The following is a 57,671-nucleotide window of genomic DNA, read 5'->3' on the forward strand; positions in this document are numbered from 1 at the left end:
AAAATGTATATCGTTGGCAGAAGAAATTATTTAGACCAGTTATCAAAAACTTCATTGATGACTTTATTCTCGATAAAAATCATCTGCTACCACAGAGAATCTATAAATAATAGTGCGTAAGTCCTATTTCTCATATTCTTTATCCATTTCATTCTTCAAACTTTTAAAGCCCCCTCAACATTTATCAATTATCAAGCATTACAAGATTTCTTCGTACCAATTATTTTGACAATACTCTATCTACCATTTCTATGGTTTTTTCTGCTATATATAAAATATGAAGAAATTTTTGTACGACTTCAATTTCATATCAAAGATAAAAAACTTATCACCCTTACAAAATTTTTAGTCATTATTAACTTTCGAACTCAAAAAGATTTGATTGATGAGTGGTTTCATCATATTAAGATTCATAAGATAGAAAACTATCAACAACTAATCGATTCTTTTTCGCTCGTAAAGCATAGGAAATCTAAAAGAAGTAAACTATCTAATACACCTTTAGATCTGGGCTGGAGTGTATATCAAGCAGAAAGGTTCCTAAGTGGCTACGAACTCCAAGTTAAATATTCTGATATTGGCGATGAAATTTGGTTTGGATCTAAACTAATTGAATTAGATGATGATTTTAATCCTTCTACATTAATCTACTATATTCAAGGCAATGAAGATGCTGTGAAGCAATTAAAAATTAAACTATTTCTCTATGACATTAATCTTACTCCAAATTACTTAAATACCTTCATCGAAGCTATAAATTGCTTACTCAGAAACTCACTGCAAGCTAGTTTAGATCACGGTCATATAGATAATATTTATAACTTGGAGAATTTTTCAAATACGTTACACAATAAGTTACTTGAATTTCAATATGAAAAATTCACTCATTCAGTTAAACCCACTTGTGAACTATCATTCTGCATAAAGCCCCCCTCCTAGCTTCCCATTTAAAAAGGGAGGAACTAGCCAAATCCACAACCGCAATCAAATTCGCGCGAAGTCCCTCTTTTCCAAAGAGGGATCTAGGGAGATTTTTATGAAAGCTCTTTCAGACAACACTGATAAATCGTTTCCACCACATCATCAATCCGCCCCATCACCTGCCCATTATCAAATCTCAACACTTTCAATCCAAGTTGAGCCAGAGCTTCATCTCGAATGCGATCTGTTTCTAACCCATCTTCCGTAAAGTGTTGACTACCATCACATTCAATGACCAAATTGGCAGCAGGACAATAAAAGTCCACGATGTAATTCATAATTGGTTTTTGCCGATAAAACTGCAAACCTAAAATTTGTTTGCCACGGAGTTTTGACCAGAGCAGCTTTTCAGCCTCAGTCATGTTATTACGTAAATCACGAGAGACTTGTTTTAAGTTTTTATTATAGGGTTTCATTTTTATTCTCTTTTTTTGAATCTCCCCAACCCCCTCTTTTCCAAAGAGGGGGACTTCACGTAAACAAATAAATTACGTGACAGCTCCTTCCTTTTTTAAAGGGAGGTTGGGAGGAATTTAATTTATCAAATATGTGCCCCTTTTCTAACCTCTCAACCCAAAACCACCTGCTTTTACATTTTTAACTCTGCAAAAATCATTACTTTCTATAATAATAGAGCAATAAATTTATCTCCCAAATCAATCACTCTTGGTGTTCCAATGAAAAAACTCATCAACAACCCTGAAAACCTGGTTGTCGAAATGTGCAAAGGCTTTGTCCTCGCTCATCCAGAACTCGCATTTACCGAGTCACACAAAATCATTTCAAGAAAAGCAAAACATAATAATGTCGCACTGATCAGTGGTGGCGGCAGCGGTCACGAGCCGGCACATGCAGGCTTTGTCGGCGCAGGTATGTTAGACGCAGCCGTTTGTGGTGACGTATTTGCATCACCTTCACAAATTCAGGTCTACAAAGCATTGCAGCATGTTGCAACAGACAAAGGCGTGCTGATGATCATTAAAAACTATTCTGGCGATATGATGAATTTCCAGAATGGTGCAGCGCTTGCAACAGATGACGGCATTAACGTGGATTACGTCAAAGTAGCAGATGACATTGCAGTCAAAGACAGCTTATATACTGTCGGTCGTCGTGGTGTTGCCGGTACAGTATTGGTACATAAAATTGCCGGTGCTGCAGCATCAAAAGGCTTAGAACTTCCTGAAGTCAAAGCCATTGCACAAAAAGCTGCAGACAATGTCATTAGCTTGGGTTTCGCTTATAGCTCATGTACCGTTCCTGCCAAAGGCACACCAACCTTTACTCTTGCCGATGATGAAATGGAATACGGCGTGGGCATCCACGGTGAACCGGGGATTCGTCGTGAAAAAATATTGCCATCAAAAGAACTGGCACAACGTATTGTTGATGACCTGTTTCTTGACCGTCCTGACCTGACTGAAGTAGCGGTATTGGTCAATGGTTTTGGTTCAACGCCAATGCAGGAGCTGTATGTCTTTAACAACGATGTTTGCGAACATTTGGCACGTAAAGGCATCAAAATTTATCGTACTTTTGTCGGTAACTACATGACCAGTATCGACATGAACGGTGCATCAGTATCTTTACTTGCGCTGGATGCTGAACTGAAAACCTATTTAGATGCAGAAGCCACTACCCCTGCATTTAAAATGGATGGTTCACCTGCACTACCTTTTGAATTTGCAGCAAAAGATGCATCAGCTGAACGCAGCGCCAATACCGAAGTTGAAACCCAACCTGAACATGCAATAATCAGCAATGAGCAATTCACGATTGAGAATATGCGTTATGTCGTCGATGTCATGGCGGCTTGCATTATTAAAAATGAAGTGCCTTTCTGCGAGCTAGATGCCCATGCCGGCGATGGTGACTTTGGCATGAGCGTGGCCAAAGGCTTTAAACAGCTGAAACGTGAATGGCAAAGTCTGATTCAAGCGCAGCATATGGATGAATTCATGCTGAACTGCTCAATGATCATTATGGAACACTGTGGCGGTGCATCAGGTCCAATCTGGGGTTCAGCCTTCCGTGCCGCGAGTAAGGCCATTCAAGATAAAACCAGTTTAACTGTCGCTGACTTTGCTGAAATGTTGCAGGCGGCAGTCAAAGGCATTCAAGTGATCGGTGAGCGTTCATTTGGTCGTGGTGCCGTGGTGGGGGATAAAACCCTGATTGATGCCCTAGTACCATGTGCAGATTCATGGTCTGCCAATACCGGCAAGACTTTTAAAGAAAACTTTGTCTTGGGTGCAGCGGCTGCGGTAAAAGGTGCAGAATCGACTCAAGAGATTGTGGCACGTATGGGCCGTGCCGGTACGGTCGGTGACCGTAGCTTAGGCTATCCGGATGCCGGTGCACATGGTTTAGGTGTGATCTTTAGCGACATTGCAGCACATATTAAATAAATCATTTATTAAAAAAGCCTCGAATCATCGGGGCTTTTTTTATTTCCGGGATACAGCCGGTGCTCAAGCAAGACAGCAGAAAGAACGTCTATTGAAATTTTTCTAGATACTTGTTCAGGTTTTCTTTGACCACGACCCTTTTATTACCCTTCATCTGTGCTTCACTCAAAATTCCTTCCGAGTCAACCACCACAACAGGATGACCATCCTTTTTCAAACGCGCCACGCCTTCAAATAACATGCGTGCGCCGACATTATGAATTAGGGTCAAATTGGTCAGATCCAGCACAATTCGTTTTTTGCCTTCCGGTTCATCTTCCAAAATACGCAGCAGCATTTCCGATTCAGTAAACTGCAATACGCCACGCAGTTCATACACCACCACATGATCGCGTTTTCCAGTGAGATAACGGTTTTGTAAAATGGTTTGTGCCGACGGCGTCCCTTCCATTAAATGTAGCCCCATTTCCCGGGATATACGTTCAAAGATATCGACCCCACGCGCGCTATGCCCATGTTCATCAATTCGTGGAGAAAATACGGCGATGCCCACCTGTCCAGGCAATACGCCAATAATGCCGCCTGCGACCCCACTTTTTGCCGGAATGCCCACCGTGGTCAGCCAGTCACCGGCAGCATCATACATCCCGCAAGTGAGCATCACGCTCAGGACTTGCCGCACCACAGAGCGATCCAATAATTTTTTACCGGTCTGCGGCTGAATCCCACCGTTGGCGAGTACCCCGGCAATCATCGCCAGGTCTTTGACCGTCACCTTGATTGAACATTGCTTGATATAACCATTGACAATCGCTTCTGGATCTTCTTCCAATACTCCTACTGTACGCAGCATATAACCCAAGGATCTGTTACGAAACGCTGTTTTCAGTTCAGAGGTATATACATCGGTATCAAAACTCAGTTCACGTCCAGCCAAACCGCTTAAAAAACGGCGCAACTGTTCCGCCCGGGATACTGTGCGTTTATAGGGAATCAGGGAATGGGCAGTAATGGCACCTGAATTGATCATCGGATTTTTCGGAATATTGGTGTCTTTCTCCAGTGAAATCTGGTTAAAGGCCTCGCCCGAAGGTTCCACGCCCACTTTTTCCATGACCTTGGTCAGGCCAACTTTCTGCAAGGCCAAGGCATAGGCAAAAGGCTTGGACATGGACTGCATGGTGAACTCAACCTCGTCATCACCGGTGGAATAGATCGTGCCATCTACGGTGGAGAGTGCCAAAGCAAACTTCTCTGGATCGACTGCTGCCAGCTCAGGAATATAGTCGGCCAAGGCCCCTTTATCATTGTCTTGGCAGGAAGTTAAAACATGCTTGAGATAGTCTGGCACTGGTGTTTTCATCGAATGAGCGTCTTCAAATTCACTATTATTTTTAATTAACATAGCGGTTTTTGACTTAAGTACCAGAGTGAAAAGGTAATTTTCTGCATATCTGTGTGATGGGTTGTGCACGCTTTGCGTCAGCTCCTCCAGAAATTAAATTGTAGGTTTGTTCTAATTTTCTTTTTCAGAGCGATCAAAAAAGGGCAATACTGCCCTTTTTATTGAGTCTGGATGATCTATTTCACCTTGGTTTTGCGAATCATTTTGTACAGGACTTTTGGCGAAATACGCGACACCAGTACCCCGAGTTTTTCTTTCTTGCCGCCAATCACGATATATTCTTCGCCGCTCTGCAAAGCTTGTACAGTTTGGCGGGCAAAATCTTCTGCGGACAGACCATTTTCAATCGCTTCATCTGCATGCCCTTGTGGCTTCCCTTGACCATTTAAAGCGTTCAGGGACACATTGGTTTTAACAAAACCGGGGAAAATCACCGATACGCCAATCCCCTGATCTGCCACTTCAGCACGCAGGCTGTTGGCCCACATATGAATTGCTGCTTTGGCTGCGGAATAAGACGCGCGATATTGTGTACCGAGCAAACCTGCAACACTGGAAATAAACACAATACGGCCGGATTTTTGTGCCAGAAAAGTTGGCAGTACGGTTTTGGTCAAAAATACCTGCGAGAAATAATCGACTTCCATAATGGCGCGTTCAGTCTGCATGGTGGTTTCTGCAATCAGGGCACGCTGACTGAGTCCGGCATTATTGATCAGCCAGTCAATCCGGCCTTTTTGTTGCACAACCTGCTCATAGGCATGGCGAACCTGACTTTCATCGGTGATATCAGCCGTGATGGAAATATGTTGATCCGGATTGATCAGGCTTTGGCGCACATTTTCCAGTTCTTCATGACGGCGCGCAGTCAATATCACCTGCGCTCCCTGTGCGGCACATTGCTGTGCAATCGCCTTGCCTATCCCTGAAGATGCGCCAGTAATCCAGACCACTTTTCCATTTAAACTTTCAACTTTCGCCATGAAATCCTGTTTCCTTTGTTTTAATAAATATGGTGCGGCCTTTCATCTTCCAGAAATGCCAGTAAATGCTCGAAATAATAACGTATCGTATCAGCATCATAGATATTACCGAGTTTATCAAAACGTTTATAGCCGAGCTGGGTGGTTAGGTGAATCACCCCATTTAAGGTTTTATCGACCACAACATTAAACTTCAACAGGTTTTTCGGTTCACGGATCAGACAGGTCACGCCCTGATCAACGACCTGGGTAAAGGCTTTGAGTGCCGGCGAGACATACTGATGATTGCCAGTTTTCATCTGATCCACACAACCCAGTAACTCCATCACCAGCATCTTTTCCACCGGATAACGCACAAAAACATCGCCGTCATGCGTATAGGTCATGCGATGCAGATAATTCACCATGGGCATGAGCCGTTCATTGCCAAATAAGGAAACCGACCAAGGCATATATTTACGTGTCGTCTCAATAATGTGCTGAATCACTTTTTCAGATTCACTGTCGGGAGATTTCGCGATCTGCACCATCTGACCAAAAATCTGGTCAATAATTTCACAGGCCATATCGGCCAGATTTTCACCGAGCGGTTTAGCCAGACTGTCTGGATCACCGGCATTTAATCTGGAATGAAGGTCGATAAAGCGCTGATGGGTTTCAGGCTGGATCTTCAGGGAAATGCTATAGCTCATCTTGTTATCCTTTTTAATCTTCTGCGATGAGTCGCGTTTTTTATCTTTGCATCATACGACGAGTTGCTCTGCATGCCAATTGTCTAAAGTTTGCATTTGGTTAAGCTGCCGCATCCACTATTTTTTTTGCTACAATAGATCCAATTTTTCATCTACTTTTGATCTGTTTAGACTATGACTGATTCAGCGCAAAATATCGCGACAACCTACGATCCGACCGAGATCGAGAAAAAATGGTACCAAACTTGGGAAGAGCGCGGCTACTTCAAGCCCTCTGAAAAAGGCGAATCATTCTGTATCATGATTCCGCCGCCAAACGTCACTGGTAACTTGCACATGGGTCATGGTTTTAACAATGCCATCATGGATGCATTGACCCGTTATAACCGTATGTCAGGTAAAAATACGCTTTGGCAACCGGGTACTGACCACGCCGGTATTGCCACCCAAATGGTGGTAGAACGTCAGCTTGGTGCAGAAGGCATTAGCCGTCATGACTTGGGCCGTGAAAAGTTCATCGAAAAAGTCTGGGAATGGAAAGAACAGTCTGGCGGTAATATTACCCGTCAAATCCGTCGTTTGGGTTCTTCTGTAGACTGGTCACGTGAACGCTTCACTATGGATGATGGTCTATCCAATGCGGTCAAAGAGGTATTTGTAAAACTGCATGAACAAGGTTTGATCTACCGTGGTAAACGCCTTGTTAACTGGGATCCAAAATTACAAACGGCGCTTTCTGACTTAGAAGTTGAGTCTGATAAAGAAGAAGCAGGTTCATTGTGGCATCTGAAATATTTCTTTGAAGATAAATCATTGCGCACGCACGATGGCAAAGATTATATCGTGGTCGCAACCACCCGTCCTGAAACCCTGCTCGGTGATACTGCCATTGCAGTTGCCCTGGATGATGAGCGTTATGCGCATCTTGTCGGCAAAAACATCATCCTGCCGATTACCGGTCGTAGCGTGGCAATTGTTAAAGATGAATATGTTGACAAAGAATTTGGTACAGGCTGTGTAAAAATCACCCCTGCGCATGATTTCAATGACTATGAAGTGGGTAAACGCTGCGAATTGCCAATCATCAACATCTTCAACAAAAATGCTGAAGTGTTGGCTGAGTTTGAATACATCGCGAAAGCGGGCGAGCAAATTTCTAAAACCATCCCTGCACCTGCGGAATATGTGGGCTTAGATCGTTTTGAAGCACGTAAAAAATTAGTTGAACAAGCTGAAGCTGAAGGCTGGTTAGAGCAAATCCAACCGTATACGCTTAAACCACCTCGCGGTGACCGTTCAGGGGTCATCGTTGAGCCGTTACTGACGGATCAATGGTATGTGAAAATTGCACCGCTTGCTGAGCCTGCAATTAAAGCGGTGAAAGATGGCGAGATTAAATTTGTACCTGAGCAATACAGCAACATGTACATGGCGTGGATGAACAACATCCAAGACTGGTGTATCTCGCGTCAATTGTGGTGGGGTCACCGCATTCCTGCTTGGTACGATGTAGATGGTAATGTTTATGTAGGTCGTGACGAAGCTGAAGTTCGTGCGAAAAACAATATCCCTGCCGATGTTCAATTAGACCAAGACGAAGACGTACTCGATACATGGTTCTCATCGGGTCTTTGGACGTTCTCAACTTTAGGTTGGACTGGCGATGAAGCCAAAGATAAAGAAAACTATTTCTTAAATACTTTCCACCCGACTGATGTACTTGTGACTGGTTTTGACATCATCTTCTTCTGGGTTGCCCGCATGATCATGATGACCATGCACTTCATGAAGAATGAAGATGGTACGCCACAAGTACCGTTTAAAACTGTGTACGTTCACGGTTTGGTTCGTGATGGCGAAGGTCAGAAGATGTCTAAATCTAAGGGTAACGTACTTGACCCATTAGACTTGATTGACGGCGTGGATCTTGAAACTTTAGTACAAAAACGTACCACAGGTTTGATGAACCCGAAACAGGCAGCGAAGATTGAAAAATCAACCCGTAAAGAATTCCCTGAAGGGATTCAATCTTACGGTACTGACGCAGTTCGTTTCACCTTCTGTGCACTTGCAAACACCGGTCGTGACATTAAATTCGACATGAAACGTGTTGAAGGTTACCGTAACTTTGCCAACAAAATCTGGAACGCAACACGTTTCGTGATGATGAATGTCGAAGGTCAAACTATCGGTTCAGAAGCACGTCAAGACCTTTGGGAATTGCCTGAACAATGGATCGTTAGCCGTCTACAAAAAGCGACTGCTGCGGTACAAACTGCATTTGCGACTTACCGTTTAGACTTAGCTGCACAAGCGATTTACGAATTCATCTGGAATGAATACTGTGACTGGTATGTTGAATTAACCAAACCGGTTCTTAACGATGAAAATGTATCGGAAGAGCGTAAAGCTGAAGTACGTCGTGTATTGCTTGCGGTGATGGAAGCGTCTTTACGTTTGGCTCATCCGTTGATGCCTTATCTGACTGAAGAAATCTGGCAAACGCTTGCGCCTAAACTTGGTATCGCTGGCGAAACCATCATGCTTGCGCAGTACCCAACTGCTGACGAAGCATTGATTAATGACCAGGCTGAAGCAGATATGCAATGGCTGCAAGGTTTGATTGGTGCGGTACGTAACATCCGTGGTGAGATGGGCTTAGGTAATGCACGCTTGTTGCCTGTTCTACTTCAAAACACCACTGATGCTGAAAAAGCGCAGATCACACGTATTGAAGCGTTATTCACTGCGTTGGCTAAAGTTGAGAGCATTACTTTCCTTGCGGACGATGAACAACCGCCATTGTCTTCTTCATCTGTAGTGGGTCATGTGTCTGTGTTCGTTCCAATGAAGGGCTTAATTGACCCTAAAGCGGAATTGGGTCGTCTACAAAAAGACTTAGACAAGGTTCAAAAACAGCATGACCAAATTGCCACTAAACTTGGCAATGAAGGTTTTGTCGCGAAAGCGCCTGCTGCGGTTGTTGAAGGCGAGAAAGTAAAACTTGCTGAGTTTGCTGATCAGTTAGCGAAAATTAAAGCGAATATGGAGCAGATTGCAGCGCTTTAATGTGTTGTTAGTTTGATCTAATTTGTAGTATAAAGGGCTGATTATTTAGCCCTTTATTATTAAATATAAAATTTGACGAAATTATTAGGGTCTGTTGACATTTCAAGTATAGAATTTACCCGATAAAGGTAGCCAAATAAATATACAAGCTAATACAACTGCCCCCTCATAGCTACACTTTAGCTTATCATATCGTGTTGCTATTCCTCTGAACTGCTTTAACCTACAAAATGCATTCTCAACTAAGTGTCTGATTTTATATAAATACCAATCCATATGATCATTATTTGACTGAGTATTTGATTTTCTTGGAATATTCGCTTTAGTTTTTTTCGCAGATATTTGTTCTCTTAATGATTCAGAGTCATATCCTTTGTCTGCACAACATACTTCCGTTTCACTCAAATCAAGTTTTTCAATCATTTTGGGAGCAATCTTGACATCATGTATCGTTCCATCGGAGATAATAATTTCGATTGGATTGCCATCCGCATCAACAGCTAAGTGTATTTTAGAACTATTTCCACCAATGCTTTTAGAAATATCCTGATCTTTTATTCCAGCAGAATGTTGGTGTGCCCGAACATGACTACCATCAATAAAAACCCATTCCATATCAGCATTTGAAGAAATTAATTTAAATATTTTCATTAACTTATCATTTTTACACCAACGATTATATTTTTTAAAGATTGAGTTATATGAACCAAATTCTTTAGGCAAATCACGCCATGGGCAGCCTGTTCTTATTCTATAAAGTATTGCTTCGACAAAATTTCTCAAATTAGATTTGAAATAGATATCAAAATTTCGGAAAATAGAAAGTAACTTAGACCAGTGTTGATCATTCAGTGATCCTAGACAAAATAATGGACAGCACATCCCTCTAAAGATAACGTAACTTTAATCTTTGGAGATTCAAGAAATGGCTAAACGTTTTAGTCCCGAATTTAAACAGCAAGCGATTGATTATGCACTTTCAAACTCACACGAGTCTGTAGCTGCAATCGCCCAGAAATTAGGTGTGGGTTATTCAACATTAGATAAATGGATTCGTGAAACCAATCCGGCAGGTTCAAGCAAACGTCAACTTTCACCAGAACAACAGCGGATCGTGGAATTAGAGAAAGAAGTCAAACAGCTCAAGGAAGCCAATGACATCTTAAAAAAAGCGCATGTGTACTTTCTAACAGATCATGCCAAGAAAAGTACACGGTAATTCAAGATCTAGATATGAATGAAGTCACCGTATCTTCTGCCTGTAAATACCTAGGTGTCAGCACTTCAGGCTATTATGCCTGGCGAAAACATCAAGCCAATACGGCACAGAAATATAATGACTTAAAAGCCGTATATTGGCAGCATCATGCACGATTGGGTGCACCTTCATTAGTACATGACATGCATGATTTAGGTTACAACATGAGCGAACGTACTATTGGAAGGATCCTAAAAAAGCTTGGTTTACGTAGCAGGATTGCACGTAAATACAAGCATACGACTGATTCAACCCATCGTTTGCCTACAGCACCCAACTTGTTGGATCGCCAATTTACAGCTACTCAGCCTAATAAAGTCTGGACAACAGACATTACCTATATCCGCACTAAAGAAGGTTGGTTGTATTTATGTGTGATGCTAGATTTATTTAGCCGTCGTATCGTGGGGTGGCAAACCAGCCATCGAATAGACCGCCAGTTGGTGTGTGATACGTTTAACTATGCAATGGCTCGTCAGGGTTATCCAACTGGTGTTATGGTTCATTCGGACCAAGGCTCACAGTACTGTAGTCGTGATTTTAGAGCGCTGTTACTGAAAAATGATTGTACTCAGAGTATGTCTAGACGTGGAAACTGTTGGGATAATGCAGTGACTGAAAGCTTCTTTCATACATTAAAAGGTCATGTGGTACATGGCAGTGTGTTTTCGACTCGAAAAGAAGCGAATGCTGTCTTGTTTGACTATATTGAAATTTATTACAATCGAGTCAGAAGACATTCTGCAAACGGCTGGTTAAGTCCAGAAGCCTTTGAACAGAAATATATTAAAAGTTTAGAGGGGCTGGTTGTCCACGATACTGTCTAGGATCACAGCATTGTACGAGGCATAGCGAGAAGTAAATTTGGTTTGGCGATTAAATTTTACTTTCTCGCTATTTTTTTGAACAGAAAATGTCAACAGACCCTAATAAAATTTCAGATAACTTTAAAGATAATTATTTCAATTCAGCACTACTTTCGGCTAGATATTTAAAAAAATCATTTACTAAAAATGACGAACCATCTGATAAATTTAAAAATATTATTCATGAAATACTATATAAGACCAATAGAGTTAATCGCGATTCAAAACTTATCGAAGTTATTGGTAGATTATGCATTCCTACTAGACTAAGAGCACATATAGATTCTATTATCACATATAATTTTGATGACTTAATCGAGCAAAAACTAAACTTACATCATCATGTAATTCCAAATGAATTAGAAACTTATAGTATAAAAGAGCTACCCATTTACCATGTACACGGATTTATCCCTGAGAATCCTAATAGCTATGATGATTATGTTGGAAATGAAATAGTATTCTCTGAAGATGGATATCATAAGATGTATTCAGATTCATATCACTGGTCGAACTTAGTTCAATTAACCCATCTTAGAGAAAAAAGTTGCTTAATGATTGGGCTATCAATGGATGATCCTAATTTAAGACGTCTTCTAGACATCGTTTCTAATCCATCTGTAGAAAGTAAACATTACGCTATACTTCAAAGAGTTAAAGAAATTTCTTTAATCAATGATACATCAACTAATGAAGAGATCAATTTAGCTAGAAATTTTTTACTAAGTCATCATCAACTACAAGAGGCAATATTCAAAGATTTAGGTGTAAATATTATTTGGTACGAAGAATACTCAGAAATCCCTGAAATCTTAGAAATGTTATTACATTAAATTTACTACCCTCACCCCAGCCCTCTCCCACAGGGAGAGGGAGCGCCATTTGATTTAGTGTCTGCATGGATTTCACAATGGAATTCCCTCTCCTCTCAGGAGAGGGTTAGGGAGAGGTGCTTTTATCCAATTAAAAAACCCTCTTCCCCCGCCTTCTCCCACAGGGAGAAGGAGCTTTCATCCTTTATTCACTTGCAATTCAATGCACACTTGCCATAAGTGTTCTAAAACCACATCCGTCCGCCCCAACACATCATGATTCCAATACCTTACAACGGTTAAACCCAATGCCTCTAAAAACTTGGTTCGTTCATCATCATATTCCACAGCATCATCCGCTCCATGCTGACTACCATCCAACTCAATCACTAAACCAATTTCATGACAGTAAAAATCTACAATATACGGCACAATCACGTGCTGACGACGGAACTTCAGATTCATAAAACGCTTGGCACGGAGTATTTGCCACATCATATTTTCAGCATCGGTGGCGGTGTGGCGCATGGTTTTGGAGAATTGTAATAGTTGGGGATCGAGCTTTTTATTCATAGGCTTATGTTTTTATTATTTTCTTTAGATTAGCAAATTTTATAACCTCTCCCTAGCCCTCTCCTAAAAGGAGAGGGAACGTTCATTATTAAATTAATTGATGGCATCTAATCAGTTACGACTCCCTCTGGGAGAGGATTAGGGAGAGGTGAATCTTAAAATAGCCCTCACCCTTGCGCACTCAGAATATATTCTGAGGATGCTCATCTCCCAAAGGGAAAAATCTTAAAGTATCCCATGCCTTAAAAACATCTCTAATCCACTCACTTTCTTGATATATTTTAACCGTTCCTTTTCTACTTTAATCTGCTGCTTTATGGCCAAAGTATCTTCATCAATCTGCTTATACAGGTCAGCAATTTGAACTTTCCCTTTCGCCTTTTTTACTGCAATTCTGGTTTTCGATGACCAAACTAACCTATTGATCAATGTATCAATTTGACCTTGTAATGTCTGACTTTGCGCATCTAACGCCAGTTGATAAAGCTTCATTTGCTCTGCAGTTAAACTCTTTTGCGAAGGATCTCGGTCTTGTTCAATCTGAAGCTGCATTTTCAATAAAGCAAATAAATCCTGCTTTTCATAAGCCTGATTGGCATGCTGCAACAACTCTGTCTTTTTTATTTTCTTGACATCATTCGCTTCACGGTCAGGATGAATGGCCGCAGCAATTTTTAAATACACGGTTTTCAATGACTGCTCTGCCAGCATTGCAGCCTGCGCTTGTTTTTCCTGCTGACGTTTTAATCTGGCTTGCTCACGTACGTGTTGAAAATGTTTACTATCCCATTCTTCAAATATATCTGTGTCGGCCTGATCGAAACCATTTTGATCTTCGGAAAACTCTTCTGGTGCATTGGTCTTTTTCTGATTTTTTCTGAGTTGGACATGTTCATTGAGCTGCTGATAGTAACTATCAATTTCATTGACCTTATGCGCTTCCTGCACCGACATTGCCTGTGAATCTTTTAAGTAAGCCGCCAGGGATTGAATTTTTTCATCCAGTACGACGATCTCGGCCTTGGAAAATTCTGCCTCATGCAGATGCTGCCACAATTGTTCAAGCTGCTCGAACAAAACACCATGCAATTCATGATAGACCGGTATGAAATTTTGCTGTGTATATTGTCGAATCTCTTCTTCAGCCTGCTGCCACTGTGCCAGCTCAAGCTTCTGCTGTTCAATTCTATCAATCAGGCGATCCAGCTTTTTCTGCTGTGTCGAAAGCGCTGTGAATGGCTGAATCATGGTTTTTAAATTGAAAGACATGATATTCAAAATAAGCAGGACAGATTATTAAGTTTAACGGTTTTATGAGACAGGTGTATGCCAGTTATCGACACAAATATACACCTTATGCAAATAAATTTTGTTTAATATCAAACAATATAACAATAACTTAATTTGTGACTGTGCTGAAAGGAGATTCAGATGGCAACTCAGGCAGATTTAATCTTTAATCAGGAACTCGCTGCATGGGTACAAGCGCTAGGATCTGTGTTTGCAATTTTTGTCGCCATTAGTGTGCCCTTATATTTAAATCATTTGGCACAAAATCGTGATAATGCCTTACAAGACATGCAAAAACAAAAATTCTTTGTCACGATGCTGCCGACACTTTATCGTATTCGCCGTTATAGTGCTGACTTCATTAAACAAATGCAGTTACATCAGCAAAGTACTCAAAATATCTTACATACGCTAGAAACTGAATATCTGGAATTAATTCCGGTCTTTTCTAAAGAACTGCATATATTTGTACATAGTCAAATTTATGACCCAAACCTGAATCAATTGGCATTTGAACTGTTTCATTCCGAGGAAATTCTGCAACAACATTTATTACAGCCTAAAAACCAGAAACAGCTCAAGCATCAAGCTTTACTGACCCAACATAGCCAGTATATTCATGATGCGAGCCATCAGTTAATTAAACAGATTGAAAAGAGCCATCACCTACAACCTTAAATTGCCTTTTCAGGCCATCAATGTGTAGGCGAATGGCGCAAACAAAATGATTATTCCACAATGACACGACCATTTAATGGCTGTACCGGACGGTTATTCGGATGCCCCATTAATTTGGAAAATTCAGCGATCTGTTTGGCTGAAGCCTGCTGGATCTCTTTTAGAATCAGCCAGCGCACACCTTCTGAGCAAGGTGGCGTGGTCAAAGAACCACTAAAGCGATAATAATCCAGATTTTTAGGCAGCAACTGATTGACAGGCTGTGGTGTTTTTAACACGACTTTTTCCCCCCGCTTTTTCGGCAAACGCTTCCACATCTGTTTTAGCATCTGGCTGTCCTGCCCCTGCTCAAACATCATGCCAACCACTGCCAGCTCACCATCAGCATTGGCATGGACAAAATGAATCTCTAAAGGATAACTTTTACCTTGAATCAGGTTCTCACTCGGACTATGCAAATGGAACTGTTTCAGTTCAAAACGCTCCCCATCCAGCTCCAGCTCACCACCTTCGGCAAAGTCCACCTGAATGGTATGACCTTTATTTTCAATGGCGTGAATCATGGTGTTATAACTAAATTTCAGCGGTTCCAGTTGTGCTTTTACCGTCCGCTCAATATTAATTGGCGACTGATTCGCACCATCACAGGCAGTATATTTCTGGCTTAAATTCGACCATTGTTCAGGCTGCATATAGCCCCAATTGGCATCTGCATAGCCTGCCGTACTCAAACCAAGCACTGTTAAAAATGTGAATATTTTTTTCACAATATTGTCCCTCTTAGAACCGTAATCAATAATTTTTCATTTAGAAAACAAATTTTTAGGCTTATGACTGCCTCATTTTTCAGAGCACAAACTACAGATTTTTACTTAATTTTGGTGAATCAATTACAAATTTCCAAACACTTAAGTCTATGAAAAGATAGAGTATTTATAAATTATTATTTAAATTTCAATAAGATAATCATTTTAGTGTGTTAAATCAACTTAGAATAAAGTGTGAGCTGAATCACAATTAAAGTGGTGAATATTTATGCAATATCTACATGAAACTTCTAGTTAGCTCATAAATAAATCTGATTATAAATTCGCTCTATTTTTCAATAATATATTTTATATTCAAAAGCTTACATAAAAACAGCAGTAAATAAACCTGCCACATTGCTAGACTCAGCTCAACACGTTATATAGGAACAGCTTAATGGATTGGGTCTCGATCTTTATTCATGATACGACTTGGAGCTTTGCATCAGAGATTTTGCTGCGTTGTATAGTCATGTATATCATGATTATCCTGTTTTTACGGCTGACCGGAAAACGTGGTGTACGACAGCTTTCCATCTTTGAAGTCGCGATCATTCTCGCCCTGGGCTCAATTGCCGGTGACCCGATGTTTACCGAAGATGTTCCCCTGATTCAGGCAGTTCTGGTGATGTCGGTGATTATCCTGATGTATCGCCTGACCACTTGGCTGATGATGAAATACCAATGGTTTGAAGACCTACTGGAAGGTAAACCGATTTATATTGTGGAAGATGGCCTGCTGGTCATTGAAGAAATTAAAAAAGGCAAAATGTCACATGATGAATTCTTTGCCGAAATGCGCCAGCAAGGCGTAGAACATCTGGGTCAGGTGCGTACCGGTTTACTGGAAACAGACGGTAAGTTCAGTATCCTGTTTTTCAAATCGGATGAGGTTCAGCCTGGGCTGCCACTATTTCCTAAAACCTGTTCGATCGTGGAGCAGGTGAAAGCAGACCGTTTATATGCCTGTATTTATTGCGGTCAGGTTCAAAACCTCTCCACAGCTGCACAACAATGTCCTCGCTGCAAATCAGCACAGTGGGCTGAAGCGATTAATTGTTTACGCATCACTTGAATTAAAGCTGATTCAGCCGTTGTAAATGCGTGAAAATTTCAGGTAGCTGCTGGATTTTATATTGGATTTCTTCGGCATCAGGATGAAAGCCCTGCATCCACAAGGCATGCATTCCGGCATTTTTTGCCCCTTGTATATCATTGATTGGATGATCGCCAATATATAAACAATGTTCAGGCAAGACGCCTAAACGTTGTGCAGTAATCTGGAAAATTTCTGGCTGTGGTTTGTTAAAACCCACTAAACCCGAACTGATGATTTCCTCGAAATAATCGGCAATGCCTAAACCTCGAATGGTATTTAAACGGGTGTCATGTCCACCATTCGAAACAATTGCCAATTGATAGCCTTGAGATTTTAATTGCTCTAGCACCTGCTTGACATCCGGTATTTCTACAGCGCAGCGACCAAACTGGCTAAACCAGAACTGTGCCAGCTCATCTATGCTGGGTGGATTTAACCAGGATAGCTCTCCTGTAATAATGCATAAGCTGCCGATGCACCAATACTGCCATGCGTTAGCAATTCCTTTTTAGGATAACCGCCATTATCGATGCGTCTTACAATCTCGATAATTTTTTCTGGTTCGACCTGTGCAAATGCAGACGCATAATATTCTGCCAGATAGCAGCTATAAGCTTGGGCCGTTAGATCACGATGGGTCAAGGTGTTGTCGAGGTCAAATAATACAGCTTGAATAGGCATAATTTTCAAAACGAAATGCTGAAACTTTCATTCATGGTAACAGCCCGAAACTTATTAGATCAGACATAAAATTGCTAAGTTTTGTTGTTTTAAGCATAAAAAAAGCGATGCCGAAGCACCGCTTTTAGCTTGTTATAAAATTAGAACTTGTATTCTAGACCTGTGCCAAGTACAGGCTGTTTAGTCTCTAATGAACCTTGTTCAAGCGTTAGATAACCAGCATAACCATATGCTTTGACTTGTTTAGAGAAAGCATAGTCTGCACCAACAAGAATTTGTTGAGCTTCAAAATCTGCTTTAGCAGTAGTGAATTCAGTGGTACTTTGACTATATTGACCTTTTACTGTCCAAGCTTTTGCATTTGGAAGGTTGTATTCCGCACCAATTAACCAAGCGTGTTGATCATCAATCAATGCAGCAGCAGCGTCATTACCTGCAACGGCTTCAACTTCGGAAGTTTGATAAAGTGCTTTAAGTGCTAAACTATTATCGAGGTTGATACGGCCGATTGCACGAATTGTATTTGCTGCTGCAAATGCACTGCCTGCCGCTCCTCCTGTAACTTCTGGAGCAGAAGCATTTACAAAGCCACGACCTGCGAAGTTCGATGGAATTGCTTTATCGTAACCAATACCTAAAACAACAGGTTTACTGTCATACACTACAGATGCTGACCATGCATCACCTAAACCACGACCTGCAACTTTAGCACCACCTTTAGAAGAGCTAATGCCACCAGCTTCACCTGTTGCTAATAGTGCAGTTGCTTTTAGTTTACCTTCACCGACTGCAAAGGCAGGCGCTTCATAGACTACAACATTATCAATACGGTTTTCGCCAGTAAAAATACCTGCAACATCTGCTTTATTGGCTACATAGTTATTGAAAGTATCAACTACTGAAGAAAGCTGTTTTACTGGCGTATCAATTTTACCCAGCTTTACTGTACCTAATTTTTCATCTTTTAGACCAACTAAAAGATTACGCGGTACAAAGGTATCAGTACTACCACCATTATCTACATAGAAGGTAAATTCAGCTTGATACAGTGCACTTAAACGGTCAGTTAGTTTTTCATCGCCTTTAAGACCAATAAATGAGTTGTTGCTGTTCAGTTCGACAACATCCCGATCAGACGCAGGTGACGCATTATCTTCAGGTAAGTAATCTACTGTCGCATCAATCTCACCATAGAAGGTTGGTGCTGCAAAAGTAGTCCCCGCCAAAAGGCTGAATGCGATTGCTGTTGCTAACTTAGTTTTCATCAAAAAGAATCCTTTAATTTATTTTGTAACAAATCATACACACGGTGCTTATATTACAAAATTATTAAAATTATATTTATATATTCCTTTTAGTACTTTAGGCTAATATTTAACCAAACGATTGATTATTTAGAAATTTTACACTTTTTCCTCAGCTTTCATCCATCGGAATATTGGCATCAGGCAGAAAAAGGCAATGATTAGGATACAATTTAAATAGGTTTGATAGCCCAATCTATCTCCTAAAATTCCACTGAGGCTATAAAGTCCACCACTGATCGTCGCCATAATTGAGACTTGAAAAGTAAAATCAGTCCCGGCCAGGTGCTTACGGCTGTATTGCATAATGAGCGTCAGCATCACCACCAACAACATGGCTGAAACCAGATCTTCTGCTGCATTAATAGTATAAATCAGCCAGTTTTCGACTTTAAGCTGGGCTTCATATTGTGCTGCCAGCCAGGCATAGGCCATTAAGCTCAGTATTTTGAGAATCGAAAAAGACATCAAACAAGAGCGACGCGAAAAAAACTTCAGGCAATAACCTGCCAAACCGGCCCCGATCAAGGCGGCACCTGCACCCAGCATGGTCACATATACGCCGATCTGGCTGAAACTCAGACCGAGATCGACCATTAAAGGCTTCAGCAAAGGGCCAGACAGCCCATCTGCAACTTTAAATGTCAGCAAGACCAGCAGCCAGCAACGCAAGCCTGGATGTGTATAAAAATACTGAAAATAGGCTTTGATTTTTATTTTACTGGAAGCGGTAATTTGCTCAGATGCGATCGAGCGATGCTGTGGCTCTTTAAATTTTAAAACAGGCAGTGTGTTTATAAAAACCAGTGCAGCCAAAAGCAAAAAAGTGCTTTGCCACTGCAACAGATCTAAAAACAGTAAAATCGCACCACCACCGACAATGAAACCCAAACGTGATCCAATCACCTGAAAAGTATTGCCCCAGTGCTGCTGTTCATTTTTCAGAATATTGACTGCCAGTGCGTCGGTGGCAATATCCTGTGTCGCCCCCACCCCATTCATAAATAATAACGCAATAAAAAAGGCCAATAGATAAACCGGCTGATCTAAAGCCTGAATGGGCAAAAAGGACAAGGCGATCAGCACTGCCACCGAGAGCAATTGCAGCGGAATAATCCAGCTTCGATAATGCCCTGTAGCTTTAGAGCCATAACGATCGACCAATGGCGCCCAAAACACCTTGATTGACCAAGGCAGCATGAGCAGGCCAAAACTACCGATCTGTGCCAGCGACACTCCTTCTGCCCGTAAGATCACCGGCAAAGCATGGGTCATAAATCCGACTGGCAATCCTTGCGCCCAATACAGGGAAAACAACACAATGTAAGTATTCCGCATATTCGGCATGCTGGGTCCTTAATAGGCAAAAGAAGCAGAAATCATTCAACAAGCTGGACATTTTGCCAATGAAAAAACCAAAGTAAAAGCCTAATATCATTAAAAATAAAGAAAAATATGTGTCAGGAAGAGAATTTAAGCATGACCAAAAAGCACTTTCCAGAATTACCTCCCTTGGTGCCCAGTCGAGGCAATCGACTCAGCCGTTATTTTTTTAAACGGATCTTTTTAGTGCAGGGCTGGCAGCTTGAAGGTGAGTTTCCCAATTTACCAAAAGCCGTTGCGATTATTTCTCCACATACGTCCAATATTGATGCCTGGTATGGTTTTATTGCACTCTTAGCTATCGGGTTAAAGGTCACTATTTTTGGTAAAAACAGCCTGTTCCATACCCCATTAAAGCCCTTACTTGAATGGATTGGGGTGATTCCGGTGGTTCGGGATAGTCCACAAGGTCATACCCAGCAGATCGTGGAAATCATCAAGCGAAAACCCCAGATTTGGGTCGGCATGGCACCCGAAGGTTCACGTAAAGCGCCAGAAAAAATCCGCAGTGGTTTTTATCATATTGCCGATCAAGCCGGCCTGCCTATTGTCATGCTGGCTTTTGATTATGATATTAAAACCATTCATATTCTGGGTGTCTATCAGCCGACGGGCGATTATGAACATGATCTGGTGCAGATTTATGCACATTATCAAGGCAAGATTTCGGCAAAAAATCCAGACTGGATTGCCAGGCCTTTACAAAAGCTGTTGAAAAAAGACTAGGCAAAATCCTGTTTTTTTGCTCTGATAGCCTATATTTTGATGATTTAGTGATCATTTCCTACAATGAAATTAGTGTCTTATGCTCTGATTGGCTGTCTTGGCCTCAGTCTGGCTGCATGTGATAAAGCCAGTAAAACCACACCGACTCCTACACCACTTCAGGCCCGCGAACCCGTGATTGCAATTGCACTTGGCGGCGGCGGTGCGAAAGGCTTCGCCCATATTGGCGTGATTAAGGTACTGGAGTCACACGGCATTAAACCGAAAATTGTCACAGGCACAAGTGCCGGCAGTTTTGTCGGCAGTCTATATGCCAGCGGCAAATCACCGTATCAGTTGCAGCAAATTGCCTTGAATTTTAAGGAATCGGACATCCGTGATTTAACCTTGAATCGGCAAGGGATTATTGCCGGACAAAAGTTACAGGATTTCGTCAACAAAAATGTGGCGAATAAACCGATTGAGCAGTTCCCGATACGGTTTGCTGCGGTGGCGACCCGCCTGGATACGGGACGCAAGGCAGACTTTATTAAAGGCAATGCCGGACAGGCGGTGCGCGCCTCTTGCAGTATTCCCAATGTATTTGTCCCGGCCACCATTGGCGGTCTGAAATATGTCGATGGTGGACTGGTCAGCCCGATTCCAGTCAAAACTGCCAAGGATATGGGTGCCGATCTGGTCATTGCTGTCGATATTTCTGCTCGTCCGGATGCTAGTAAAGCCCTGAATATGTGGGGTGTGCTGGATCAAACCCTGAATATTATGGGACAGCAAAGTATTCATGAAGAACTCAGTCAGGCCAATGTGGTAATCCAGCCTAAAGTTGGCCATATTGGCACCCTGGATTTAAAGGCCAGCAATCAAACCATTCTGGAGGGTGAAAAAGCAGCACAGTTAAAAATCCGGGCCATCCAGAAAATGATTACTGATTTCAAACAGTCCCCTGCTGCATTTAAAGCACCACGTGCTGCGAAATTCTAAGGTACGAATTTTTTATATTCATCTGAACCGGCATCTGTTACATTGGGCTTAATCACATAATGATGATTAATTAAACACTTAGCGATATAGGTCACGATATGGAATTTGTTATTGAACCCTGGCACTGGTTTGTATTAGGCGTTTTGCTGATTCTTTCGGAATTGCTTCTACCCGCTTTTGCTGCCCTGTGGTTTGGTATCGGCGCCATTTTAGTGGGCATTTTATACTGGATGTTCCCGATGATGGGACTGACCACCCAGATCCTGACCTGGATTGCTCTATCCATCCTCTGTACGCTGGCATGGTTTAAATTTATCAAGCCACTTTCGATTGATAAAACCAAAGCTGGTCTGTCTCGTGAAGCGACGATTGGCCAGATTGGTATGGTCATTCAAACCAATCTGGAAAATGAACAAATCAGAGTACGTTTCCCGATGCCGGTTTTAGGCTCAGATGAATGGGAATGTCGTACTCTGGATCAGGTTCAGGTCGGTGACCGTGTTCGCGTCGTGGATATTCTGGGGAATGATCTGGTGGTTCAACCCCACAGCACACATTATCAAAATGAAAAAGGTGAATAAGATATGTCTGGTGGAACTATAATTGTTATCGCATTTTTGGCCTTTGTGGCGATTACGATTTTTAAAGGGGTACGTATTGTCCCGCAAGGTTATAAATGGATCGCACAACGCTTGGGCAAATACCATACGACGCTGAATCCGGGTCTGAATTTTGTCATTCCGTATATTGATGAAGTGGCTTATAAAGTCACCACCAAAGATATTGTGCTGGATATTCCTTCACAGGAAGTGATTACCCGCGATAATGCCGTGTTACTCATGAATGCGGTGGCCTATATCAACCTGACCACACCTGAAAAAGCGGTCTACGGCATTGAAAACTATTCTTGGGCAATTCAAAACCTGGTACAAACCTCATTACGTTCGATTGTCGGTGAAATGGATCTGGATGATGCACTATCATCACGTGATCATATTAAAGCACGTTTAAAATCCAGTATTTCCGATGATATCTCGGACTGGGGTATTACCCTGAAAACAGTTGAAATTCAGGACATTAAACCGTCAGTCACCATGCAAACCGCGATGGAAGAACAGGCCGCTGCTGAACGTCAACGTCGTGCGACCGTGACCAAAGCTGATGGTGAAAAACAGGCTGCCATTCTGGAAGCGGATGGTCGTCTGGAAGCATCGCGCCGTGATGCAGAAGCACAGGTGGTTCTGGCTGAATCTTCACAACGTGCGATTGATATGGTGACTTCGGCAATTGGTAGTAATGAGATTCCGGTTGCCTATTTACTCGGTGAGCAATATATCAAGGCCATGCAAGATATGGCCAAATCACCGAATGCCAAAACGGTGGTCTTGCCTGCAGACGTGCTGAACACGATTCGAGGCGTGATGGGTCGTCCGCCTCAGTAAAAATTTTCATTTTCAAATCCATAGGCAGCGTATTCGCTGCCTATTTTTCGTTTAAACACGAAAATCTCAGCAAAGATTTGGAATTTATGCTTAAATTTCGCGTTATTTTTTGAAATCCTTTGGGCTTTGATGCCAGATCTGTGTTTCGCCACAGCATTTATCATCAACATAAGTCCTTATTCGATTACTGTCCAACTCGAAAATGGATACCGTATGAGCTCCCTAAATCCAACGTTAATTACCTTTCTTTTTTATATTGTCGCCATGGTGGTGATCGGCCTGATGGCTTATCGTGCGACCACAAACTTTTCCGATTACATTTTAGGGGGCCGTCGTTTAGGTAGTTTTGTTACTGCACTTTCCGCTGGAGCTTCCGATATGAGTGGCTGGCTGCTGATGGGCCTGCCCGGTGCAATTTATCTTTCTGGTTTGTCGGAAATGTGGATTGCCATTGGCCTGATTATTGGTGCCTGGTTAAACTGGTTGCTGGTGGCTGGCCGTTTACGGGTACATACGGAAGTTCAGCACAATGCCCTGACCCTTCCAGATTATTTTTCCAATCGTTTTAACGACCAGAAGAAAATTTTACGTATTGTATCGGCTTTTGTGATTCTGATTTTCTTTGCGATTTACTGTGCCTCAGGCATGGTAGCAGGTGCGCGCCTGTTCGAAAGCATGTTTGAAATGTCCTACACGACGGCGCTCTGGATCAGTGCCATTGCCACCATCAGTTATGTATTTATTGGCGGTTTTCTGGCAGTTAGCTGGACCGATACCATTCAGGCCGGCCTGATGATCTTTGCGCTGTTGCTCACGCCAATTGTGACCCTATTGACCTTCTCTGATATGTCTCAGGTCACTCTGGCGCTTGAAACGGCACGTCCACAGGCCATGAATCTGGTCGGTGACTTAAGTACGGTGGCTATCCTGTCGCTACTGGCATGGGGCTTGGGTTATTTTGGTCAGCCACATATTCTGGTGCGCTTTATGGCGGCAGATTCAGTCAAGTCAATTCCAAATGCACGCCGTATTGGTATGACCTGGATGATCCTGTGCTTAGCTGGTGCCGTGGCTGCCGGTTTCTTTGGTATTGCTTATTTCCAGCAACATCCGGAACTGGCCAGTATGGTGAATGCCAATCCTGAAACTGTATTTATGGAATTGACCAAAATTCTGTTCAACCCATGGATTGCCGGTATTGTCCTGGCTGCGATTTTGGCTGCGGTAATGAGTACTTTAAGCTGTCAGCTTCTAGTCTGCTCAAGTACGCTGACAGAGGATTTTTATAAATCCTTCCTGCGCAAAAATGCATCTCAAAAAGAACTGGTTTGGGTTGGCCGTTTTATGGTGCTGCTGATTGCCCTGCTGGCAATCTGGATGGCGGGTAATCCTGAATCGAAAGTGCTGGGTCTGGTCGCTTATGCCTGGGCCGGTTTTGGTGCTGCATTTGGCCCGCTGATCATTCTGTCCCTGTTCTGGAAACGCATGACTTTGAATGGTGCCTTGGCAGGTATGATTATGGGTGCAGTGATGGTGATTTTATGGAAAAACCTGTTCGCAGCAACAGGTGTCTATGAAATTATCCCGGGCTTTATCTGCTCATTCATTGCCATCATTGTAGTGAGCTTGATGGGTAAAGTACCTACGGCTGAAATTACCGATCGTTTTGAACAGGCTGAACGTCTGTATAACGAAACCAAATAAAATTAACGATCAAAAAAAGCGGACTTTAAAGTCCGCTTTTTTAATACCTGAACAATCACTCAAAATAAAAACAATGAACAGATTCAAGCATTTTAATTTTTACGCTGAAGTAAAAACTGGGTGATAGAGATCAGCTCTGCCGCCTGATCATCAAAATGAGCAAGTGCGGCTAAGGCCTGATCATGCAATTGCTGTGCATAGGCTTTGGCCTGTTCCAGCCCCATCAAGGCAGGATATGTCGATTTTTCTACCTGCTCATCCTTGCCAGCTGTTTTACCCAACACTTCGGTATCAGAAATAATATCCAGAATATCGTCCTGCACCTGGAAGGCCAGACCAATCGCCTGTCCAAACTCACGCAGCTTTGGAATCGCCAGATCTGTACCTTCAAAGATTGTGACCGCCGCCATCATGATCGCAGCACTCATCAAGGCACCGGTTTTATTACGATGAATGGTTTCTAATACGTCCTGATCAATTTTTTTGCCTTCGGACTGCAAATCCAACACCTGACCATTGACCATTTTCGAAGAGGCTGTGGCCAGAATCTGCATTTGTTTTAGCACAATCGAAGCATCTACCGCAGGACCTTGATCAAACAGACGACTGCCTAAAATTTCAAAGGCCATCGACTGTAGAATATCACCTGCCAAAAGCGCGGTATCTTCACCATAAGCCACATGACAGGTCGGCTGACCACGGCGCAGCAAATCATTGTCCATACACGGCAGATCATCATGTGCCAGTGAATAACAATGGATAAATTCAATCGCAACCGCCGCACGGCGTACCGCCGCGGTATTCTGATTCGGTTTTAGTGCTGCTGTGGCATAGCATAATGCTGGACGAACACGCTTCCCTCCCAGCATCACGGCATGATGCACCGCCGACTTTAAAGGTTCAGGAATGGCAAAGGCATCTAGGGCTGTCAGTAAATCTTGTTGAATACGATGTTGTGCTTGAGTCAATGCATGGATTGATACGTCAGTAATAGATGACACATTTGCCTCGAATACATAGTCCGGAAGGATGAAAATAACAAGTTTGAGCCACTTGTCCTGATAAGCACTATTGTACCTACAATCGCCTTGAATTTTCAGCTTTATCTGTGGATTGATTTAAAGCAGCAATAGATATCAAAATATGTTCCTCCACTAAAAAACCACTGCCGCGACAGCGCTACTGTCCCAGAGTTGAAGTGCTTGGATTTATCAAGTGCCTGTGGCAGAGATGCCACACATTGCCCATCACCACAGGACGTTGTGTATGGGCAATAAGAGACCTTTGCCTACCTTGGGTCTTTCCAAAGTAGGATTTCACCTGCACAAATCCATTTAAACTTTTAAAGGAAAGATGAGGCTGGACAATATCTACCTCTAAATATAAACAAGTTTAGATATTTAAACGTATTCTCTGATAGCTTTTATTACTTCCTACCATGCCAACGATAGCTGAGTCAAAATTTTGGCCAGTAATGGTCACAACAGTAATTTTCTCAGGCTAAATAATGGGTCGGCAAATCAAACTAGAGCAAAACATCTTCAGGAACGCGTACCCAACCTTCCATCAACACACGTGCACTGCGACTCATGATGGCTTTCTTCACTTTCCACTCTCCATTTTCCTGGCTTGCTTGTGCACCGACTCTTAAAGTCCCCGAAGGATGGCCAAAACGCACGGCTTCACGCTCTACACCGCCTGCCACCCGATTCACCAGAGTCCCCGGAATGGCTGCCGCCGTACCAATGGCCACCGCAGCTGTGCCCATCATGGCATGATGCAGTTTCCCCATAGACAAGGCGCGAACCAGAATATCGGCATCTGCTTCGGCAATAACCTTGCCACTTGATGAGGTATAAGTTTTGGATGGCGCTACAAAAGCGATTTTTGGGGTGTGCTGACGGTTAGCTGCTTCGCTAATATCCTGAATCAATCCCATCTGCTTCGCAGCATAAGCACGAATGGTTTCAAACTTTGCCAGCGCTGCCGCATCATTATTCATATGATCCTGAAGCTCGGTGCCGTTATACCCCAAATCTCCCGCATTCAAGAACACGGTGGGAATGCCGGCATTAATCATGGTGACTTCAAAACTGCCAATATTGGGAACTTCCAGCGTATCGACCAGATTGCCTGTCGGAAACATCGAACCGCCTTCGCCATCATCATCGGCAGGATCTAAAAACTCGATCTGTACTTCGGCTGCCGGAAAAGTCACGCCATCCAGTTCAAAATCGCCCAACTCCTGAACTTGACCATTTCGCATTGGTACATGCGCAATAATGGTTTTTTGAATATTGGCCTGCCAGATGCGGACTGTACACAGCCCATTTTCCGGAATACGTGATCTATCAATCAGAGCATTAGAAATGGCAAAAGCTCCCACTGCTGCGGTGAGATTACCGCAATTACCACTCCAGTCCACAAAAGGACGGTCAATTGACACCTGACCAAATAAATAATCTACATCATGATCGGCCTGCTGGCTTTTTGACAGAATCACGGTCTTGCTGGTACTGGAACTGGCGCCGCCCATACCATCGATCTGTTTAGCATAAGGATCTGGGCTACCAATCACGCGCAGCAGAAGCTGATCACGAATCCGGCCGGCCTGTTGTGCTTCTGCGGGCAAATCATCCAGCTTAAAAAAAACGCCTTTACTGGTGCCTCCACGCATATAGGTTGCAGGAATCTTGATTTGGGCTGCAAAACTCATGAATTGTTTCATCCTTTGGCTTGTCTTTGTTTTGGTAAAAGTTATGGAATACTTATGAGAAGAGTATAATCGCTTTAAAGCCAAGGAAGTTCAGTGCTCCGACCTAAGTATAAAAAATCAGCATTCGTATCAGAGCAAAAAAACAGGAAACTCATCAGTTACAATGTCAATAAAATTAATATATTGATTCAGTTATCTTTTATTTAATTTATTTTTATAATTTTTTATTATAAATCTGATAATAATATTTCATTCAAAGTCTTGCACTAGGTTTCTGAACTTTGTTCCATTACAATCTTTATACTTATTTTTTCCATTGTCGGGCTGAACACTTTGAATAACGAGTCTTCACAACTTCAGCGTGGCTTAAAGAACCGTCATATTCAGTTGATCGCCATGGGCGGTGCAATTGGCACAGGCTTATTCTTAGGTTCCGCACAGGTGATCCAATCTGCGGGTCCTTCTATTATTTTGGGCTATGCCATTGGTGGCTTGATTGCATTTTTAATCATGCGTCAATTGGGTGAGATGATTGTTCATGAACCTGTCGCAGGTTCATTCAGCCATTTTGCTTATAAATACTGGGGCAAGTTCCCCGGTTTCCTTGCGGGCTGGAACTACTGGATTTTATATATCCTGGTGGCCATGACCGAACTTACTGCCGTTGCGAAATATATTAACTATTGGTGGCCTTTTATTCCAGCTTGGGCATCGGTACTGTTTTTCTTTATCGTGATTACCCTGGTCAACCTCGGCAATGTGAAATTCTACGGTGAATCAGAATTTTGGCTTTCAATCATTAAAGTGACTGCGGTCGTTTCCATGATTGTCTTTGGCTTGTACCTGATCCTGACTGCAGATGCATCATCAGCTGCATCGTTTAGCAACTTATGGACTGCAGGTGGCTTCTTCCCGAATGGCTTTGAAGGTTTATTCTTCATGCTGGCCTTCCTGATGTTTGCCTTTGGTGGTATCGAACTGATTGGTATGGCAGCAGCAGAAGCTGAAAATCCAGAGAAAACCATTCCGAAAGCGATTAATCAGGTGGTTTTCCGTATTCTGATTTTCTATGTCGGTGCATTAACGATTCTGTTGTCGCTGGTGCCTTGGAATCAGCTGGAACTGGGTGGCCTGGATAAAAGTCCGTTTGTGATGATTTTCAGTCAATTGGGTATTGGCTGGGCTGCACACTTACTGAACTTTATTATTCTGACAGCAGCACTGTCAGTTTATAACAGCGGTATGTATGCCAATAGCCGGATGCTGTATGGTTTAGCACAGCAAGGAAATGCCCCGAAAGTCTTCATGAAAGTGAATAAGCAAGGTACGCCAATTCCTGCTGTATTGTTCTCTGCCGCGCTGATTTTCGGTTGTGTACTACTCAACTACTTCGTGCCTGAAGATGCCTTAAGTCATCTGATTTACATCGTAGTCGGTGCATTGGTATTGAACTGGGCCATGATTACGCTGACCCATCTGAAATTTATTCAGAGTATGAAAAAGCTCGGACAGAAAACATCGTTCCCTGCGCTGTGGTCACCTGCAAGCAACATCTTGGTACTGGGCTTTATTGCAACTATTCTTTACATTATGTGGACACAAGGATTCCAGGAATCGGTCTATATGATTCCTGTCTGGATTGTGATCATGTTAGGCCTGTTTAAGTTGCTTAAACCGAAAAATAGCTAATCACGTTATTTAAATGAGATTTGAAAAAGTTATTGCTCCAGCAATAACTTTTTTTTTGCTTTATTTTGCAGTACATTAACCGTTCTTTGCGCCCTTAGCTTAACTGGATAGAGCAGTTGCCTCCTAAGTGACCGGCGTGGGTTCGAGTCCCGCAGGGCGCACCATCCTTTCAAAATGTGATCTATACTTCAAAAAATTAGCGTTAATCTTCATATTTTTAGAATATTTTTTATACAAAAAGTCATTTTTTCTTCATTATTTTATTTCTTTTACTTTCAAATACTTATTTCAAAATGAGGCTATTTTTTGGTGTAAAAACTCTATTTTGGTGCTTTTTTAGACTAATTAGTTTTTTCTAGAGCATTTACTCTTATTTTAATTGTGGTATTTTTGGCACATGGAGTAACAAATGATTACGGTTTATTAACCGTTATCTCCAAAAAATCAAATAAGTGCAAACAACAACGCTAGATATAAATTTGTACCTCAAGGAAAGACGTAAATGAAATTAAAAACATTAACTACTGCAATGATTTTAGCAACGTTACCAATGACAGGCGCATTTGCTGCAGCTATGGATCGTTCGGGACAATCTATCGCAGCGTTTTTACAACCAGGTAATTACTTTGAGGCAGGCATTTCTGTATTAGACCCTTCGGTATCTGGTACTAGTTCAACTGCTTTAGGGGGCCAACCAACCGGTGATATGGCAAGCGACTACTACTTCCCATCAGCAGCTTTAAAGTTCCAAGTTACTGATAATTTTTCTTTTGGTCTTCTTTATGACCAACCATTTGGGGCTGAAGCAGAATATTCAGCACCAAATTCTGTTGGTAGCGCATTTTCATTTGGCGGAGAAGGTACAGCAGCAGAAGTAACAACTGAAAACTTAACTGCCATTTTTGGTTTTCAACCAACGGAAAACTGGAACATCTATGCTGGCCCTGTTTATCAAACAGCGAAAGGAAAAGTAACACTACGTGGTACAGCCTATAATGCTTTAGGTACAACACTTGCGTATGACGCAGATATGAAAAAAGATGGTGCTACAGGTTGGTTAGCAGGCCTCGCTTTTCAAATCCCTGAAATTGCCTTAAAAGCATCTTTAACTTATCGTTCAGATATTGAGCATGAATTGGCAACTAGAGAAACACTAGCTGGTGCTGATCCTTTTAATGCAACTAGAAATGCAGTTTTCGGCTTAACTTATCAAGGCGCATTGGCTCAAATTCCAGCGACAGTTCCATCACCAACTAGAGAGCAAATGGCAGCGGGTATAGCAGGACAAGCTCGTGATGCTATCAGTGAATTTACACCAGGCAAAACATCTGTAACCACGCCTCAATCTGTAAATCTTGATTTCCAAACTGGCATCATGGCAGACACTGTGGCATTTGCGAATGTTCGTTGGGTAGATTGGAAAGGTTTTGCTATTAGACCAAATGAATTTGGTCAAGTGTTAGATGCATTATCTACCTTACCGGGTCAATCTGCCTTGGAAGGTGGAAATCTTGTTGAATATAATGAAGAGCAATGGTCAGCTACTGTAGGCGTAGGTCGTAAATTTAACGATAAATGGGCAGGTAATGTTTCTGTAGGTTGGGACTCAGGTGCTGGTAATCCTGTAACTACACTTGGCCCAACAGAAGGTTACTGGAATGTAGGCCTTGGTTTACAATTTAGCCCAGCGCCTAACTACTTTATTGCTGGCGGTGTGAAGTACTTCTGGCTAGGTGATGCTCAAGCTTTAACAGTTGCTAATCCAAATGTAGGTAACTTTGAAGATAACCACGCTTTAGGTTATGGCTTAAAAATGGGTTACCGCTTCTAAGTTCTCCTAAAATAAAAAACCACCTTCGGGTGGTTTTTTATTGTCTCATTCTATTTTTATACACTTGCATATTATTCGATTATTTTACCATCAATTAAAATTAATAATTTTTTAGTTCTTTTGCACTATTTTAAACAATTTAAATTTCATATTTTTCATAAACTTAAATTAAAAAATATAGTATAAATACTCTAAGCAACCCCTTTCCTTAACCGCTTTAGTTCATTTCTTCGGCAAAGCTGAGCATTTACTCTTTTTAAATTTATGTTACTTTTCCAGCACATTTTTGTTACAGATGGCATCAGGGAACGTACCATGAAGCTTAATAAAGTTTATTTAGCTATTTTACTTAGCACTTTACCTCTTTCTGCTGTTCAGGCAGCAGGCCTAGATCGTTCTGGTCAGTCTATTTCTGCCTTTTTACAACCGGGGAATTATGCAGAAGCAGGTATTTCTGTCTTAGATCCAACGGTAAAAGGTTCTTCTACAGTCACTAGTTTAGAGGGCGAGAAAATCAGTGATATGGGTGAAGACTATTATTTCCCTTCTGCAGCAATTAAAGTACAAGCGACTGATAAAATTTCACTTGGTTTAATTTATGATCAACCTTTTGGCGCAGATGCAAAGTATTCTTCAATTGCAGGTTCATTTGGTGATGGAGTAGAAGGTACTTCAGTTGAAGTAGATACTCATAATTTAACTGCATTAATTGGCTATCAACCTACAGAAAACTGGAATTTTTATGCAGGTCCAGTATGGCAAACTGTTGAAGCCGATATTTCATTACGTGGTGCAGCTTATAAAGCATTAAGTGGGTATAACATTAAAATTGAACAGGAAGAAGCTTGGGGTTGGCTGGCAGGTTTTGCTTATCAAATTCCTGAAATTGCTTTAAAAGCTTCTGTTACATATCGCTCCGAAATTAAACATGATGCTAAAAGTAAAGAAACTTCAACATTATATGCTCCAGCAGGTACCTTACTCCCGGTAACTGTTGATCTCAGAAATATCAATAGTGATGTTGAAGCAATAACTCCACAATCAGTAAATATTGATCTTCAAACAGGTATTGCACAAAATACTTTAGCATTCGCCAACTTACGTTGGGTGCATTGGGATAATTTCGCAGTTAGCCCACAATTACTGTCGCATCCTATAATTAATCAAAACTTAATTGACTATTCTGATGATCAATATTCAGCAACTGTGGGTCTAGGTCATAAATTTAATAATAAATGGTCAGGTACAGCAGCTGTCGGATACGATTCTGGTGCAGGTAATCCTGTCACGACTCTTGGTCCAACTGAAGGTTACTGGAGCGTGGGCTTAGGTGGTCAATACAGCCCTGCTGAAAACTATTTTATTCAAGCCGGTGTTAAATACTTCTGGCTAGGTGATGCTAAAGCAAAACGTGGTACAGATATCGTGGGTGATTTTGAAGATAATTATGCACTCGGTTATGGCATGAAAATCGGTTATCGCTTCTAATAAATCGATCTCATAAAGAAAGGGCGCTATAAGCGCCCTTTCTTTTATTCCAATGTACTTAAAAGATTAAGCCGGAATGTCACGCACTGAAGCATTACGAATCGCTTCTTTTAATGCTTCATAGCCACGAATTGGCGGGAATTGCGGAAATTCCGCAATGACATTTTCAGGTGCATCAAACAGGAAACCAGCATCTGCTTCGCCCAGCATGGTTGTATCGTTATAAGAATCCCCTGCTGCAATGACACGGAAGTTCAAACCATGTAACGCTTTCACTGCTTGACGTTTTTGATCTGGCTGACGCAATTTATAAGCAGAGATCATGCCTGCTTCATCCGTTTCTAATTTATGGCAAAAAATAGTCGGCCAATCCAGTTGCTTCATGAGTGGATGTGCAAATTCATAGAAAGTATCTGAAAGAATAATCAATTGAAAATGCGTACTGACCCATTTTACAAATTCTTTTGCTCCTGGGAAAGGCCCCATTTCTGCAATCACTTCCTGAATATCGTTCAAGCCCAAACCGTGCTGTTTTAAAATATTCAGACGTTGGGTCATCAGTACATCATAGTCAGGAATGTCACGAGTCGTCGCTTCAAGCTCTTTAATACCGGTTTTTTTGGCAAAGTTAATCCAGATTTCTGGAACCAACACGCCTTCTAAATCTAGACATACGACTTCCATGAACATTCCCTCTAAGTTGTATTGAAAAAATTTTGCACTATCATAGCTGAAGCAACAGATTTTGTACTGTACTTTTTTAAATCTATTTTTTTCATAAGTATTTATTTTTTAGTGATAAGTCAATTAAATCAATTCTATTAAAATAGAGGTGAAATTAATTAATATAGGCCATGTCCTTTCCAAGCCTATATCGCCAGGATTCTCATGACCATCATTCCTACTATTGATCGTATTGATGCACTTGCATCTGAATATGCAGATAAATCGCCCAATGAAATTTTGGCACTTGCACTGAGCCAGCAAGGTGAAATTGCGATTTCATTTTCTGGTGCTGAAGATATTGTATTGATTGATATGGCATCGCATCTCGGTAAACCGTTCCGGGTATTCAGTCTGGATACTGGCCGTCTACATGCAGAGACGTATCAGTTTATTGAACGGGTACGTAAGCATTACAACATCGAGATTGAAATCTGCTTCCCTGAAACGGATGCAGTACAAAATTTAGTGACCACCAAAGGTTTATTCAGTTTCTTTGAAGATGGCCATCAGGAATGTTGCGGTATACGCAAGGTTCAACCGCTACGTAAAAAACTGGCGACGCTGGATGGCTGGATTACTGGTCAGCGCAAAGACCAAAGTCCGGGTACACGCAATGAAATTCCTGTGGTTCAGGCAGATCCAGGTTTTTCCGGTCCGGGTAAGCAGCTGATCAAATACAATCCTCTGGCCAACTGGTCCAGTGCAGATGTCTGGAGTTATATCCGCATGATGGAAGTGCCTTATAATGCGCTGCATGAAAAAGGTTTTGTTTCAATCGGCTGTGAACCCTGTACCCGCCCTGTCCTGCCGAATCAGCATGAACGTGAAGGCCGCTGGTGGTGGGAAGAAGCCACGCATAAAGAATGTGGTCTGCATGCCGGCAACTTGCAAAAATGATCTAGCATAACCATCGACTCGTCGGTGGTTTTTTCATAAACCAATCATCTACAGAAAAATCAGTACCTTTCCGTGGCAAAATCGCTATACTTTGTAATGTCAATATTAATAATTCTAACAAGGTTGTTCGGATCAGAGCAGCTGAAGAAAGTGCAGTGAGGCAATCTACGCTATGCGTCCATTACATCCAATTGATTTTATTTTCTTAACTTTAGAGAAACGGCAGCAGCCTATGCATGTAGGTGGGCTATTTTTATTCCAAATTCCCGAAAATGCACCAGCTTCCTTTATTCAGGATCTCGTCACTGATATTCAAAACTCCAAATCATCGCCGATTCCACCTTTTAATAATTATTTAAACGGCCTGTTTTGGGATGAAGACCAAGAATTTGATTTAGATCACCATTTTCGTCATATTGCCCTGCCGAAACCGGGTCGTATCCGTGAATTGCTCACTTATATTTCACAAGAACATAGTGCGCTGATTGATCGTGCCAAGCCTTTATGGACCTGTCATATTATTGAAGGGATTGAAGGTAATCGTTTTGCCATGTATTTCAAGATCCATCATGCGATGGTGGACGGAATCGCCGGCATGCGTCTGGTCGAAAAATCGCTGTCGCATGATCCGAATGCCAAGAGTATTGTACCGCCTTGGTGTGTGGAAGGGCCACGCGCCAAACGCCTTAAAGCACCTAAAGTCAATGCTTTTAAAAATGTCCTGCAAACCATTAAAGGCCAACTAGAATGCGCACCACGCGTCGCTTATGAGCTGTCTCAGACCGTCATGAAGGATATGGGGCGCAATCCGGATTATGTGTCCAGTTTTCAGGCACCAAGTTGTATTCTGAACCAACGTGTCAGTGCTTCGCGTCGTTTTGCGGCACAATCCTTTGAATTTTCACGTTTACGGCATATTTCTAAAGCATTGGGCGTCACGATTAATGACATGGTACTGGCCATCTGTTCAGGTGCACTACGTGAATATTTACTATCACAAAACGCTTTACCGAAAAAACCATTAATTGCTATGGTTCCGGCCTCGGTTCGAAGTGATGATTCGGATGTTTCCAATCGCATTACCATGATTCTGGCCAATCTGGGCACCCATAAAGAAGATCCTCTGGAACGTCTCAAAATTGTACGTGGCAGTGTACTGAGTGCCAAGGAACGTTTTAAACGCATGAATGCCAATCAGATTTTAAATTATAGTGCCTTTGTCTATGGTGCAGCCGGTCTGAACATTGCATCGGGTTTAATGCCGACGCGCCAGGCATTTAATGTGATTATTTCCAATGTACCCGGCCCTCAGGAACCGCTATATTGGAATGGTGCACGTCTCGAAGCGCTTTATCCAGCCTCAATTGTACTAGATGGGCAGGCTTTAAACATTACCATGACCAGCTATCTGGACAAACTGGAAGTCGGCTTAACCGCATGCCGTAATGCCCTGCCGAAAATGCAGAATCTGCTGACGCATCTTGAAGAAGAAATCCAGCGTTTTGAACGAATTGTAGATGGTGAACCTGTCCCAAAGTTACAGGCGGTGAGCTAGCCGCAGATCAATAAATAGAATATATAAACTGAAAAAAGTGTTGATCATTTTTGCCAGTCCTAGCGCACATAATTAAGGGGCTCATAGAGCCCCTTGGTTTTATTTTTTAACATCGTTTTAAATTTATTTTATATTTTTGGGATGATGCATCCATTTTTGATTGCCTAGAATTTATTTCAATCTGCACAAGATTCTGTATCGGTAGCATCAGCTTTTGATCGTACGACACTGTTGTAATAATTGATGGCAGGCATTGCGAATCATGCTGGCGGTAATCTGGACTTCATTACCGCGCTCATCAACAATATATCCTGCATGTACAGTCTTTGGTTCTAATACGTGTTTTAGGCCTTTATTAATTACTGCTTTACTCATATTCATAACACACTCCTTTTGCTAAGCCTGAAACTGGGAGAAACGGCTTTGGCTAATTCATGCATCTAGTATTGTAAATAACAGCACCAATGTAAAATTTCAGATGTAACAAGTGTTTAACGATATTCTGTTACAATTTCAGCTGAGAATGATATCGTATTGCTCTTGCGTATACAGATTTTCTACTTGGAACTTAATCACGCGATTAATGAAATGCTCTAGATCAGCGACTGCTGGGGCCTCTACTGTTAGTAAACGATCAATTACAGCGGGATGCGCGACAACAGTAAAGCCACTCTGCGACTCATAAGCACGTGCATAACGCAGAATTTCTCTGAATATTTCGTAACATACTGACTCGGCTGTTTTGACATAACCACGTCCCTGACAAGTCGGACAGGATTCACAGAGTAAATGTTCCAGTGACTCACGGGTGCGTTTCCGGGTCATTTCCACCAGACCCAGTTCAGATACCTGAGTAATCTTGGTTTTAGCATGGTCACGTTCCAACATGCGCTCAAACTGTTTCATCACTTCTTCACGATGCTGCGCTTCCTGCATATCAATGAAATCAATGATGATAATTCCACCCAGATTACGCAGACGCAACTGACGTGCAATGACCTGAGTCGCTTCCATATTGGTTTTAAAAACAGTGTCTTCCAGTGAGCGACCACCAACATAAGAACCGGTATTGACGTCAATGGTGGCCATGGCTTCGGTCTGATCAATCATCAGATAACCGCCCGATTTCAATGCGACACGAGTTTGCAACGCCTTTTGCAGATCTTCTTCAACATTATATAAGTCAAAAATTGGACGCTCGCCCGGGTAGTGCAGTAAGCGGTCTCGCATATTCGGCACAAATTCTTCGACAAACTCTTGCAGCTTGGCGTGAATTTCACGTGAATCGACGTAGATTTTTGCAGTTTCTTCATTGGCCAGATCACGAATGATCCGTTGTGGTAAAGGCAATTCTTCAAAAATCAGGGAGGGAACTGCAATAATCTTCTGCTTACGCTGGATATATTCCCAAAGCTTGGCCAGATAAGCCATATCTTGGGCAATGGCTGCTTCTTCAATACCTTCAGCAGCGGTACGTACAATCACTGAGCCTGGCAGCTTATGCTCGGCCTGAATCCGCTCAATAATCGAACGTAAACGATTGCGCTCTTCCTCAGATTCAATTCGCTGCGACACCCCAATATGATTGCCATAAGGCATCAGCACCAGATAACGCGAAGGAATAGACAGATCCGTGGAAAGACGAGCACCTTTGGTGCCCAGCATATCTTTCATCACCTGAACCGTGAGGATTTGACCGGGCTGAAGCAGTTCAAAGACATTTGGGGTGGGCTGCTGGCGCGGCCAGACCATATCATTGATATGCAAAAATGCCGTTCTGGACAGACCAATATCCACAAACGCAGCCTGCATACCCGGCAAGACCCGTACCACTTTGCCTTTATAGACATTACCGACCAAGCCACGCTTGGCTGTACGCTCGACAAACAGTTCATTGACCGTGCCGTTTTCAATCAACGCGACCCGACATTCCATCGGCGTGACGTTAATCAATAACTCGTCAGACATAATTACACTCAAAACATTATAAAAATTCTTTTTATCAGCAGTTAATTTAGTGCCTTAACTGTCTGTAATAACTGTACGGTTTCATAGAGCGGCAAGCCGACCACATTGGAATAGCTGCCTTGTATTTTTGGAATATAACGTGCTGCAATTCCTTGAATCGCATAAGCCCCGGCTTTCCCCAGCGGCTCACCTGTGGCCCAGTAACTTTCCATGTCTGCGGCACTCAGGATTTGAAATTCGACCTGCGTACGTACCACTATACTGTATTTTTCATCTTTTGTACGAACACAGACACCGCTATAGACATCATGCCACCGACCGGAGATTTTTGTCCACATTTCAATGGCATGTTGCTTGGATTCTGGTTTACCCAAAATCTCACTATCGACCCCCAGACTGGTATCCGCAGCAATGATGATTGCATCTGGATAACGCTCGGCCACTGCATCAGCCTTGGCTCGTGCCAGACGTTCAACATAAGCCGCGACGGATTCACCTTCACGCACAGATTCATCGATATCCGGACTGTAGATATCAAAGCTCAGTCCGAGCTGCTGTAATAACTCACAACGCCGAGGTGAGCTGGAAGCGAGAATTATATGCGCCATTTTTTCAACATATAATAGAGGACAGGCCAAACCAGAATACTGGTCAGCATTGGAATCCAGTGCCGGGCAAAAGAAAATTGCACGCCTGCCACAATCTGGGCAAAAAAGATCATCAGCAAATGCGCAACAATTGCCAGCCCCGTAATCACCCAGAGATTATTAAAGGTCAGGATACGGCGTTCACGAGTCAGGAATCGGGCTAAAAAGGCAATAATAATAAAGCTGAGGGCATTCAGACCTAAAGGTGCGTCCAGCAGCAAATCAATAAAAATACCGGTACCAAAGGCAAACCAGATCCCACACCAGGTCGGCTGACACAACACCCAGAATAGCATCACCATCAGCATGAACAGCGGACGCCAGCCCGAGAGGGTATAAGAAAGTGGATAGACCATCAAAATCGAAGCCACGATCACCGAAATGACGATGGCAAATAAGGGATCACGATGCTTTCTGGATTTCATCTTAGCGATTGACATGCGGTTGCTCCATCGCCAATGAATCGGAAAATAACACCACCACATGATGACCACCGGCCAGCTGCGCGGCTGGCGTTACATCAATCTGGGCAAATTCACCTGAATTATGTCGTTGTACTTTGGACACCTGCCCCACCAGATAACCTGCCGGAAAATGTTGGCCCAAGCCGGAACTATAGACTTTTTCCCCGACCTTGATATTGGCACTGGTCGGTACATATTCCATTTTCAAACGTCCCAGATCACCCGTCCCCGAGACAATGGCACGCATTCCGGTATGTTCCAGACGCACTGACAATGAATGTTCTTTATCAGACAACAGCATGACCCGGCTACTATGCGGATAGACATTAATAATCTGTCCCATAATCCCCTTGTCATCCAGTACCGTTTGCCCGACTTTCAGCTCGTTATTTGAACCCCGGTTGATCACAATGATATGTCTTAAAGGATCGGCATCGGTGCCAATCACTTCCGCAATTTCAATACGCCCGTCAATGATCAGTGGTGTATCGAGCAGACCGCGCAAACGGGTATTTTCAGCAGAAAGTTCAGAGATTTTTTGTAAGCGAACTTGCGCCTGCAACAACTCAGCCTGCATCGCGGTATTTTCCCGACGCAACTGAACTTCAGACTTGGTTTGTTGATTCAACCACTCTCGCGACAATACCGGATAACTGGCCACAGCATAAATAGGATTATAGGCCGCGTACAGGACATCCCTTGCAGGTTGTACAACATGTGGCATGCGCCAATCAAAGAAAAGCACCACCAAGCATGTTACCAATGCAATGATAAAAGAGCGAAAAGATGGCGGTTGTCGAGAAAACAGATGTGCTTGCACCCGCCGAATCCTTTTCTTAGCCTACGAATAACATGTCATGATTTGGATTGTCGAAAAATTCGAGTACCTTGCCACCACCACGGGTTACACATGAGAGTGGATCTTCTGCCACCACAACCGGCAGGCCGGTTTCTTTGGCCAGCAGCTTGTCTAGATTACGCAGCAATGCACCACCACCGGTTAACACGATACCGCGTTCAGCAATATCCGAAGAAAGCTCAGGAGGTGTGTGTTCTAGTGCTGATTTCACCGCAGACACAATGTTTTGCAAAGGATCTGAAATGGCTTGAGTCACTTCGTCTGAGTTAACCACAATCGCACGTGGTACACCTTCTGCAAGATTACGGCCACGAACTTCAATTTCAAGCGGTTTAGCACCTTCATCTGGCAAGGCCATGCCCACTTCTTTTTTGATCACTTCTGCCGTGGTTTCACCAATCACACAGCCATGCGCCTTACGCACATAGTTAATGATCTGCTCATCAAAGACATCACCGCCAATCCGTAAAGAATCTGCATAGACACAACCCTGCAGGGAAATGATCGCAATTTCAGTGGTACCACCACCGACATCGACCACCATTGAACCACAGGCCTGCTCAACTGGCATACCTGCACCAATGGCCGCTGCCATCGGTTCTTCGATTAAACGGACATCACGTGCACCAGCATTAAATACCGCTTCACGAATAGCACGACGTTCAACCAGCGTCGATTTACATGGTACACACACCACCACACGCGGTGCCGGAGTAAACAGACGGTTTTCATGTACTTTGCGAATGAACTGATTCAGCATGGTTTCAGTGACTTCAAAATCCGCAATCACCCCATCTTTCATGGGGCGGATTGCTGAGATATTGGCTGGGGTACGACCTAGCATTTGTTTCGCTTCAAGACCTACAGCGGCAACAATTTTATGTGAACCACTATGACGGATAGCTACAACCGTGGGTTCATTTAATATAATGCCTCGTCCTGGCGCATAAATAAGTGTATTTGCAGTACCTAAATCAATGGCAAGATCTGGCGAAAACAAGCCTATTAGTCGTTTTAGAATCACGGGGACGTTCTCAATTAAACTTTATATGGACGCAAGGTGGCAACTTTAACTAAATGTGATGATTTGGACAAGTCAATCGCTTATCATAACGCATGATAATTTGAATTTTTTTAATACTGATTAGGTAATATTATGTCTACATCGGATGCACAGCATTCTGCAGATTTAAGTGCAGAAACAGTTTCAGCCATTGCCCACCTTGCAAGGTTATCTCTCAATGATACGCAATCTGCTGAATATGCTCAAAGTTTAAATAAGATTTTAGGCATGATGGACACATTGAAAGGCATCAATACCGACGGAATTGAACCGCTGAAGAGCCCTTTCGACCATCCTCAGCCACTACGTGAAGATGTGGTCTCAGAAAGCAATCATCGCGAGCAATACCAAGCAGTTGCACCTGCTGTTCAGGATGGTCTATACCTCGTACCGCGCGTGATTGAGTAATTACTACCCAGTTCATTCTTTTTATTAAATTAAACGTAAAGAATTATTTCTCATGACAGATTTACATCGCTTATCCATTCGTGAACTCAGTGAAGGTCTGGCAAATGCCCAGTTTTCATCTCGCGAATTGACTGAACATTACTTAAAGCGTATTGCAAAAATTGATGCTCAAGTAAAATCATATGTAACCGTTACGCCTGAATTGGCATTGGCAGAAGCTGATGCGGCTGACACACTGCGTAAGGCAGGTGGTGCAAATGTGTTAACAGGCGTACCAATCGCGCATAAAGACATTTTCTGTACTCAAGGCATCAAAACCACTGCCGGTTCTAAAATACTGGACAATTTTATCTCTCCTTATGACGCCACCGTTGTCGCGAAAGGCAAAGCTTCGGGCCTGGTGACTTTGGGTAAATTGAACATGGACGAATTCGCCATGGGTTCGACCTCTGAAAACTCATATTACGGCGCAACGGCTAACCCTTGGAATTTAGACCATGTCCCTGGCGGTTCTTCAGGTGGTTCAGCAGCAGCTGTTGCAGCGGATCTGGCACCCTTTGCTACCGGTACTGACACCGGTGGCTCTATTCGTCAACCTGCGTCATTCTGTGGCCTGACAGGACTTAAACCGACCTATGGCCGTGTGTCGCGCTTCGGTATGATTGCCTATGCATCATCTTTAGACCAAGGCGGCCCGATGGCACGCTCGGCGGAAGACTGTGCCTACCTGATGAACGTGATGGCCGGTCATGATGCCAAAGATTCAACATCGATGAATCAAACCGTAGATAACTATGTGGCGAACCTGAATGATACATCCGTCAAAGGTTTACGCATTGGTATTCCAAAACAGTACTTTAATGTTGCCGGCCTAGCTGAAGATGTTAAAGCACGTGTCGAAGAATCATTGAAAAAGTTAGAAGACCTGGGCGCTACGCTGGTTGAGATCGACCTCAACATGACCGAAAGCTACGTTCCGACTTACTACCTGATCGCACCTGCTGAAGCATCCTCTAACTTACAACGCTTTGACGGTGTGCGTTATGGCTACCGCTGTGAAAATCCAGTGGACTTGATGGACTTGTACAAACGTTCACGTTCAGAAGGTTTTGGTGCAGAAGTGCAACGTCGTATCCTGATTGGCACATATGCGTTATCCGCGGGTTACTACGATGCATATTATGTGAAAGCACAAAAAGTACGTCGCCTGATCCAGCAAGATTTCCTTAAAGCCTTTGAATCTGTCGATGTGATTGCTGCGCCATCTGCGCCAACGACTGCCTATAAAATTGGTGCGGATTTGACTCCGGTTGAAATGTACCTGGGCGATATTTATACACTTGCAGTGAACCTGGCAGGTCTTCCTGCGATTAACGCGCCTGTTGGTTTTGACCAGAACAACTTGCCAGTTGGCTTACAGTTGATTGGGAATTACTGGTCAGAATCGCAATTATTGTCTGTGGTACACCAGTATCAGCAAGCAACTGATTGGCATACACAACGCGCGGCAATTGCTGAGGAGAATGCATAATGGCTCAAGCTCAAAACAATTCTACAAAAGCGGCTAAACCAAAATCTAACCTGATTGAGGGTTGGGAAGTCGTTATTGGTATCGAGATTCACACTCAGCTTGCCACCAATACCAAAATTTTCTCAGGTTCATCGACTGTTTTCGGTAATGATCCAAACACCCAAGCCAGCCTGGTTGATTTGGCCATGCCGGGCGTATTGCCGGTATTGAATAAAGAAGTGGTGGATCTTGCGATTCGCTTTGGTTTGGGTATCGATGCCTATATTGATCAGGCCTCCGTATTTGCGCGTAAAAACTATTTCTACCCGGATTCGCCAAAAGGCTACCAGATTAGCCAGATGGACAATCCGATTGTGGGCTTGGGTCATATCGACATCCAGCTTGAAGATGGCACGGTTAAACGGATTGGCGTAACCCGTGCGCACCTTGAGGAAGATGCGGGTAAATCGATTCATGACCAGTTTGAAGGCATGTCCGGTATCGACTTGAACCGTGCCGGTACGCCACTGCTTGAAATCGTTTCTGAACCAGATATGCGTTCGGTTGAAGAAGCGGTTGCTTATATTAAAGCGATTCATACGCTGGTGCGCTGGTTAGGCATTTCTGACGGCAACATGGCGGAAGGTTCGTTCCGTTGTGACTGTAACGTGTCTTTACGTCGTCCGGGTCAACCCTTCGGTACGCGTTGCGAATTGAAAAACCTCAACTCATTCCGTTTCATTGAACAGGCGATCAATGTTGAAATTGAACGTCAAATGGAAATTCTGGAATGGGACGGCACCATTGATCAGGAAACGCGTTTATTCGATCCTGTGAAGATGGAAACGCGTTCAATGCGTTCAAAAGAAGAAGCCAACGATTACCGTTACTTCCCTGACCCTGACTTGTTGCCTGTGGTGATTGCGGATGAACAAATCGAAGCAATCAAAGCCACCATGCCTGAGCTGCCTGCGGCACGTCGTGCGCGTTTTGTGGCGGACTTTGGCGTGACTGAGTACGATGCTCACGTTCTAACGCTTACTCGTGAAATGTCAGAGTTTTATGAAGAAGTCGTGAAAGCTGCTGGCGGCGCTGCACAAGGTAAGATTGCTGCAAACTGGGTGATGGGCGAATTCTCAGGGGCGCTCAACAAAGCAGGCCTAGATCTTCAAGATTCTCCTGTTTCTGCGGAGAAACTGGGCGGCATGATCGCACGTATTGTCGATAACACCATTAGCGGTAAGATCGCGAAACAAGTGTTCGGCTTTATGTGGGAAGAAGGCAAAACTGCGGACGAGATTATTGCTGAAAAAGGCTTGAAACAGGAAACTGATACAGGCGCGATTGAAGCAATTATTAAGGAAGTGCTTGCCGCCAACGAGAAGATGGTTGAAGAGTACAAATCTGGTAAAGAAAAAGCTTTCAACGGTCTGGTTGGTCAAGTGATGAAAGCGTCTAAGGGTAAAGCCAACCCTGCGCAAGTGAATGAGTTGATGAAGAAATTGATTGGTTGATCTGATCTTTCTTTAAAAGAAAACCCGCTTTAGAGCGGGTTTTCTTTTTATTTATCACTTATAATTAAGGTAATAATTTTTTCGAGAACTAAAATAATGCAAAGAGGTATTATTATTCCTCCAGCCTTAATGAAATGTGATGTAGAAAAAAATAGTGTCTTTATTGAAAGGTCATATAACACTCAAGAATTACAATACTTTTCTTTGTATTGGGACAAAATAGCGATACCTGAACAACGAGCTATAAAATTAGGACTTCCTTTCGAACAGGATTATGTTGAAGCAGGGATTTTAGAGCTTGTTAAGTCCCCATTTAACTCAGGCGAAATGGCAAATATACTTCAAAAATCTCATACATATGTGGCTAATATAAAACTTCAAGATCCTGAAAATGATTGGACTCTCGTAAATATGCTCGACTCCAAAGACAATGATCCAATTCAATATAGTAATAAAGATGTTTTAAAAGTTGAGCTAAGAAAATTATTACCTGTTCCGCGAAAAGATATAGCTATTCACGATTTATTAGATTTCAAAACACAAAGAAATGCTGAATTGATAGCATTACATAATTCTTTAGATGAGATATATGAAAAAATATTAAATAGCGAAGATAAAGACTTAAGAAGGAAAAAAGAATTTTATGATCTAAAAGTAGCAATTCATAACTTAGACAGAACTCTCACTGAACGTTTTCGCTTTACCTCTCGAGTCGATCATTCAGTAAGTTTAGAATTTAATGAAAGTGTATTAGCTGAAATGATAAAAACTGGGATTATTGATATTGCTTCAACTACATTTCCTGTTTTAACTATTGCTAATACATTAAGATCAATGCTCAAGTTTAAATTTTCAAAAGAATGGACTTTAAAATCTGCTGAAGGCAATTTAAAACTCGATTACTTAGTTAGAGCTAAGCAAAATAATATTATTTGAGTTGGGTAATTTTTATGGCCATCAAAAAAGTAACCTCAATCGCCAAACTCGAAGACTTAGGACGCATTCAGCTGTCTAAATCCTTTTTCATGCGTGATTTCCTTTATAGCGAAATCGCCAATTGGTACGGTGTACCCAACTTCCCAGATCATCCTGACATCGCCATTCGTACAGGAACAGAACTCTGCCAACAACTGCTCGAGCCACTACAACAAAAGTTTGGACGTATTGCCATTCGTTCAGCTTATCGCTCACCAAGCGTGAATCAACTCGGCAATGAAAAAGGACATAACTGCGCAACTAATGAGAAAAACTTTGCCAGTCATATTTGGGACTATCCCGATGTAAAAGGCTATGGTGCGACGGCGTGTATCGTTATTCCATCATTCTTAGAATTGTATGAAAAAGACCAAAGTAATTGGCAACAACTTGCTTATTGGATTCATAACAATTTGAACTATAGCCATCTACAATTTTTCCCAAAACTCTGTGCATTTAACATTGGTTGGCATGAACAGTCTGCACGGGACATTTATAGTTATATCCAGCCAAAAGGCTATTTATTACGGGGTAAAGCGGTGAATAAAGAATTTGAAAAGTTTTATCCTGATTTGATTTAATCCCCCTAAATCCCCCTTTGAAAAGGGGGACTTTGTCACGTAATCAAATTGATACACGTAGTTCCCTCTCCTTTTTTAAAGGATGAGCGTTATAACGCGCAAGAGGGAGAGGATTATTAAAAGACTCCCTCTCCTGAGCAAGTTTTAAAGCACTACTTTAAAATGCAGCGCAAGCGGTTACTAGCAAGATTTTTATTATTTATACTATAAAATCAGAAATATCCAAGCAAAACAAAAATGACACCTGAACTATTACTTACCATCATTCAAACCCTCATCGGATTATTTGCTCTGGTCATTATCATTTTACTGATAATGATCAAATGGCGTAAACGACTATCCGCAGCTCAGCCTGTACCATATAGAAAACAGCGCGGTTTGGGCTTAGCAGATGGGCTTGAATTTATTTTCTATCCTATTTACTGGCTGATTAAAATCATTATCGCTATTTTCAAATAAAACCAGCTTACCCTCTTACAACCCCAACTTATTCAGCAAATCTGGTGTCAAAAAAGTCTGTGCCACACGATTTAAATCGATATAACGCAGCACACCTTTAAGCTGATTATTGATTTCAGGATTCTTTAAAATTTCCTCACCTGTGGTTTTACCCAAAGCCTGAAAACTATCGCCCACAGCCTGTAAACCTTCAGCTTGAATCACCGCCTTGGTCTGTGCTGAACATTGCTCCACTAAAATGCGCTGCAACACCGTCCCTAGATTCTTGTCTAATACTTCCTTTTGAGTTGCGGTTACATTGCTAAAAGCCTTTAAATCGGGATGATTGCCCAATGCCACAAATGTCCATTGCAAGACCGTGGTTTTATCAGTGGCTGTAGTGGACTTCATCAAACAGTCACTCAGCTGATCGACCGTTGGGCCAGCCATCGTAACCTGTGCTGCTCCCAACAATGTTGCACCTAGAAAAAATAAACGAATACGAGAAGAATTTTTTAAACTCATCACCACTTCCTTTTAATATGACATCAGCATTTTGGCGCTGAAAATAGTTTCTTTGTATCATGTAAAAAGGAAATATACTGATAGAACTCTGTAAAACCTGAACTGGATTTAAAATTAATTCAGATGAAAAATTTCATCCCATCATGCTATTCATTAGATGGTGATATTGATCGAGTAAACTTAGCGTTATTATTCAAATTCAAACAATAAAAATAATCATGATGACTGCAAACACCTTCAACAGCATCCTTCCTTGGAGACTGGTTGTGTTCTTTAGCTTGACCGTATTGTTATTGATCCATCCTGTTTTTCGAAGATGGATGTTCGAATCGCGCGACCTGCCCAGCAAACGCAGTCGGATCTCATCCTCTATATCCGACCTGATTGAACTGATTTTTTATCCCATCTTCTGGTGAATCAAAATCATCATACGGATTCTGGATTAAATGCGTTTAATTCAGTGCTTATTTGATCTGTCTCAACATATTCTTCGCCCCACTATGATTATAGTTATTAGACAGATTCTGTAGCACACGCTTGGCCTGAGTTTTAGCATTCGGGAAACGGTTGGCATAGGCCGGAATCCCGTTCAAACAGCGAGCAACCAGCATACCAGATTCGGTATAAACCCGAGTTCCCTCAGTCCCCTGCAATTTGCCATAATTGTAGGCACGCTGCGCATTATTGCAGGCATTATTCAGGTTCTTGCCACTATTAATATCACGGCGTGCTGCCACATAGAGCTTCATCTGCTGCTGTTGGGGTGTTTCTACCACTGAAGCTCTCACGGGGACTACCCTCGTCGCGATCTGTTTTTTCTCTAACTCTTTTCTTTCTAATTCCTTTCTCTCTAATTCTTTCCTTTCCTGCTCTTTACGCGCTGATTCTTTAAGTTCATTCGTGCTCTTCGTTACAGGCGTTTTTATCGATGCAGCAGTCTTTTTCTGGGTAGCGACAGTGTTCTTATTTGCAGCAAGGTAAAAGTTTCTTGCCTCAGTCGCACTCATCAACTTGGTCAGCAATCGAACGCTACGGTTCTGGCTGGTTTTATCGACCTGTCGTTCAGAAACCGGCTCGATCGAGACGATCCAGCTTTCAGCCAGGCCATCCATACGACACTGATAGGCGCCGCTTCCCTGTACCACACCTCGGTTTGTACTCAGGCGTTTGCGTTGGGCAAGATCTGCCACGGCATTAAAATTACTTCTATACAATAGGGAAAATTTACCGCCTTGTTCATGACAATATTGCGTCAGGATCGAACGCGGATACATGGCCTGAGTGCTGTTATTTTTCTGTGCTTGCCCCCAAAGATAAATATAATCTTTTGCACTGCCATCACGTTGATTCAAAGCCCGCTTGGCGATTAGCTCTTCCGGACTGGCAAAAGGATGTAAAACCCCTGATTTCAGCCGACTCACGCTATTACATCCCGCCAAGCCTATTGCCCCTATTATTAGAATTATTACGTTTAGCTTCACAGCAAATATCTCAACCCCAAATTCCCGTATAACATAGCCTAAATAGCAGCAAACAACAAACACAAGATGTTGATAAGTATCAAATTTAAAAGATAAAAAGGAGGCACATCATTCACAACCCTATACATTATGCCAAGCCTCAGCCTATAAAAATTGAGATAAGCATCCTTCTGGCGCGTAGTTAAAGGATAAATAACAGCGGGATTGAATCAGAAATAAATAGAACACCACATAAAAAGCCGAAGAAAGATAGCAATCTTTCTTCGGCAGCTTATTCAAGATAATGGTACAGATCTTTATTATCATGTGTAAAAAATTACTTTTTACCCTCTATAGCATTGTCTGAACAAGATCAGCATCAGAATAATTTCCTCAACGTACACTTCTTATTTTTATACGTTAAACCGCTGGAAATTAAACTCCATCTTCGCTGGTCATTAAGATTCTAATCAGGAAAACCAGACCTGAATACCCCTATATTGGGATATTTTGCTCCTATTTGATCTGATCTAACCAACGGTCAGATCAAGCTTTTCGATTAGATATTAACGTCGATTTAGATATAAAAAGCCAAAGATAAAATCATTTGGCTTTTACAATCTAATGGGTAACTTAGAAAAAATTAATCCAGATGGGATTCAAATGCTTTTAAACGTTTATAGATCGACATCAGCTCAATAATGGTCGGCCACGATAAAATCAGATATTGGAAGGACTCACGTACTTTTCCAAATACATTCAGGATTTGCATCATCAAACCCAGGGTGATCGTTCCTGCTGCAATACTCGGAAACAGGATAAATAATCCATAGATATTGTCTAACTGTAAGTACCAGATCCGGACCAGGTTGAAATAGGCATAGTGAAAATACAGACGGAAATAATTCCAGCGTACCCGGCTAAACAGTTCTTGCAGTGTCAGCGGATGAGCCCGATCAGCATGATCCTCTCCGTACACCAGTTCTTTACGGTAAGCAGCCTCGACTTTCTGGTTATTAAACTCCAGTCCTGGCAGTTTCATCCCGACCACCATCAAAATGACGGTACCCAATACGGCCCATCCAATAGAAGCCCACATTAAAGCATGCGGTATTTCTCCCACAATTGGCAGAACCTTTACATGACTTGAAAGCTGGTACAGGATAGGCAGAAACGCCATCAATAACATCAATGCTTCAATCAGGGAAACACTCAGCTGTTCCGTGGTTTTGGCAAAGCGCATGGTATCTTCCTGAATACGCTGGGATGCGCCTTCAATATGACGCAATTGTTCCCAATGTGCCGTGTAATAGTTATTCATCGCGGTACGCCAGCGGAACACATAATGGCTGACGAAAAACATATTAAATACGGCCAAAGTGACGTAAATCATGGCGATATAGATAAAGGTTAAAGCTTCTTGATAGAGAAGTGAAACATCTCCGCCACCGCTGCCTAGCATTTTCTGGATCTGGTCATAAAACGGGCTATACCATTCATTTAAAACGACATTGACCTGTACTCCAAACCAGATATTAAACAGGATAAAAGCCGAGCCCCAGACTGACCAACGCTGCCATGGATGTTGTGCTTTCCACGTCCAGAAGAGAGCAAATATGGCAGTGGCAAGAAAAAACCAAAGGTAGAACCAGAGAAACTTGGCTGACCAGAAACGACTGATACCGATAGCGAGACTTTCCTCAGAATAGCCTTCAGGGAAACCCAAATAGACTCCCCATCCTGATCCGCCAGTATGCCAAAGCACAAGATTAAGGATAAACCACAAAATCAGGCTGCTAAAAAACCAGACAGGTTGCGGAAAAAATGACTTGAACATGCTGACCGAGTTCTCCTTCTATATTTGGGTCATCCAAATGACGCCTAGTTTATTCTTATTTTAGACTTTTACTGTTATAAAGCATTAATTTTCAATTTAGTTTAAAAAATAACATAGCGATGCATAGTCCCTTATAAAATTTATTTTTATAGATTTTCAAAACGTATTTTTCTCTTAATGAGTCTTTTTATTCTTGATCAGCCTATCTAAAGCTCCAGAGGCAATCAGGCACATGAATCATCAAGTTTTTGCCTTATGTATTTTTAAATCCTGTACATCAGTACGGCCTATCTGTTTTATTACAAACGAATATAGCTTCTTAAGGTTCTATAAATAGAATAAAATCAAATACTCAATAATGGTTTTATAGATGTTTAGATAAAAGGTTTTGCTGCTACTGAAGTAAATAAATCATTGACCCAGTTCTCATTTTTCGCAGAAATAGTTAAATTTTCAAAAATCATGCTATGATTTAACTCTCGAAAAGTAATCTTATTTTGGAATAAAACTATGGAAAGTTCGGTAATTGAATTACTTAAACCATTGACCTTAGAAAAGGAAAATTGCACCCCGATTATTTTTGAGGCAGGCACTGTTTTGAAAGTGGTCATGCAGACTCCCACCAGTCTTTTGGTCAGTAATGATGATGACTTTAACTTCACAATTCCTTTAAAAGATGAAAATGAGCTGTGGAGAGAGCTCTAAGCACTTTCTCCATTTTGAACAGACGGGTTGTATCTGTGCCAGCTGCTGAATTGATATGATACGGCCCTCAACTAAGCTTCCTTTTGAATGTAAGTTATCGTTATTTTATTCCCTTCTTAAAATTCATTTCTCTTCTTTTCTGAGAAGTCCTTAGCAGTCTAAGCGGGATATGATTCGTACAAAAAATAACTTTATAGTTGAAAATCCACCTATTTTTTGGCCTGGACTAAATAATTTTCACCCGTTTTTCCCCTTTTATGTAAGTTCCAGTACTTAAAGGATCTTCTTTCCTTACACACCTTTTTCTTTAGCTTAACTTCACCTAAGCTCAACTTCTTGATTTTGAAACTTGAATATTCTAGCTATTTATGACCAGTAAATTAAAAAATATCAGTCTATATGAGTGACTTTTTATACCAAATGATAAAATTAAAAATCTAATAATGAGAAAAATTTAAATCTGTAAAACTAATTTCAAAAACCCTTAAACATCGTCTAATTTGTTATATCCGATCTAAAGAAAATTATAGAGCAATAAATTATTATCCTGTAACATTCTAATAGCCCCCATATCTTCATGACCTTTTATATATTTAAAAAATAATAATTTCAACAGCTTGTCTTCTATTTTTTTCACTCCAAGAATAGGGTTAATTATTTTCATCCAAAAAATTCATTTTAAATAAAATTAACTTATATTATCTACATTTAAAATATATCAAATTTTAAAAAAAAATACCAAATTATAGCGATTAAAATTTCAAACAACTCAAGCAATCACATTGAATATTATGGCTTAAATAAAAAATAATCCTAAATAAAAATCAATTAATAAAAAACAGTCAGAGCATTATCTTTAAAATTTATTAAGAATAATATCTTTTACATTAAAAATATTTCCAAATTTTACAAAGTAACTGTACTTGTTAAAAATGTTTCTTTTCTACACTTAAATCCAGTCTGTTAAATGAAATATGCTATAAATTTATTAGATTAAAAATTAATCAGGCAGTTTTAGATTTTAAATTAATTTTATTTCAAATACTTAGGTAGAGTTTATGTCCGCTCAACACTCTGATCAAGATGTAGAAGATTCACTTATAGTGCCTTCTCCTCTATTAGCTCAAGTGATTTTAACTCAACTCAATCCAGTTATTTATTCTCATAAACTTATTTTATTTCTTGATATTGATGGAACTATTTCTGAATTCCATCCTGATCCAACAAAAAATATAATTAAAGATGAAACCTTAAATACCTTGAAAGAGCTACAACAATATATTGAGTTGGTATTAATCACTGGACGTTCTATTGCACAAGCTCAAAAACTTATTTATCCCTTTGACTGGAATATTGCCGGCTCACATGGTCTGGAATTAAACTATCAATCGCATTTAAGTCATTTAATTGATTTAAATTCTGAGCAATTTGAATTATTAAAAAATTATATTACTGAACATAGCGCTCAGCTTCCTCAGATTCGAATAGAAAAGAAAGACTATTCGGTCGCACTGCATTTTCGTGAACATCCACATTTAGAAGATCTGGTGCATACATTTGCATTGGATTGTCTGACCCACTTTCAAGCATTTGAACTGAAGGCCGGGAAGTTTGTATTTGAGCTGGTACCCAAAGGTGCAAACAAAGGTTCAGCCATTCAACACATTCACCAGCAAGCTCATTTAAGTGATCATTACCCTATTTTTATCGGTGATGACCTGACCGATGAAGCTGGCTTTCAGGTGATTAATAGCTTAAAAGGCTGCTCCATTAAAGTCGGCACGGGCAACACCGTAGCACAACATCGGCTCGAAAACGTAACACAAGTACAAGCTTTTTTAACGGAGCTTTTAGCATTATTTAAAGCACAACAACAACAATTATTGGAGAAATCACATGTCAAAACTCATTGTGTTATCAAATCGTGTGAATCTACCTAACCCAGACAATACACAGGCAGGTGGATTAGCGGTAGCTTTGCAGGATGCTTTGCAGGATATTGGCGGCATTTGGGTCGGCTGGAATGGTTCCAGAGTCGATCATGGCAAAGAGCAGAAGTTTCAAATCCTCAAACATCAGAATGTTGAATATCATACGAGTCCTTTGACTGAGCCCCAATATCAGGGTTTTTATTGTGGTTTTGCCAATAATGCCTTATGGCCGCTGATGCATGATCAGCATCAACTTGTGGATTATCAGCCGCAGGATTTCAAAACCTATAAGGATGTCAATTTACGCTTTGCCAAGCATCTGAAACAGGTCGCCTCTCCCCATGACATCATCTGGATTCATGATTACCATTTTTTAAGTGTGGCGCATTACTGTCGAAAACTGGGTATGCGTAACCGTATTGGTTTCTTCCTGCATATTCCTTTTCCTGAACTGAAACTCTGGCAGACTTTACCAGCCTATCAGGATCTGGCGCATCATCTGGCTCACTTCGATGTACTCGGATTTCAAACCCCACGCGATCAGAAAAACTGTATCCAGTTTCTGGAACAGACCTTAAAAATCAAGCATCGTCATGATGAAATCCTGAATTATCAGTCAAGACGGATTTATGTGAAATGCTATCCAATTGGCGTGCATCCAGTTCAACTGCAAAATCAGGCGGCTGATAGCCAGCTTAGCAAATTGCCTTTTGATCTCGAGACAGTCCGTCCTTATAAACGCATTATTTCGGTCGATCGGATTGATTATAGTAAGGGCTTGCTTGAGAAAATCGGATCCTTGCAAAGCTTGCTGGAAGATCAGCCCGAATTTAAACATCAGTTTCAGCAACTGCAAATTGCCTGCCCATGCCGACTGGATGTCAAAACCTATAAAAACCTGTATGAGCAATTCCAGTCTGCCGTGCAGGAACTCAATACCCAGCATGGCACAGCAGACTGGCAACCTTTCGATTGCAGTTATGAAACCTTAGGTCATGAAGCCTTAATGCAACTGTATCGTAAGGCAGATATTTGCTGGGTAAATTCGATCCGGGATGGTATGAATCTGGTGGCGAAAGAATATATTGCGGCGCAGAATCCACTCGATCCGGGTGTTTTGATTCTGTCTAAATATGCCGGTGCTGCTGAACAAATGAAAGAAGCCTTACTGGTCGATCCTTATGAGCATGACAGTATGTCCAAAGCCTTGAAAAAAGCGCTGCGCATGTCTAAATCGGAGCGTTTAGAACGTTATCGTTATTTAAGCCAAGGCTTGAAAAACTTCGATATTATTCGCTGGCGAGATCAATTTATCACTGACTTGAAAAAATCACAGAGTGTACGAATCTATCGTCCGGTGGCTAGCGGAATTTCTACCCAGTTCAGTGTGCATGCTTAAATACACACCTGAAAAAAACACCAGCATTATGCTGGTGTTTCATTTTGTAGCGGAGAGATAAGCTCTTCGGCTGCTTGTGCATCTTTTGGATCTGCAGTCAGATGATTCAGGATCACAATACTGAATAGACCTATCGCAATCACACTAAACACCAGACTCAAGCCAATAATTTCACTGCCGAAACCGACCAATGCCGGTCCGATCAGTGAACCTGTGTATGCAAATACCGATACATAGGATAATGCCACATGTGAAGCCAAGGTTTTTTGACGGCCTGCACGTGAAAACATTAACGGTACAATATTAGCACTGCCCAGACCGAGAATGGCATAGCCCAGCAACACTACTTGCCAGACTGGTGCAAAGACCACAGTCAATAAACCGGTTGCAGCCAAAATTGCACTCAGTAGAATGGTATTTTTTTCACCAAACTGTTGAATAATGAGATGTCCGCTGAAACGGCCCAATACCATCAAGGCCGCAAAGAAGCTATAAGCCAAACCAGTTTGAGCCGCTGGCAAATTGAACTGGCTGGCAAGATAAATCCCGCTCCAGTCCATCGCTGCGCCTTCGGACAGGAACGCCACAAAACAGATCAAACCGATGCCTAGAATCGCCCAGGTGGGTGCTGCTTTTGTCGCTGACTGTTCTGATGAGGAGGTTTCCTCTAGCACTGTTTTTGGCTCAATCCCCAAGCTAAAAGGAATAGCCAATATTGCAATCAATAGCAAAATCGCACTGACAATAACTGCGCCAGTTAAAGGCGCTAGACCGAATCCCATTAACGTGGTCATTCCCAGCACACCGGCCAGACCACCGAGGCTACATACGCCATGGAAACCCGACATTAAACTTTTAGCAAGTTTTTTCTCAACCTGTGCGGCCTGAATATTGACTGTCACCCCCAAAGCACCAGCACTGGCCCCAAAGAAAAACAGGCTGATCGCCATCATCAAATGATTCGGGCTATACGCCAAAGCAGGCAAAATAAACAAAAATGCTATTAACACCACAGCTAGAACCGCACGGCAACCTAATGTATTGGCGAGTCGGCCTGCCAGTGGCATCGTCAGCATGGATCCAATTCCGGCACAGAGTAATAACAGACCAAAGTCTGCATGATTGAGTAACAGGCGCTGCTGTGCATAGGGAATTAAAGGTGCCCAAGCTGCGGTACTAAAACCCAAGCTAAAGAAGCACAATGCAGTCGCTATTTTCTGCCATAGATGGGGTGATGGAGACTGAATTCGAGAAAGCAGAGTTTGATTAAACATTGTATTACCTAAAAAGAAGGCTCAGGCATCCATTACCGATCATCCATAGAAAAACCCCACTGACTTATAGCTGAAATGTATAAGTAGGCGGGGCTTAATTTGCGTGAATTATAAACAGAATAATTTTAAATGGAATAGCTTTTAGGCGCTAATTTCGAGATTTTTTACAAGTGGCTGATTGTATAAAATTTATAATTTTGTAATTTTATTTGCATAGGCTGATCGGTTTTTCAGCGGCTTCTTTAAGCTCCAGATTTTGCAGAAAATGTGCGAAACCGGCTGCAATTTTTGAGCTAAGCCGACTGCTGGTGGTCACTCTGAGCTGATTCGACCAGATAATCTTTGCCCCGACATGTTCTAGGCGATGGATGAAATCGACATCTTCATGACAGTCCAGTTGCTGAAAGCCGTTTACCTGTAGATAAGACGCGGCTTTAAAACATAGATTTGCCCCATGAATATGACGGTGATCCATCTTGTCCTGATAATGACTCAGATAAGTCTGACGGGCTAATGTGCTTAAATGCCCCCATTCATCCAGATCGACCACCCCACAAATCACATCCGCCGGTTGGTGCTGCAACATGACCTGAAACCAGTCACGCTGTACAAAAGAATCGGCATCGGTACAACAAATCCAGTCACAACCCTGCTCGATCATGTGCTGAACGCCTAGATGACGTGCCTTTCCTACATTTTTAAAATGACAACTGATCGTCTGGATTCCCGACTGCTGAACTTTGCTTGCAGTAGAATCGGTGCAACTGTCTAAAACCACCAGAATCTTGATCTCGGGCAGAACTGCTAATTTTCCCACATGCTGAAAGAAGTAAAGTCGTGCATATTTTAATGCTTTCAGGCAACGTTCAATATAGGCTTCTTCATTACAGGCCGGAATCACCACCGCAATTTTCTTCATTTCAAGCCCTCCAGCTCTGCCACAGATTGCGCAGAATTCAGCCACAGATCGACCAGAAAGTCTGAATCCTGTACGCTGAGATTATGCTTATATTTTAACTGGGCTTTTAATTGTCGATGTACCTCTTCACCATTTAAGCTAAATCCTGCAATCGGCGCGCGCCAATGACAACTCAAGATACATCCACCGGGTTCGAGTGCAGTATGCAACCATGCCAGCACCTGTTGTAATGCGGCCGGATCTAAATAATATAGAATCTCACTAACCACAATGAGCTGAAATTTCTGTTGCGGCAAATGATCTGGCACAATCCGCTGTAGTACCTGTACATGCGGATAAGCATGTAAACGCTGCCGAGCCAATTGAATAGCAGTTTCGTTGGCATCCAGACACATTAAAGTTGCTGTTCGCTGTGCCAGTTCCTGACTGAAGATGCCATTACTACAACCAATTTCAATCGCGGAGTCAAACTGCAAACGCGGCAAGACCGCCAGACAAATCTGCCGTTTGCGCTGTTCATACCAGCGTTGTTCATAGTGCCAGGGATCTCCCTGATTCAGCGCATACAAGGCATCAAAATATTCCTGATCATAGGCTACTTTACTATTCATACAGATACACCTCCCAGGGTTGTAAAATACGCTGTAATGCCTGCTCTGGCAGAATGGGTGCCTGTTCTATGCTAGGGTCAAGCTCGATCTGACTCTTAAAACACCGCGCAGCTCGAGACTTATAGTGCAATTCTCGATCAGTCAATTTGAGTTGATGAGCGATGGTCCAGGGAATTCTGGTATCTCCAGGTGTGGCCCAATGCCAGGCCCAAATCAGGACCTGAATACAGGATAAGTGCCGTTCGGTTGCTAGCTGTTGGGTGACCTGCCCTGTAATTTCATGATCTGGATGTCCATCATGCACAAAGGTGGTAATGAGCACATCATTGGGCTGCAAATAAGATTGCAAATGCTGTTTCAGCAGTTCTCGCTGTTCTGCGACCTGGCCATCCTGAATATCCAGCGCAATCCGCAGAATATTCTGCTTCAATGCTAACTCTTCCAAAGCTGCTCGCGTTTCAGCAGGACGAATCTGGTTCAACTCTTCCGGGTTATACAAAATCGAGTCTGGATGGCTGGCGGTACCATTGGTAACGGCAA

52 protein-coding genes, 1 tRNA gene and 1 pseudogene (1 of these 54 running past the window's edge) are annotated in these 57,671 nt (G+C 42.1%); 26 read left to right on the forward strand and 28 right to left on the reverse strand.

Annotation, left to right across the window (positions count from 1 at the left end):
• The first annotated feature begins 225 nt into the window (after window positions 1-225).
• Complete coding sequence (locus tag FTV29_RS05600; RefSeq protein WP_180071924.1) at window positions 226-939, forward strand: hypothetical protein; 714 nt, start codon at window positions 226-228, stop codon at window positions 937-939.
• A gap of 95 nt (window positions 940-1,034) precedes the next feature.
• On the opposite strand, the gene FTV29_RS05605 is transcribed toward FTV29_RS05600, so the two are convergent.
• Window positions 1,035-1,397 carry an endonuclease domain-containing protein gene (locus FTV29_RS05605; RefSeq protein ID WP_180071925.1) on the reverse strand — a complete coding sequence of 121 codons (363 nt, stop codon included), beginning with the start codon at window positions 1,395-1,397 and terminating at the stop codon, window positions 1,035-1,037.
• Between the two features lie 261 nt (window positions 1,398-1,658).
• Here FTV29_RS05605 and dhaK point away from each other — a divergent pair, with 261 nt between their 5' ends.
• The gene (gene dhaK, locus FTV29_RS05610; protein WP_180075222.1) at window positions 1,659-3,389 is read left to right on the forward strand and encodes a dihydroxyacetone kinase subunit DhaK; all 1,731 of its coding nucleotides are present in this window, start codon (window positions 1,659-1,661) and stop codon (window positions 3,387-3,389) included.
• A gap of 88 nt (window positions 3,390-3,477) precedes the next feature.
• Here dhaK and FTV29_RS05615 read toward each other — a convergent pair whose 3' ends face one another.
• The 3 genes from FTV29_RS05615 to FTV29_RS05625 all read right to left on the reverse strand — a co-directional run bounded on the left by FTV29_RS05615 (window position 3,478) and on the right by FTV29_RS05625 (window position 6,469).
• Window positions 3,478-4,752 carry a glutaminase gene (locus tag FTV29_RS05615; RefSeq protein WP_180075223.1) on the reverse strand — a complete coding sequence of 425 codons (1,275 nt, stop codon included), beginning with the start codon at window positions 4,750-4,752 and terminating at the stop codon, window positions 3,478-3,480.
• Window positions 4,753-4,970: 218 nt separating this feature from the next.
• Window positions 4,971-5,777 carry an SDR family oxidoreductase gene (locus tag FTV29_RS05620; RefSeq protein ID WP_100357269.1) on the reverse strand — a complete coding sequence of 269 codons (807 nt, stop codon included), beginning with the start codon at window positions 5,775-5,777 and terminating at the stop codon, window positions 4,971-4,973.
• 20 nt (window positions 5,778-5,797) lie between these two features.
• Window positions 5,798-6,469: a hypothetical protein gene (locus FTV29_RS05625; RefSeq protein WP_180075224.1), complete on the reverse strand. Its 672-nt coding sequence runs from the start codon at window positions 6,467-6,469 to the stop codon at window positions 5,798-5,800.
• 174 nt (window positions 6,470-6,643) lie between these two features.
• Here FTV29_RS05625 and FTV29_RS05630 point away from each other — a divergent pair, with 174 nt between their 5' ends.
• Window positions 6,644-9,538: a valine--tRNA ligase gene (locus FTV29_RS05630; RefSeq protein ID WP_180075225.1), complete on the forward strand. Its 2,895-nt coding sequence runs from the start codon at window positions 6,644-6,646 to the stop codon at window positions 9,536-9,538.
• A gap of 102 nt (window positions 9,539-9,640) precedes the next feature.
• Here FTV29_RS05630 and FTV29_RS05635 read toward each other — a convergent pair whose 3' ends face one another.
• Window positions 9,641-10,420, reverse strand: coding sequence for an IS5 family transposase (locus tag FTV29_RS05635; protein WP_180075226.1), 780 nt, complete (start codon window positions 10,418-10,420; stop codon window positions 9,641-9,643).
• A gap of 43 nt (window positions 10,421-10,463) precedes the next feature.
• On the opposite strand from FTV29_RS05635, the gene FTV29_RS05640 reads away from it, so the two are divergent.
• A protein-coding gene (locus tag FTV29_RS05640) for an IS3 family transposase (protein ID WP_180075227.1) occupies window positions 10,464-11,623 on the forward strand; the annotation gives its coding sequence in 2 pieces (ribosomal slippage) (window positions 10,464-10,698 and window positions 10,698-11,623; 1,161 coding nt in all).
• 86 nt (window positions 11,624-11,709) lie between these two features.
• Window positions 11,710-12,495 carry an SIR2 family protein gene (locus tag FTV29_RS05645; RefSeq protein ID WP_180075228.1) on the forward strand — a complete coding sequence of 262 codons (786 nt, stop codon included), beginning with the start codon at window positions 11,710-11,712 and terminating at the stop codon, window positions 12,493-12,495.
• 177 nt (window positions 12,496-12,672) lie between these two features.
• Here FTV29_RS05645 and FTV29_RS05650 read toward each other — a convergent pair whose 3' ends face one another.
• Both FTV29_RS05650 and FTV29_RS05655 read right to left on the reverse strand, forming a co-directional pair.
• Entirely contained in the window at window positions 12,673-13,047 is a 375-nt protein-coding gene (locus FTV29_RS05650; protein WP_180075229.1) for an endonuclease domain-containing protein, read from the reverse strand.
• Between the two features lie 225 nt (window positions 13,048-13,272).
• Window positions 13,273-14,316 (reverse strand): molecular chaperone DnaJ, encoded by a 1,044-nt coding sequence (locus FTV29_RS05655; RefSeq protein ID WP_180075230.1) that lies wholly within the window; start codon window positions 14,314-14,316, stop codon window positions 13,273-13,275.
• Window positions 14,317-14,478: 162 nt separating this feature from the next.
• Between FTV29_RS05655 and FTV29_RS05660 the strand changes: the two genes are divergently transcribed.
• A complete protein-coding gene (locus FTV29_RS05660) occupies window positions 14,479-15,015 on the forward strand; it encodes a hypothetical protein (RefSeq protein ID WP_005172068.1) in 537 nt (178 codons plus the stop codon).
• Between the two features lie 50 nt (window positions 15,016-15,065).
• On the opposite strand, the gene FTV29_RS05665 is transcribed toward FTV29_RS05660, so the two are convergent.
• A complete protein-coding gene (locus tag FTV29_RS05665; RefSeq protein WP_180075231.1) occupies window positions 15,066-15,782 on the reverse strand; it encodes a carbonic anhydrase family protein in 717 nt (238 codons plus the stop codon).
• Between the two features lie 436 nt (window positions 15,783-16,218).
• Between FTV29_RS05665 and FTV29_RS05670 the strand changes: the two genes are divergently transcribed.
• Window positions 16,219-16,896: a DUF421 domain-containing protein gene (locus FTV29_RS05670; RefSeq protein ID WP_180075232.1), complete on the forward strand. Its 678-nt coding sequence runs from the start codon at window positions 16,219-16,221 to the stop codon at window positions 16,894-16,896.
• A 1-nt stretch (window position 16,897) separates the two neighbouring features.
• Here FTV29_RS05670 and FTV29_RS05675 read toward each other — a convergent pair.
• From FTV29_RS05675 to FTV29_RS05685, 3 genes and pseudogenes are all read right to left on the reverse strand, one after another.
• A pseudogene (locus FTV29_RS05675) lies at window positions 16,898-17,601 on the reverse strand (HAD family hydrolase).
• 140 nt (window positions 17,602-17,741) lie between these two features.
• A complete protein-coding gene (locus FTV29_RS05680) occupies window positions 17,742-18,866 on the reverse strand; it encodes a porin (RefSeq protein ID WP_159138432.1) in 1,125 nt (374 codons plus the stop codon).
• A 138-nt stretch (window positions 18,867-19,004) separates the two neighbouring features.
• Window positions 19,005-20,252, reverse strand: coding sequence for an MFS transporter (locus FTV29_RS05685; protein ID WP_171509120.1), 1,248 nt, complete (start codon window positions 20,250-20,252; stop codon window positions 19,005-19,007).
• A 132-nt stretch (window positions 20,253-20,384) separates the two neighbouring features.
• Between FTV29_RS05685 and FTV29_RS05690 the strand changes: the two genes are divergently transcribed.
• The 5 genes from FTV29_RS05690 to putP all read left to right on the forward strand — a co-directional run bounded on the left by FTV29_RS05690 (window position 20,385) and on the right by putP (window position 25,141).
• Window positions 20,385-21,014 carry a 1-acyl-sn-glycerol-3-phosphate acyltransferase gene (locus tag FTV29_RS05690; protein ID WP_180071928.1) on the forward strand — a complete coding sequence of 210 codons (630 nt, stop codon included), beginning with the start codon at window positions 20,385-20,387 and terminating at the stop codon, window positions 21,012-21,014.
• Between the two features lie 63 nt (window positions 21,015-21,077).
• Window positions 21,078-21,995: a patatin-like phospholipase family protein gene (locus tag FTV29_RS05695; RefSeq protein WP_005096202.1), complete on the forward strand. Its 918-nt coding sequence runs from the start codon at window positions 21,078-21,080 to the stop codon at window positions 21,993-21,995.
• Between the two features lie 98 nt (window positions 21,996-22,093).
• A complete protein-coding gene (locus tag FTV29_RS05700; protein WP_005096200.1) occupies window positions 22,094-22,576 on the forward strand; it encodes an NfeD family protein in 483 nt (160 codons plus the stop codon).
• A gap of 3 nt (window positions 22,577-22,579) precedes the next feature.
• Complete coding sequence (locus tag FTV29_RS05705; protein WP_005096199.1) at window positions 22,580-23,437, forward strand: SPFH domain-containing protein; 858 nt, start codon at window positions 22,580-22,582, stop codon at window positions 23,435-23,437.
• A gap of 213 nt (window positions 23,438-23,650) precedes the next feature.
• A complete protein-coding gene (gene putP, locus FTV29_RS05710; protein ID WP_159138434.1) occupies window positions 23,651-25,141 on the forward strand; it encodes a sodium/proline symporter PutP in 1,491 nt (496 codons plus the stop codon).
• A 92-nt stretch (window positions 25,142-25,233) separates the two neighbouring features.
• Here putP and FTV29_RS05715 read toward each other — a convergent pair whose 3' ends face one another.
• Window positions 25,234-26,142 (reverse strand): polyprenyl synthetase family protein, encoded by a 909-nt coding sequence (locus tag FTV29_RS05715; RefSeq protein WP_005096193.1) that lies wholly within the window; start codon window positions 26,140-26,142, stop codon window positions 25,234-25,236.
• A 524-nt stretch (window positions 26,143-26,666) separates the two neighbouring features.
• Entirely contained in the window at window positions 26,667-27,857 is a 1,191-nt protein-coding gene (gene prpF / locus FTV29_RS05720) for a 2-methylaconitate cis-trans isomerase PrpF (protein WP_180075233.1), read from the reverse strand.
• 333 nt (window positions 27,858-28,190) lie between these two features.
• Here prpF and FTV29_RS05725 point away from each other — a divergent pair, with 333 nt between their 5' ends.
• The 4 genes from FTV29_RS05725 to FTV29_RS05740 all read left to right on the forward strand — a co-directional run bounded on the left by FTV29_RS05725 (window position 28,191) and on the right by FTV29_RS05740 (window position 32,865).
• On the forward strand, window positions 28,191-29,546 hold the full coding sequence (locus tag FTV29_RS05725) for an amino acid permease (protein WP_159138436.1): 1,356 nt from the start codon (window positions 28,191-28,193) through the stop codon (window positions 29,544-29,546).
• Window positions 29,547-29,634: 88 nt separating this feature from the next.
• Window positions 29,635-29,710: transfer RNA gene (locus tag FTV29_RS05730), tRNA-Arg, on the forward strand.
• Between the two features lie 338 nt (window positions 29,711-30,048).
• On the forward strand, window positions 30,049-31,377 hold the full coding sequence (locus FTV29_RS05735; protein WP_159138437.1) for an OmpP1/FadL family transporter: 1,329 nt from the start codon (window positions 30,049-30,051) through the stop codon (window positions 31,375-31,377).
• 315 nt (window positions 31,378-31,692) lie between these two features.
• Window positions 31,693-32,865: an outer membrane protein transport protein gene (locus FTV29_RS05740; protein ID WP_159138438.1), complete on the forward strand. Its 1,173-nt coding sequence runs from the start codon at window positions 31,693-31,695 to the stop codon at window positions 32,863-32,865.
• 66 nt (window positions 32,866-32,931) lie between these two features.
• Here FTV29_RS05740 and thrH read toward each other — a convergent pair whose 3' ends face one another.
• Complete coding sequence (thrH, locus tag FTV29_RS05745) at window positions 32,932-33,549, reverse strand: bifunctional phosphoserine phosphatase/homoserine phosphotransferase ThrH (protein WP_159138439.1); 618 nt, start codon at window positions 33,547-33,549, stop codon at window positions 32,932-32,934.
• A gap of 204 nt (window positions 33,550-33,753) precedes the next feature.
• Here thrH and FTV29_RS05750 point away from each other — a divergent pair, with 204 nt between their 5' ends.
• Complete coding sequence (locus FTV29_RS05750) at window positions 33,754-34,488, forward strand: phosphoadenylyl-sulfate reductase (RefSeq protein ID WP_159138440.1); 735 nt, start codon at window positions 33,754-33,756, stop codon at window positions 34,486-34,488.
• A gap of 172 nt (window positions 34,489-34,660) precedes the next feature.
• Entirely contained in the window at window positions 34,661-36,043 is a 1,383-nt protein-coding gene (locus FTV29_RS05755; RefSeq protein ID WP_005096186.1) for a wax ester/triacylglycerol synthase family O-acyltransferase, read from the forward strand.
• Window positions 36,044-36,250: 207 nt separating this feature from the next.
• Here the strand turns inward: FTV29_RS05755 and FTV29_RS05760 are convergent, their stop codons facing one another.
• The 6 genes from FTV29_RS05760 to FTV29_RS05785 all read right to left on the reverse strand — a co-directional run bounded on the left by FTV29_RS05760 (window position 36,251) and on the right by FTV29_RS05785 (window position 41,005).
• Complete coding sequence (locus FTV29_RS05760) at window positions 36,251-36,424, reverse strand: PA1571 family protein (RefSeq protein ID WP_005096185.1); 174 nt, start codon at window positions 36,422-36,424, stop codon at window positions 36,251-36,253.
• Between the two features lie 132 nt (window positions 36,425-36,556).
• Window positions 36,557-38,011: a ribonuclease G gene (gene rng / locus FTV29_RS05765; RefSeq protein WP_005096179.1), complete on the reverse strand. Its 1,455-nt coding sequence runs from the start codon at window positions 38,009-38,011 to the stop codon at window positions 36,557-36,559.
• A gap of 41 nt (window positions 38,012-38,052) precedes the next feature.
• The gene (locus FTV29_RS05770; protein ID WP_005096178.1) at window positions 38,053-38,619 is read right to left on the reverse strand and encodes a Maf-like protein; all 567 of its coding nucleotides are present in this window, start codon (window positions 38,617-38,619) and stop codon (window positions 38,053-38,055) included.
• Window positions 38,607-39,098 (reverse strand): rod shape-determining protein MreD, encoded by a 492-nt coding sequence (gene mreD, locus FTV29_RS05775; RefSeq protein WP_005096176.1) that lies wholly within the window; start codon window positions 39,096-39,098, stop codon window positions 38,607-38,609. The genes FTV29_RS05770 and mreD overlap by 13 nt, the downstream gene beginning before the upstream one ends.
• Complete coding sequence (mreC, locus tag FTV29_RS05780) at window positions 39,085-39,942, reverse strand: rod shape-determining protein MreC (RefSeq protein ID WP_005096172.1); 858 nt, start codon at window positions 39,940-39,942, stop codon at window positions 39,085-39,087. Before mreC ends, mreD begins: the two co-directional genes overlap by 14 nt.
• Before the next feature lie 16 nt (window positions 39,943-39,958).
• On the reverse strand, window positions 39,959-41,005 hold the full coding sequence (locus FTV29_RS05785; protein WP_004279360.1) for a rod shape-determining protein: 1,047 nt from the start codon (window positions 41,003-41,005) through the stop codon (window positions 39,959-39,961).
• A gap of 132 nt (window positions 41,006-41,137) precedes the next feature.
• Here FTV29_RS05785 and gatC point away from each other — a divergent pair, with 132 nt between their 5' ends.
• The 6 genes from gatC (at window position 41,138) to FTV29_RS05815 (ending at window position 46,491) form a co-directional block, all read left to right on the forward strand.
• Entirely contained in the window at window positions 41,138-41,452 is a 315-nt protein-coding gene (gatC, locus tag FTV29_RS05790) for an Asp-tRNA(Asn)/Glu-tRNA(Gln) amidotransferase subunit GatC (RefSeq protein ID WP_005096170.1), read from the forward strand.
• 52 nt (window positions 41,453-41,504) lie between these two features.
• On the forward strand, window positions 41,505-42,983 hold the full coding sequence (gene gatA / locus FTV29_RS05795; protein WP_159138441.1) for an Asp-tRNA(Asn)/Glu-tRNA(Gln) amidotransferase subunit GatA: 1,479 nt from the start codon (window positions 41,505-41,507) through the stop codon (window positions 42,981-42,983).
• Window positions 42,983-44,476: an Asp-tRNA(Asn)/Glu-tRNA(Gln) amidotransferase subunit GatB gene (gatB, locus tag FTV29_RS05800; protein ID WP_159138442.1), complete on the forward strand. Its 1,494-nt coding sequence runs from the start codon at window positions 42,983-42,985 to the stop codon at window positions 44,474-44,476. The genes gatA and gatB overlap by 1 nt, the downstream gene beginning before the upstream one ends.
• 96 nt (window positions 44,477-44,572) lie before the next feature.
• Window positions 44,573-45,412 carry a DUF6236 family protein gene (locus FTV29_RS05805; protein WP_100357576.1) on the forward strand — a complete coding sequence of 280 codons (840 nt, stop codon included), beginning with the start codon at window positions 44,573-44,575 and terminating at the stop codon, window positions 45,410-45,412.
• A gap of 14 nt (window positions 45,413-45,426) precedes the next feature.
• The gene (locus tag FTV29_RS05810; RefSeq protein WP_100357577.1) at window positions 45,427-46,032 is read left to right on the forward strand and encodes a hypothetical protein; all 606 of its coding nucleotides are present in this window, start codon (window positions 45,427-45,429) and stop codon (window positions 46,030-46,032) included.
• 237 nt (window positions 46,033-46,269) lie between these two features.
• Entirely contained in the window at window positions 46,270-46,491 is a 222-nt protein-coding gene (locus FTV29_RS05815; protein WP_180041197.1) for a hypothetical protein, read from the forward strand.
• 15 nt (window positions 46,492-46,506) lie between these two features.
• On the opposite strand, the gene FTV29_RS05820 is transcribed toward FTV29_RS05815, so the two are convergent.
• The 4 genes from FTV29_RS05820 to FTV29_RS05835 all read right to left on the reverse strand — a co-directional run bounded on the left by FTV29_RS05820 (window position 46,507) and on the right by FTV29_RS05835 (window position 50,903).
• Entirely contained in the window at window positions 46,507-46,995 is a 489-nt protein-coding gene (locus tag FTV29_RS05820) for a hypothetical protein (RefSeq protein WP_159138444.1), read from the reverse strand.
• Window positions 46,996-47,459: 464 nt separating this feature from the next.
• Complete coding sequence (locus FTV29_RS05825; protein WP_005172121.1) at window positions 47,460-48,416, reverse strand: hypothetical protein; 957 nt, start codon at window positions 48,414-48,416, stop codon at window positions 47,460-47,462.
• A 682-nt stretch (window positions 48,417-49,098) separates the two neighbouring features.
• On the reverse strand, window positions 49,099-50,292 hold the full coding sequence (gene sbmA / locus FTV29_RS05830) for a peptide antibiotic transporter SbmA (RefSeq protein ID WP_005096155.1): 1,194 nt from the start codon (window positions 50,290-50,292) through the stop codon (window positions 49,099-49,101).
• A 374-nt stretch (window positions 50,293-50,666) separates the two neighbouring features.
• Complete coding sequence (locus tag FTV29_RS05835) at window positions 50,667-50,903, reverse strand: hypothetical protein (protein WP_171294222.1); 237 nt, start codon at window positions 50,901-50,903, stop codon at window positions 50,667-50,669.
• A 1,152-nt stretch (window positions 50,904-52,055) separates the two neighbouring features.
• Here FTV29_RS05835 and otsB point away from each other — a divergent pair.
• Together otsB and FTV29_RS05845 are read left to right on the forward strand one after the other, a co-directional pair.
• On the forward strand, window positions 52,056-52,937 hold the full coding sequence (gene otsB / locus FTV29_RS05840; protein WP_100534448.1) for a trehalose-phosphatase: 882 nt from the start codon (window positions 52,056-52,058) through the stop codon (window positions 52,935-52,937).
• Window positions 52,894-54,327, forward strand: a complete 1,434-nt coding sequence (locus tag FTV29_RS05845) for a trehalose-6-phosphate synthase (RefSeq protein ID WP_005096146.1) — start codon at window positions 52,894-52,896, stop codon at window positions 54,325-54,327. Before otsB ends, FTV29_RS05845 begins: the two co-directional genes overlap by 44 nt.
• Before the next feature lie 26 nt (window positions 54,328-54,353).
• Here FTV29_RS05845 and FTV29_RS05850 read toward each other — a convergent pair whose 3' ends face one another.
• The 4 genes from FTV29_RS05850 to FTV29_RS05865 all read right to left on the reverse strand — a co-directional run.
• A complete protein-coding gene (locus tag FTV29_RS05850; RefSeq protein ID WP_180075234.1) occupies window positions 54,354-55,601 on the reverse strand; it encodes an MFS transporter in 1,248 nt (415 codons plus the stop codon).
• A 205-nt stretch (window positions 55,602-55,806) separates the two neighbouring features.
• A complete protein-coding gene (locus FTV29_RS05855) occupies window positions 55,807-56,520 on the reverse strand; it encodes a glycosyltransferase family 2 protein (RefSeq protein WP_159138446.1) in 714 nt (237 codons plus the stop codon).
• Window positions 56,517-57,131: a class I SAM-dependent methyltransferase gene (locus tag FTV29_RS05860; protein WP_100328866.1), complete on the reverse strand. Its 615-nt coding sequence runs from the start codon at window positions 57,129-57,131 to the stop codon at window positions 56,517-56,519. The genes FTV29_RS05855 and FTV29_RS05860 overlap by 4 nt, the downstream gene beginning before the upstream one ends.
• Window positions 57,124-57,671, reverse strand: partial view of a PIG-L deacetylase family protein gene (locus FTV29_RS05865; RefSeq protein WP_005172141.1) — the 3' portion only. It continues 235 nt past the right edge of the window; only the last 548 of its 783 coding nucleotides appear in the window; its start codon lies beyond the right edge, outside the window; its stop codon occupies window positions 57,124-57,126. The genes FTV29_RS05860 and FTV29_RS05865 overlap by 8 nt, the downstream gene beginning before the upstream one ends.

The organism is Acinetobacter sp. YH12254, from assembly GCF_013417415.1.
Classification (GTDB): domain Bacteria; phylum Pseudomonadota; class Gammaproteobacteria; order Pseudomonadales; family Moraxellaceae; genus Acinetobacter; species Acinetobacter pseudolwoffii.

What these genes read in the sequence shown, in the direction of transcription:
- FTV29_RS05605 (WP_180071925.1), bottom strand. Translation starts at nt 1,397, where the DNA reads ATGAAACCCTATAATAAAAACTTAAAACAAGTCTCTCGTGATTTACGT.
- dhaK (WP_180075222.1), top strand. Translation starts at nt 1,659, where the DNA reads ATGAAAAAACTCATCAACAACCCTGAAAACCTGGTTGTCGAAATGTGC.
- FTV29_RS05615 (WP_180075223.1), bottom strand. Translation starts at nt 4,752, where the DNA reads ATGAAAACACCAGTGCCAGACTATCTCAAGCATGTTTTAACTTCCTGC.
- FTV29_RS05620 (WP_100357269.1), bottom strand. Translation starts at nt 5,777, where the DNA reads ATGGCGAAAGTTGAAAGTTTAAATGGAAAAGTGGTCTGGATTACTGGC.
- FTV29_RS05625 (WP_180075224.1), bottom strand. Translation starts at nt 6,469, where the DNA reads ATGAGCTATAGCATTTCCCTGAAGATCCAGCCTGAAACCCATCAGCGC.
- FTV29_RS05630 (WP_180075225.1), top strand. Translation starts at nt 6,644, where the DNA reads ATGACTGATTCAGCGCAAAATATCGCGACAACCTACGATCCGACCGAG.
- FTV29_RS05635 (WP_180075226.1), bottom strand. Translation starts at nt 10,420, where the DNA reads ATGTGCTGTCCATTATTTTGTCTAGGATCACTGAATGATCAACACTGG.
- FTV29_RS05645 (WP_180075228.1), top strand. Translation starts at nt 11,710, where the DNA reads ATGTCAACAGACCCTAATAAAATTTCAGATAACTTTAAAGATAATTAT.
- FTV29_RS05650 (WP_180075229.1), bottom strand. Translation starts at nt 13,047, where the DNA reads ATGAATAAAAAGCTCGATCCCCAACTATTACAATTCTCCAAAACCATG.
- FTV29_RS05655 (WP_180075230.1), bottom strand. Translation starts at nt 14,316, where the DNA reads ATGTCTTTCAATTTAAAAACCATGATTCAGCCATTCACAGCGCTTTCG.
- FTV29_RS05660 (WP_005172068.1), top strand. Translation starts at nt 14,479, where the DNA reads ATGGCAACTCAGGCAGATTTAATCTTTAATCAGGAACTCGCTGCATGG.
- FTV29_RS05670 (WP_180075232.1), top strand. Translation starts at nt 16,219, where the DNA reads ATGGATTGGGTCTCGATCTTTATTCATGATACGACTTGGAGCTTTGCA.
- FTV29_RS05680 (WP_159138432.1), bottom strand. Translation starts at nt 18,866, where the DNA reads ATGAAAACTAAGTTAGCAACAGCAATCGCATTCAGCCTTTTGGCGGGG.
- FTV29_RS05685 (WP_171509120.1), bottom strand. Translation starts at nt 20,252, where the DNA reads ATGCCGAATATGCGGAATACTTACATTGTGTTGTTTTCCCTGTATTGG.
- FTV29_RS05690 (WP_180071928.1), top strand. Translation starts at nt 20,385, where the DNA reads ATGACCAAAAAGCACTTTCCAGAATTACCTCCCTTGGTGCCCAGTCGA.
- FTV29_RS05695 (WP_005096202.1), top strand. Translation starts at nt 21,078, where the DNA reads ATGAAATTAGTGTCTTATGCTCTGATTGGCTGTCTTGGCCTCAGTCTG.
- FTV29_RS05700 (WP_005096200.1), top strand. Translation starts at nt 22,094, where the DNA reads ATGGAATTTGTTATTGAACCCTGGCACTGGTTTGTATTAGGCGTTTTG.
- FTV29_RS05705 (WP_005096199.1), top strand. Translation starts at nt 22,580, where the DNA reads ATGTCTGGTGGAACTATAATTGTTATCGCATTTTTGGCCTTTGTGGCG.
- putP (WP_159138434.1), top strand. Translation starts at nt 23,651, where the DNA reads ATGAGCTCCCTAAATCCAACGTTAATTACCTTTCTTTTTTATATTGTC.
- prpF (WP_180075233.1), bottom strand. Translation starts at nt 27,857, where the DNA reads ATGAGTTTTGCAGCCCAAATCAAGATTCCTGCAACCTATATGCGTGGA.
- FTV29_RS05735 (WP_159138437.1), top strand. Translation starts at nt 30,049, where the DNA reads ATGAAATTAAAAACATTAACTACTGCAATGATTTTAGCAACGTTACCA.
- FTV29_RS05740 (WP_159138438.1), top strand. Translation starts at nt 31,693, where the DNA reads ATGAAGCTTAATAAAGTTTATTTAGCTATTTTACTTAGCACTTTACCT.
- thrH (WP_159138439.1), bottom strand. Translation starts at nt 33,549, where the DNA reads ATGGAAGTCGTATGTCTAGATTTAGAAGGCGTGTTGGTTCCAGAAATC.
- FTV29_RS05750 (WP_159138440.1), top strand. Translation starts at nt 33,754, where the DNA reads ATGACCATCATTCCTACTATTGATCGTATTGATGCACTTGCATCTGAA.
- FTV29_RS05755 (WP_005096186.1), top strand. Translation starts at nt 34,661, where the DNA reads ATGCGTCCATTACATCCAATTGATTTTATTTTCTTAACTTTAGAGAAA.
- FTV29_RS05760 (WP_005096185.1), bottom strand. Translation starts at nt 36,424, where the DNA reads ATGAATATGAGTAAAGCAGTAATTAATAAAGGCCTAAAACACGTATTA.
- rng (WP_005096179.1), bottom strand. Translation starts at nt 38,011, where the DNA reads ATGTCTGACGAGTTATTGATTAACGTCACGCCGATGGAATGTCGGGTC.
- FTV29_RS05770 (WP_005096178.1), bottom strand. Translation starts at nt 38,619, where the DNA reads ATGGCGCATATAATTCTCGCTTCCAGCTCACCTCGGCGTTGTGAGTTA.
- mreD (WP_005096176.1), bottom strand. Translation starts at nt 39,098, where the DNA reads ATGTCAATCGCTAAGATGAAATCCAGAAAGCATCGTGATCCCTTATTT.
- gatC (WP_005096170.1), top strand. Translation starts at nt 41,138, where the DNA reads ATGTCTACATCGGATGCACAGCATTCTGCAGATTTAAGTGCAGAAACA.
- gatA (WP_159138441.1), top strand. Translation starts at nt 41,505, where the DNA reads ATGACAGATTTACATCGCTTATCCATTCGTGAACTCAGTGAAGGTCTG.
- gatB (WP_159138442.1), top strand. Translation starts at nt 42,983, where the DNA reads ATGGCTCAAGCTCAAAACAATTCTACAAAAGCGGCTAAACCAAAATCT.
- FTV29_RS05805 (WP_100357576.1), top strand. Translation starts at nt 44,573, where the DNA reads ATGCAAAGAGGTATTATTATTCCTCCAGCCTTAATGAAATGTGATGTA.
- FTV29_RS05810 (WP_100357577.1), top strand. Translation starts at nt 45,427, where the DNA reads ATGGCCATCAAAAAAGTAACCTCAATCGCCAAACTCGAAGACTTAGGA.
- FTV29_RS05815 (WP_180041197.1), top strand. Translation starts at nt 46,270, where the DNA reads ATGACACCTGAACTATTACTTACCATCATTCAAACCCTCATCGGATTA.
- FTV29_RS05820 (WP_159138444.1), bottom strand. Translation starts at nt 46,995, where the DNA reads ATGAGTTTAAAAAATTCTTCTCGTATTCGTTTATTTTTTCTAGGTGCA.
- sbmA (WP_005096155.1), bottom strand. Translation starts at nt 50,292, where the DNA reads ATGTTCAAGTCATTTTTTCCGCAACCTGTCTGGTTTTTTAGCAGCCTG.
- FTV29_RS05835 (WP_171294222.1), bottom strand. Translation starts at nt 50,903, where the DNA reads ATGACCACTTTCAAAACAGTGCCTGCCTCAAAAATAATCGGGGTGCAA.
- otsB (WP_100534448.1), top strand. Translation starts at nt 52,056, where the DNA reads ATGTCCGCTCAACACTCTGATCAAGATGTAGAAGATTCACTTATAGTG.
- FTV29_RS05845 (WP_005096146.1), top strand. Translation starts at nt 52,894, where the DNA reads ATGTCAAAACTCATTGTGTTATCAAATCGTGTGAATCTACCTAACCCA.
- FTV29_RS05850 (WP_180075234.1), bottom strand. Translation starts at nt 55,601, where the DNA reads ATGTTTAATCAAACTCTGCTTTCTCGAATTCAGTCTCCATCACCCCAT.
- FTV29_RS05855 (WP_159138446.1), bottom strand. Translation starts at nt 56,520, where the DNA reads ATGAAGAAAATTGCGGTGGTGATTCCGGCCTGTAATGAAGAAGCCTAT.
- FTV29_RS05860 (WP_100328866.1), bottom strand. Translation starts at nt 57,131, where the DNA reads ATGAATAGTAAAGTAGCCTATGATCAGGAATATTTTGATGCCTTGTAT.